Source organism: Thioclava sp. NS-SX20 (assembly GCF_057380695.1).
This window is the reverse complement of the sequence record NZ_JBXXRY010000002.1, coordinates 331,297-388,967: the sequence shown is the minus strand read 5'-3', so window position 1 is coordinate 388,967 and position 57,671 is coordinate 331,297. Positions and strand designations below refer to the sequence as shown.

Sequence of the window (57,671 nt, the reverse complement as noted above, 5' to 3'; positions counted from 1 at the left end):
CCTGCGGAAGCGGAAAGGGCAACAACGGCTGCGATAAGAACGTTTTTCATAGTCATCTCCAATGATTGCGGATGGCCCTTAGTGATTCAGGCCACCTGCCTAGTGATGACGCCCCTCTACGCCTGTGACTTTCACCGGTAAACGCTAGAAAGAAAGCAAGCTTATGTTTATATATGCACAGTCACAATTCTGTCATTTTAATGATTGATTCGAAATATATTAAGCGCCAATGATCGCGAGGCTCTTCGACGCGCCAATCCGGCTGGCCCCTGCGGCAATCATCGCCAGCGCCTCTGCGGTGGTCGAAATCCCACCCGACGCCTTCACGCCCATCTCCGACCCCACCGTCTTGCGCATCAGCGAAACCGCCTCGATCGTGGCACCGCCGGAAGAAAACCCGGTGGAGGTCTTCACAAAATCCGCCCCCGCATCCTTGGCCAGATGGCAGCCCGTGGCGATCTGGGCGCCTGTCAGCAGGCAGGTCTCCAAGATCACTTTCAGACACAGAGGACCGCAAGCCGCTTTGACCGTTGCAATATCTTCACGCACGGCATCCAGATCTCCGTCGATCAGCGCACCGACAGGGATCACCATATCGATCTCCCGCGCGCCCTGCGCGATGGCCCAGCGGGCCTCTGCCGCTTTCACCTCGCTCGGGGAGGCGCCCAGAGGGAACCCCACAACGGTGCAGACCAGCACATCGCTTTGCGCCAGCGCCTTGACCGCGCGCGGCACATGCAGGGCATTCACACAGACGGATTTGAACCCGTGGCTGGCCGCCTCGGCACAGAGCGCGTCAATCTGCGCCGCCCGTGTCTCGGGTTTGAGCGCGGTATGGTCGATATAGGCTGCGATCTCTGCCGGGGTCATCGGAACTCTCCTGAAACTGTCTGCCCCAATCCTTGGCAGGCCCCCCGTGGCAGGTCAACTGCCGAGCGCAGCGCCCGTCTCCGGCGGGGGCGCGATCCGTGGAAAGACAGGTTTGGCCGCGCCATCAAGCTTTCGGGCCTCGGCCAGCAGCGCCTCGCGCAAGTCACAAGACGTCGCCCAGCCGGTATTGGGGTCGTCACTTGGCACCAGAAACAGCACGGTCTGGCCCCAGATATCATGCTGCGTCACATAGACCCCACGGCTATCGGGCGCATCGCTCAACCCGTAATCGTCCAGCAGGCGGTGATAGGCCAGCCGCAGCGGCGCGACATCCGTGAGGTGATCAAGACGCAAAATCACCTCGAACAGGGTGAAATGCTCCTGCATGGTCCAGTTCTCGAAAGGCTCGGCCACGAAATCGACCACCGGCACCACAAGGCGCTTGCCCGTCCAGACACGCAGCTGGACATAGGTGAAATTGATCCGCTCGACCGAGCAGACATAATCGCGGAACAGGATCTTGTCACCGATCCGCGCCGACTGGTTCATCGAGATCTGCAACGAGGCCATGATATTGGACAGGATATTGCGCGCGGCAAAAGCCAGCAGGATCCCGATGGTCCCTGCCGAGGCCAGAAGCGAGATCCCCAGCGACTGCATGACGCTGGCCTCGTTGAGGACAATCCCCACCCCCACTATCGCAATCAGCACAATCGCCCCGCGCCGCAAGGCCGATACGCGCGTGGCCATCGCGCGGCGCAGCTCCTGGCCTTCGCCGATGGCACTCAGTTCGGCCCCGTCAAAAGAGACCAGCCTCTCGATGATCACATCGGCGATATTGACGATCAGCCACAGCACCGCCGCCACCACACCCAGCACCACAAGCGGCGAGATCACCGTGTCGATCCGGCCAGAGAAGATGAACAACCGGTTCGAGATCATCGCCAGCGTGACGGTCATCACCAAAAGCACGACCGGCCCGCGCATCGCCACCAGAAACGAGGCGGGGGCCACGCGGCGGTTGCGGTGCAGCCCGCGCGACAGGAGCTTCTGCGTGATCCATCCGGCCAGTGCGGTGATCGCAATCGCCAGCGGCAAACCGATCGCCTCCCACCATTGCAGGCCCCAGACGGCCTCGCGGCGCAGAACGGATGGCAGCGCCTTTTCCAGTGCCGAGGGCGCATAGGCCTGTCCCAGAGCGGGCAGATTATCCACCGTCTGGCGCGACACGACCCAGACCGCCGCGCCGTTTTTCGGCTTGATACGGTTGATACGGATCGGCACCGGACGGTTACCCAGATCGACATACCATAGCAGGATGGAACGGCGCGGCTTGCCCGCCATAGGCGCATCCCCGACCGCACGTTCATCCAGCCCGTCAGGCCGGTCCCTGAGCGCATACCAGTCAATCACGATCTTCCGGTCGAGCAATGTCTTGAAATCGCGGGCAAGTTCCGGCCCCTTGGTCCGCTGCTCCATCTCGGGCACATCCGACAGATCCAGCATATGCGCCGCCGCCAGCCACTTGCCCTCATTGGCCTGTATCAGGAAGCTTTCCAAAGACGATCGCGGCGTGCTGCGGTCCAACCCGTCCGGCGGCGTGCCAAGACCGCGATTGAGCGCATCGGCCTCATACCATTCCGACGAGGCGCTTTCGGTTTGCTCGGCATGTGCCGCGTGCGGCAGGGCCTGCGCCAGACAGACAAGCAGCAAAAACAGGCCAGCACAGCGAAGGGGGCGACGGAACAGCACGGGATAAGGCATCATTCCTGCCAACACCTCACGTCGCAAACGGTTCCCTGTCCCACAATCGCGGGGGCAAGGCTGGATTTCCCTAAGGTAGCTGACTAAAGATTACGCCATATAAAAGGGGGAGCCTTCCGACATGACTATCGAGACCACCGGCTGGATCGAGAAATTCGAAGGGTTGCGCCGCCTGCCCGAAGACATCAAATCCGTGCTGATCGCAGGCAGTCAGGTGCTCAGCGTGCCCGCCGGCACCGAAATTTTCGCCCCCGGACAATCGGCCGACAACCTGCTTTTGCTGCTGGACGGCACAGTGCGGGTCCAGCAGAAATCCGAGACCGGTCGCGAGGTGATCCTGTATCGGGTCAATGCCGGTGAAAGCTGCGTTCTGACCACCGCCTGCATGCTGGCCTTCGAAGACTATGCCGCCGATGGCGTGGCGGAAACCGATGTCACCGCCGTGGCCATTCCGCGTGCGACCTTCGACGATCTGGCCGGACGCTCGCCCCTGTTCCGCGAGTTCATCTTCAAGGCCTATTCGCGCCGGATCACCGATCTGTTCACGCTGATCAATGACATCGTCTTCCAGCGGATGGATGTCCGGCTGGCGCAGCGCCTGCTGGAACTGGCGGATGCGACCGATACCATACGGGCCACCCACCAGCAGCTTGCCAACGAACTTGGCACCGCCCGCGAGGTGATCTCGCGGACGCTTTCGGAATTCCACCGGCGCGGCTGGATCGAACAGGCGCGCGGCGAGGTGCATCTGACAGGAAAGGTCGGGCTGGAACGTCTTGTTAAGGCTGCTGGCACAATTTAAGCGCGAAATTCATAGTTGTGTGACGAAGTCACCGTTACCCTGACACGCGCGGGTCTATGATCATGCATCTGCTCATCGGGAGGATGTGATGACAAGAAATATGGGAAAAACGGATCGTGCCTTGCGGGTCATTGTCGCCGTAGTGCTTCTGGTTCTGGCCATAGCGGGGATACTCCCTGCCGGGCTCCTGAAGATTCTGGCCGTCATCGTTGCCTTGGTCTTCATCGTGACCTCGCTGATCGGGACTTGTCCGCTCTATACGATCGTGGGCATCCGCACCTGCCCGCGCTCCTGAAACCGCGACGCCCCCTGCACAAGGAACTATGCGCATGAATTATCCGACCGACATGTCCGTCACCCCCGAGGTCAAAGGCTTCTTCGACCCGGCGACCAATACGATCAGCTATATCGTCAAGGATCCGGCCAGCCAGTCCTGCGCCATTGTCGATAGCGTCATGGATATCGATTATGCCGCAGGCCGGATCAGCTATGAGCATGCCGATGAGCTGATCGCCTATGTCGAGGCGCAGGGGCTGAAGCTGGAATGGCTGATCGAGACCCATGTCCACGCCGATCACCTCTCGGCGGCCCCCTATATCCAGAAGAAACTGGGCGGCAAGCTGGGAATCGGGCGCCAGATCACCGTGGTGCAGGATACATTCGGCAAGGTCTTCAACGAAGGCACCGAATTCCAGCGTGACGGTTCGCAATTCGACAAGCTGTTCGAGGATGGCGACACCTATCAGGTGGGCGGCATGACCTGTTTTGCCATGCATACACCGGGCCATACGCCCGCCTGTATGGTGCATGTAATGGGCAACGCCGCCTTTGTGGGCGATACGCTCTTCATGCCCGATGGCGGCTCGGCGCGGGCCGATTTTCCGGGCGGCGATGCCGCGACCCTGTATGACAGCATCCAGAAAGTCCTGTCTCTGCCCGACGAGATGCGCCTGTTCATGTGCCATGATTACGGCCCCAATGGCCGCGAGATCCGCTGGGAAACCACAGTGGCCGAAGAGAAAGCGCATAACATCCATGTGGGCGCGGGCAAGACCAAGGAAGATTTCGTCAAGTTCCGCACCGAACGCGATGCGCAATTGGATATGCCCAAGCTGATCATTCCGTCGCTTCAGGTCAACATGCGCGGCGGGGACCTGCCGCCGCAGGACAAGGACGGCAAACGTTTCCTGAAGGTGCCGCTGAACGGGCTTTAACCCCCGCCGCCTTAAGTCTTGCATGGCCCCAGGCCTTGCACCGCCCGGTCGCGCGACAGCGACATGCGCGATCGGGAAAGGCAGGGCGGGGAACAGCGCGACGGGGAACAGCGCAACGGGGCCGCGTTTTGACAGGCCCGCGCTTTGACAGGCCCGCAAGGGTCACGTTTTAAACCTCGGGGTTGGCTACGGCCTGCCCCCTTTTGACACTTTATTCCAAGGAGGAGGGAGATCTTTGGAAAAACACGAATTGACGCGCGGCCTGTCTGTCGGCCCGCAAATCACGGCGGAAGATATCGACACGCTTGCCGCCGCCGGTTTCCGCTCGATCATCTGTAACCGGCCCGATGCAGAAGGCGCAGACCAGCCCAACCATGACGAGATCGCGCGGGCGGCCAGCGCGAAGGGGCTGGAGTTCCGCTACATCCCCGTAACGCCCGGCATGGTGACGGAGGCCGATGCCGAGCAATTCGCCTCGGCGCTGACCACCCTGCCCGGCCCGACCTTCGCCTATTGCCGCACCGGCACGCGCTCGACCACGCTCTGGTCGCTGTCGCAGGCCAATGACCGCCCGCTGACCGAAATCCTCGCCCGCACCAAAGCGGCAGGGTACGACATGAACGGCGTTGCACGGCGCATCGCCAATGGCGGCAAAACCCCCACCGATACCGCAGATGCCAAATTCCAGATCGTGATCGTGGGCGCAGGCGCGGGCGGCATCGCGGTGGCCTCCAGCCTGAAGGCGCGACGTGCCGATCTGGAAATCGCCATCATCGATCCGGCAGATATCCATTATTACCAGCCGGGCTGGACGATGGTCGGCGGCGGCATTTTCGAGCCTGCCCAGACCGCCAAGACGATGGGCAGCCTGATCCCGCATGGCGTGAAATGGATCAAGGCGGCGGTGGCCGCTTTCGAACCGGAAAACAACGCCATCATCCTCGATGGGTGTCGTGTGGTGAAATATGACCGACTGGTGGTATGCCCCGGCCTCAAGCTGGACTGGGCCGGTATCGAAGGGCTGGAGGAGACGTTGGGGCGTAACGGGGTCACCTCGAACTACCGCTATGATCTTGCGCCCTATACCTGGCAGCTTGTGTCTTCGATGAAAGAAGGGCGGGCGCTGTTCACCCAGCCGCCGATGCCGATCAAATGCGCGGGGGCTCCGCAGAAGGCGATGTATCTTTCGGGGGATGCGTGGTTCAAACGCGGCGTCCTGAACAAGATCGACATCCAGTTCATGAATGCGGGAGGGGTGCTGTTCGGGGTGAAGGACTATGTTCCCGCCCTGATGAAATATGTCGAGAAATACGACGCGACGCTGAATTTCTTCCACAAGCTTGTCGCAGTCGACGGACAGGCGAAGACCGCCACATTCGAGGTCACCAAGCCCGAGACAGAGACACAGACGATCACCACCGAATTCGACATGATCCATGTGGTTCCGCCGCAGACCGCGCCGGATTTCATCCGCGTCTCGCCTCTGGCCGATGCGGCAGGCTGGGTCGATGTGGATCAGGCGACGCTGCGGCATAAGACCTATGACAACATCTGGTCGCTGGGCGATGTGATGAATGCCCCCAATGCGAAAACCGCCGCCGCGGCCCGCAAACAGGCCCCGACAGTGGCCGAAAACATCATGTCCGATCTGATGGGCAAATCGGCACATGCCCAATATGATGGCTACGGGTCGTGCCCTCTGACCGTGGAACGCGGCAAAATCGTGCTGGCCGAATTCGCCTATGGGGGCGTGCTGAAACCCTCCTTCCCGAAATGGCTGCTGGACGGCACGCAACCCACGCGCGCGGCCTGGTTCCTGAAAGAGAAGCTGCTGCCGCCGATCTACTGGAAGGCCATGCTGCGCGGCCACGAATGGATGGCCAAGCCCGAGCCCCTTTCGGCCAAGTCCGAATAATTCAGGCCCAACCCGATGCTGCTGCGGACCGCCAACCGGTCCGCAGCCATAGCGCAGGACCCCAAAGCCATGCCCTCTTTTTCCCGCTATCTGCCCATCCTGACTTGGGGCCGTGCCTATAACCGCACGGCTCTGTCCAACGATCTGGTCGCGGCCATTATCGTGACCATCATGCTGATCCCGCAATCGCTGGCCTATGCAATGCTGGCGGGGCTCCCTCCCGAAGCCGGCATCTATGCCTCGATCGCGCCGATCATCCTTTATGCGATTTTCGGCACAAGCCGCGCGCTTGCGGTGGGGCCGGTGGCGGTGGTTTCGCTGATGACAGCCGCCTCTATCGGCGAGATCGCCGCCAGCGGCACCGCAGGTTACGCGATTGCCGCCTTGACCCTTGCCCTGCTTTCCGGCCTGTTCCTGCTGGCCTTGGGGCTGTTCCGTCTGGGGTTCATCGCCAATTTCCTGAGCCATCCGGTGATTGCGGGCTTCATCACGGCCTCGGGCATCCTGATCGCCACCAGCCAGTTGAAACATGTGCTGGGGATCAAGGCCAGCGGTGCCACCCTCCCCGAGATGGTCACCGCACTTGTCGCACATCTGGGGCAGACCAACCCGATCACCCTGACCATCGGCGTCCTCAGCACCGCCTTCCTGTTCTGGGTCCGCAAGGGGTTGAAGCCGCTTCTGCGGCGGTTGGGTCTGGGTCCACGACTGGCCGACATCCTGACCAAGGCCGGTCCCGTCGCCGCCGTTGTCATCACGACGCTCTGCACATGGGGGCTGGATCTGAACGCGCAGGGCGTGGCTATTGTCGGCAGCGTGCCGCAAAGCCTGCCGCCCCTGACCATGCCGGGCCTGTCCCCCGAGTTAATCGGCCAACTGGCGCTTCCGGCCATCCTGATCTCGATCATCGGCTTTGTCGAATCCGTTTCCGTGGCCCAGACATTGGCCGCGAAAAAACGCCAGCGGATTGACCCCGACCAAGAGCTGATCGGCCTCGGCGCGGCCAATATCGGGGCGGCTTTCACCGGCGGCTATCCGGTCACCGGCGGCTTTGCGCGTTCGGTCGTCAATTTCGATGCAGGGGCCGAAACGCCCGCAGCAGGTGCGTTCACGGCAATCGGCCTCGGCATCGCGGCCATCGCGCTGACGCCGCTGGTCTATTTCCTGCCCAATGCCACGCTCGCCGCGACCATCATCGTGGCCGTGCTCAGCCTTGTCGATTTCTCGATCCTCAAGAAAACATGGCAGTATTCGCGCAAGGATTTCGTCGCCGTTCTGGTGACCATCCTGCTGACCCTTGCCGCAGGCGTCGAAATCGGTGTGGCGACAGGGGTGATCCTGTCGATCGTGATGCATCTGCTGCACACCTCCAAACCGCATGTGGCAGAGGTCGGTCTTGTGCCCGGCACCGAGCATTTCCGCAATATCCGCCGCCACGAGGTCATCACCGAACCGAGCCTGCTGACCCTGCGAGTGGATGAAAGCCTGTATTTCGTCAATGCGCGCGTGCTGGAAGACCGCTTGCAGGACCGCCTTGCCAGCGCACCCGAAATCCGCAACGTCGTGCTGATGTTCTCGGCGGTCAATAGCGTGGATTACTCGGCGCTGGAAAGCCTCGAGGCGATCAACCATCTGCTGAAAGAACGCGGGATCGGCTTCCATCTCAGCGAGGTCAAAGGCCCCGTGATGGACAGGCTGGCCACTGCGCATTTCCTGTCGGAACTGAACGGGCAGGTCTTCCTGTCGCAATATCAGGCATGGAAAACACTGGTGCCTGCCGCGCAAACGGCCGCCGCAGAATAGACGCTGACAGGCCCGAAACACATGGCCTGCAAAGCGTGGCGCCCTGCCCGTTCGGGGCGCCATGCCTGCCGGAAGGATCAGGGGCGCAGACCCGTGGGAAGCGCCTCCGCTAGAGAGCCTTCGATCACCTGCCCAAGCCATTGCGCCTCTTTTTCAAGGTCGAATTCGGCGCAGACCTTGCGGCGGCCCTCTTTTCCCATCTGCGCCCGCAGGGCCGGATCGGCCAGCAGGCGATCCAGCCGGTCGGCCAGGCTTTCCAGATCCCCCGCCGGAATCGTAAAGCCAGACACCCCGTCTTCCACCAACTCGCCCACACCCGCCACGCGGCTGGCGATCACCGGAAGTTGGGAGCCCATCGCCTCCATCAGCGTGACCGGCACCCCTTCGGCAAAAGAGGCCAGCACCAGCATATCGGCACGGCGCATATGGTCGGCCACCGCATCCGAAGGCTGATACCCCCAGAACTTCACCCGCTCGGCCACCCCCATCGTGCGGGCCATCGTCTCGCAATAGCTCCGCTCCGGCCCGTCACCGATAATCGACAGGGTTGCCTCGGGATGCGTATCCCTGAGCCGCGCGAAGGCCTCGATCAGAAGCGGCACGCCCTTGATGGCCGCCAGACGCCCGACAAACAGGATTTCCTGCCCCGCTTCTTTCGGCGTGGACGGGGTCTCGGGCGGGGTCTCATGCCCATAGAGCGCGGGGAAGATACCGCAATGGACGATTTTCAGCTTCGACCAATGCTCGGGCTTGGAAAAATACATTGCCTGCGAGCGGCAGAAATGGCTGATGCAGGACACAAAGCGCGCCCGCGCGATCTTGGCATCAATACGCCACCAGCGCGGCTCGTAGAAAATGGCGGGGCCATGCATGGTCACCGAGAAGGGGATGCCCGACAGCTCGGATGCCAGCATCGCCACCGAACAGCTGGAATTGGCAAAATGGTTATGCAGATGACGCACGCCTTTGGCCTGCAGATGCTGCGCCAGAATGGCCGCTTCAAGGAAGTAGAACCCTTGCCAAAGCGCCGCTTTCACCCCCGGCGGGCGGGTTTTCCATGCCAGCCTTGCGGTGCGCAACCAAGCTTTCGCATCGCGTTTCAACGCCCAGACCTGCGCCCCCAGAACCTTGGCAGGCGATTTGATCGCATCGAAAATGGCAAAGGTTGCCGCCTGCTCGCGGATCTGGTCCTCCCCGACAACATCACGGGCCGCCGTGCGCCGGACCGAACAGGTATGCACCTGCCACCCCTCATCGCGCAGCGCGGCAATCTCGCGCTGGATAAAGGTATGCGAGACCTTCGGATATTCGCCGGTCAGGTAGGCAATGGGAGGACGGGTATGCGTCATGAGAAATTCCAAAATGAGCGAGTGGGGAGGGAAAGGCCGCCTCAGGAGGTGACGGCCGGCCGGTTCAACCGGCCCTTCTTGCGCGTCGGTTTGGCCGGAACATCGGGGGCTATGTCGAAATCGGCATCGCGCTTGTGATACAGGCGGCGTTCCCGCGGTGAAAGATGCGAGGCCATCTCGGTTTGGCGGGCCTGATCATAGCGGACCCAGAGCGCCCCGCTCAGAAGCCAGATCGGCGCGACCAGCGACGAATTCGGGATGAGGTCGATCATATTCGCCGCCATGACCACCATCATCCCTATATCGATCGTATCGAGCCTGAGTTTGCGATAGGAAAAGGCACAGAGGATGACCGGCAGACAGATGAAGCCGAACAGGCTGAGATACCCGATCCAGCCATATTGGCCGATGATAATGATCCAGATCCCGTCGGTAATGGTGCTTGGCTTGCCCGTTTCAGGGTTGAACAGCAGGTTCCGGCCCCAGCCGCCCCACCCCGCCAGAGGTTTGAGATTGGCATGCGCCAGCAATTCGTCTTCATTGCGCAGGCGGAATTCCAGTGAGGCGGCCCGTTCGGGCGCATAGGGCGCAATCGTCTCGGCCACGGTTTCGGTGGGCACGAGGTTTGTGCCGCGCACAATCGGATAGCATAGCACCAACGCCGCGATGATGCCTGCCATCACCGCCTGCATCCCGCGCGAGCCGACCAGCAGGATCGGCAGCAGCAGCACGGTAATCAGCAGCGCGCCGGTATTCTTGGATAGGTAGAGTGCGACCAGCAGCCACAGCGACACCAGCAACCAGCGCAGGCGCGACTTGCCATTGTCACTGGCCCGCGCCAGCGTCGCCGCCGCCAGCACCGCCATCGACATGAAAATCCCCACCCGCAGACCATGCGCAAGGAACACGATGGGCCGCCAGCCGCCATTGCGGTAATGCTGCCGGAAGTCATGCGCAAAGAAGCCATAAATCCAAGTGCTTAGCTGGGGGCTCATGCGGATTTCAATGAGGATTGCCACGGTATAGAGCAGCCCGCCGAAAACGATGGTCCGCAACAGCCAGATCTGCCCCTGACGGTCTGTCACCAGCTTCAACCCGACAAAGAACGGCAGCAGAAGACAGGCCAGATTGCGGGTATAGGCCGCAACGTCATAGGGCCGGATGCCCGGAAGATAGGTCAGGCCGTCTACAATCGGAGCGCGATTTGTCAAATAGGTGATCACCGGCGAAATCAGCAGGAAAACCGTCGCCAAAATCAGCATCAGCCGAACTTTTGTGCGGGGCTTTTTCAGTAGGAAGGCCTGACGTTTCTTTGCAATCGGCGACGCGACGCCCTCGCCCGTCTTTTCGGCAACCGGTGCCAGTGCGGCTTCGTGCCGCGCCGCACGCCGCGCCATGAAGATCTCGTTTTTCTTCACATAGTGATAGACGATCAGCACCGCCAGAGACGGGACAATGGACTTGTTTATGTTGGGAATAACCGGAAAATTCAGGTTTGGCCGCTCCGGCAGGAGCAGATAGCCCCAGATCACGGCACCGATTGCGGCCTTGGTTGCGGGGTAACGCTTGAACAGCTGCCATGTAATGAGCGGCCAGACAAAAAGCATGAAGTAGGCAAAGAGGTTGGGCATCGGCGCTCGTGTGCTGACTCAAGGACTTGCAGAATGTGCGTCTATCTTTGGCAGAGTTTTGCACGTGCCTCAATCGCACAGTGCATCCTTTCTTGTCCCTGCCCCCCAGATCGGTCATGATCAACGCAAAGTTGATTAAGGAAATGGATTCCTGTGTCTGATATTGCTGTCATTGTCGTCAATTACGGTACCGCCGACCTTTCAGCCGCTGCCGTGCAAAGCGTGCTCGAGCATTCGCATGGGGGGCGGACGGTCGAGGTGCATCTGGTCGATAACGCCTCGCCCGGCGATGATGCGCAGGTCTTTGCGCGCCTGCATGCCGAGCGGAACTGGGGATCGCAGGTCACCTTATGGCCCGAAACCGAAAATCACGGCTTCGGACGGGGTAACAATGTCGTGCTCGACACATTGCTGGCACGCCCCGCCTCTGAACGCCCGCGCTATGCTTTCCTGCTGAACCCCGATGCCACGCTCGAAAACGAGGCGCTGTCGATCATGGCGGATTTCCTCGACGCGCATCCGCAGGCCGGAGCGGCAGGCGCCAAGATCGCCAAACCCTCGGGAGAGCCGGTTTCGGCGGCCTTCCGGTTCTTTTCGCCGACGGCAAGCTTCGTGCATGCGGTCAATTTCGGCCCGCTGGCCCGCGCCTTCCGCAACCACGAGGTCGCCCTGCCCCCTGACACCCCTGAAGGCGAGGTGGATTGGGTCTCCGGGGCTGCGGTGATGTTCCCGCTTGCGGTGCTTGAAAAGGTGGGCACCTTCGATCCCGAATTCTTCCTCTATTTCGAAGAGACGGAATTGATGCACCGCATTCGCGCGCATGGCTATCAGGTCTGGCATCTGCCGCAGGCACGGGTGCTGCATGCCGAAGGGGCCGCGACCGACGTGCGCTCGAACGAGGCCGTGCGCAAAGCCAAGCCGGGATATTGGTATCGGTCATGGCTTTATTACCACCGGAAATGTCAGGGACGCGGCGGAGCCTTGCTGACGGGGCTGGCCTGGATGGCGGGGGCTGCGCTCAACGCGCCGCTGGCCAAATTGCGCGGCCAGAAACTGCATGCGCCGCTGCATTTCTTCCGTGATTTTTCGGCCCAGGTGATGTGGCCCTTGCTTCGGGGACGCTGATCCATGCCGGAAAGATTTGCCGCGATTGTCATCGGGCGCAACGAAGGCGAACGCCTGCTGCGCTGTCTGGCCTCACTGGAAGGGGCGATGCCGTTGATCTATGTCGATAGCGGCTCGACGGACGGCTCCCGCGAGGCCGCGCGCGCGCGCGGTGTGGAAGTCGTCGAACTGGATCTGACCAAGCCCTTCACCGCAGCACGGGCCCGCAATGCGGGGCTGGAGCGGCTGCGCGCGATTGCCCCGGATGCCGCCTTCGTGCAACTTGTCGATGGCGATTGCGAGATCCGCAGCACATGGATCGAGACAGCCCGGAGCTTTCTGGAAACCCGACCGGAGGTCGCCGTGGTCTGTGGCCGCCGCCGCGAACGCTTTCCCAAGGCGACCCCCTATAACGCCCATTGCGATCGGGAATGGGACACCCCTGTTGGCGAGGCCCGCGCCTGTGGCGGTGATGCGCTGATGCGTGTTCAGGCCCTGTCCGAGGTTGGCGATTACAACCCGACCCTGATTGCGGGCGAAGAGCCGGAGATGTGTGTCAGGCTGCGTAAGGCGGGGTGGAAAATCTGGCGGATTGACGCCGAAATGACATGGCATGATGCGGCCATGACGCGGTTCGGGCAGTTCTGGAAGCGGGCACGCCGCGCCGGTCATGCCTATGCCGAAGGGGCCTATCTGCACGGGGCGGCCCCCTATCATCACAATGTCGCACAAACGCGGCGGGCTCTGCTATGGGGGCTGTATCTACCTCTCGCACTCCTGCTTGGCGCGCTGCTTCTCAGCCCTTGGATCGTGTTGGGCTTTCTGATCTATCCCGTGCAGATCCTGCGACTGGCGCGCAAGGAAACGGCGCGTTACGGCAGCCTGCGCACGGCCCTCGAACATGCCGCCTTTCTGACCATCGGAAAGGTCCCCGAAGCCATCGGGATCTGCGAGTTCCATCTGCGGCGCCTGACCGGCAAACGGGCGGGCATCATGGAGTATAAATAGTTCGCCTTGTGCCTCCTCCTCCCCTTTCAAAACGAGATCTTCACCATGACCGGAAGCGACGCCCATGAAATCTAATCCCGCGTATATTCCGTCTCTGGATGGCCTGCGGGCTATCTCTATTGCCATCGTCTTCCTGAGCCATGCCGGTCTGGGCCATATCGTCCCCGGCGGCTTCGGGGTGACGGTCTTTTTCTTCATTTCGGGCTTTCTGATCACCTCGCTGCTCTGCCGCGAATATGACCGCTATGGCAGCATTTCCCTGCGGGTCTTCTACCTGCGCCGCGTGCTGCGCCTGATGCCGCCACTGGCCTGCGCGATGGGGCTGGCCATCGTGCTGGTGCTGGCCGGTGCACTGGTGGCCAAGATCGATATACCGACCCTGCTCAGCCAGATTTTCTTCCTGTCGAATTACTACCAGATCTATGGCAACTCGCAGTCGATCCCCGGCCTCGGCGTCTTGTGGTCGCTGGCGGTCGAGGAGCATTTCTACATGCTCTGGCCCTTCATCTTTATCCTTTTCGCTAGAAATATCATCGGCTTCCGCAGCCTGACTCTGGCGCTGATCGGCTTTCTGGTCTGGCGCGGCATCCGGTTTTACGTCCTGGGCAGCAGCGAAAACGCGCTTTACTATCTCAGCGATGCACGTCTTGACAGCCTGCTCTATGGCTGTGTGCTGGCATTGATGATGTGGTGTGGCTACCTGCCGCGCGAGAACGTGTCGACGAAATGGCGCGGAGCGCTTCTGGTCGGGGCGCTCGGGGTGCTGCTGGTCAGCCTCGTGCTGCGCGATGCGGCCTTCCGTGGCACGCTGCGCTATTCGTTGCAGAGCCTCGCGCTGATGCCGGTTTTCTACTACGCGGTCACCACGCCCGATATGGCCCTGTTCCGCCCGCTGAACTGGCCGGTGCTGCGCAAGATCGGGGTCTGGTCCTATTCGATCTATCTGGTGCATTTCGTGCTGATCAACCTGTTCAACCAGCAGATCACCGGCGCCCATGCGCACCTCATTTCCGGCGGGCTCACCCTGATCGGGTCGCTGGTTTATGCGGCAGTGGTCTATCACTTCGTCGAGGTCCCCTCGGCGCGTTTCCGCCACAAGATCACCCGCCGCGCCCCGAAAGGAGAACCGGTCGGCGCGTAATGCCCCGACCGGTTCCCAAAGTCCTGCACCTTGTCTGTCCCTCCGGGGTCAGTCGAGGTGCAGCTTGATCCGGTCATAAAGCGGCTGGGCCATCAAACGCGAGGCGGTTGCCGTAATATGGTTTGAATCGCGGTAAAGCATGATCTTGTCACGCACCGCAGGGCACCGCCCCTCCTCGCAGAAGAACCCCGAAAAATCGACAGCTTCCACATGATCGGGCAGGTTTTCCGGCTGCAACGCATCGCGCGCAAGCGTCGGGCGCATCGCATCGCAGGCGGGATCGTCCTCGCCATTACGGTCGATACAGGCTGCGATGTCGAAGCTGGCACGCGGATTGTCGCGGATGGCGATCACCGGCGTATGGGGCAACGCATCCCACGCCATACGATAGCCCTGCGGAATCGTTTCGCCATCGCGCTGGATCCGCGTGGCATTGGTGACCACCATATCGGGGTCCAGCGCCTTCAGCTTTTCCACCGCCTGACGGTTCCAGTCCAGACAGGCCGCACGGTCGGAATCGATCTCCATCCCGTCCAGTGACAGGGTGAATGTGCAGCCGCTTTTCACCAGATTGATAATCTTGATACGCGGGTCCTTACGGGCAATCTCCTGTAGCGCAGGCAGCCATTGCAGGGCGTGGCTCCCCCCCACAAGCGCAATCCGGTAGCTGCCCGACGGGTTGCCGTAATTACAGCTGACCACATCCGAGGCACGGAAATTGCGCTGATAGCAGCCATCCTTGTAACTTGAGGGGATGTCATCCTTGATCAGGCGCAGATCAGGGGTCAGTTGCGCCACCTTCTCGCCGGTTACCGCCTTCTCGATATCTTCAAGCGAGGCGACCTGACGTTCATCAACATGGTGTTTCCACCCCCATGAGAACCCCAGCGTCGGCACCAGCGCCAGCGCGCAAACGGTCACGGCCGTGGCCAGCCGCTTCTTGACCAGTCGCAGGTTCCGGAACGGTGTTTCAAGGAAGTGATAGGTCACGAAGGCCAGCACAAAGGCCACCAGCAGAATGGCCATCCCCACCCCGACGGACACGTTCGGGGTGCCGGTGCGATCCCAGATGAACAGATAGATCGGCCAGTGCCAGAGATAGAAGGTAAAGGACAGGTTACCGAGCCATTGCATGGCGCGGTTGTTCAGCACCACCATACCGGCGTTGTTACGGGCGGCGACGATAATCGCCGATGTGGCCAGCACGGGAATGAGCGCGGCCCAACCGGGGAAGGAGTCCGCCACAGGGATCACGGCGGCAAATCCGACAAGCGTTATCAGGCTGGCATAGCCCAGCCCTTTGGCCACCGCACGGCCCACAACGATGCGCGGCAGGACAAGTGCCAGCAGGCCGCCGGCCAGAAATTCCCACAGGCGGGCAAAGGTGTTGAAATAGGCGCTCGGCTGGTAGCGATAGGTCTTGTAAAGCGCATAGGCAAAGGCCAGCGCGAGCAGCCCCAGAAAGACCTGCGTCATGGCGCGGCGCGCATTGGTGCGGTTGCGGCACAGCCGGAAGACCAGATAGACCAGCGGCGGCAGCATGAAATACAGCTGGAACTGCACCGACAGTGCCCAGAGCTGCTGGAAGGGGGATGGCGTCTGCCCCATCGAGAGGTAATTCACCCCGTGGTTCGACAGCCACATGTTTTCATAGAACAGAATGCCCGCAATCGCGCTGTCGATGCGCTCTTCGGACAGGATGCGCGTCCCGAAACCGCTGAACAGAAGGGATGTCCCCAGCACGACCGCCGAGGCACTGGGCACGATCCGCCCCAAGGTGCGGCGCCAGTATTTGGTGACATCGCCAAAGTGCAGATCGTCCCGCTTGAGAAAGCCCTGAAACAGGAAAAACCCTGCGATTACGAAGAACGCATCCACCCCACCGGACACGCGGTGAAACCAGATATGGTAGATGGCAACCAGCAGGGCCGCGACCACGCGGAAACCCTGGATTTCTTTTAAATACACGACATGAGGTCCCTGAATGACGAAGGATAAAAGGCGAATTGAGCTAACACAAAGCAAGCTCAGGTTGCACAGTCACCGATTACGTCATCATGGGAAAGGGGGCTCGATGCCGCATGGCAGAAAATTGCTAGCGTGCAAAGAATTCGGGCAGGCTATCCGGAGACCGCCTGCCCTGTCTGATCAGTTATACCCGTAATTATAACCGGTCGGATCATTCTCGTCGGGGAAGTTGCATTTGTTCAGCACCACCCCCAGCAGACGCGTCTGGTCGGAGAGCTTCTGCTCGAGCGCGTCAATCTGGCTTTTCGAGGTGACTTCGGCCTCGATGACCATGATCACCCCATCGACATGACGCAGGAACCCGTAGGCATCATCGGCCACCAGAAGCGGCGGCAGATCGAAGAGCATCAGATCCGGCGTATAGGCGTCCTGCACGGCATTGAGGAAATCCTCGATCCCGTCGCTTTGCAGCAATTCCGCAGACGAGGGCACCGGCGCGTTATTCATCCCCACCGCCAGATTGTTCCCGTAGCGCATCATATGATCGGCAAAGGCGACCTCGCTATTGATGACCGCGCCCATATTCGATTTGGGCGACTGGCCGAAGATCCGCGCCAGCGTGGGGTGACGCAGATCGAAATCGAACAGCATCGTGCGCAAAAAAGGCAGCCGCCCGAAAGACAGCGCCAGATTGCTGATCACCGTGCTTTTGCCCGCATTCGGCCCCGCCGAGACAATGGCGATCCGCCGTGCCTCGTGGCGACGTATCTCCTCGCGCAACCGCGTGCGCAACAGATCGAAATGCGCACTTTCCGCGGTATTGCCCGAAAGCAGCAGACGGTTGGTCTTGAGCAACTTTCCGTCCAGACGCATTTCAGGCAAGGCCAGCCACGGTGCCGAATGCGCTTCGGCTGTGGGCGCGGCGGTCATGTTCGGACGCGCGCGCCCGTCGGCCGCGAGCCCTGTCGCGCGGTTCGCCCGCGCCTTTTCGAGAGCCTGTTGAAGCTTTTCCATCGTCACAAGTCCCCGTTCAGATATAAAGGCCGACTTTCGCAGCGATCTTCTGGGCGATCACCTCGAAGGGCATGTAGAAAGTGTGGATCATCAGCAGCGCGAAAGGAATACCCAGACAGACGATCAACGAAATCGTCAGCAGGCGTTTGCGGTTACGCTGCACCTCCCCTTGCGTGCGCATATAGGGGATCGTGGCCAAGGGCGTGATCCCGAGACCGTTGATCAGATCGCTCGAACGTTTCACCGTGGTCGAAAGCATCTCGATCAGGACAATCAAGCCCAGACCGGCCATGATGCCACCGGCAATCCCCAGCACAGCGATTTTCTTGCGCGAAGGTTTGATCGGCTCGGTCGGCACGGCGGGTTGCTCGATCACACTGACACGCTGGCCGCGCGACAGGCTTTCGATCCGCTCGCCGGTGGAGGCGGTCGCCAGACGCTGCACCGCGCCATTATATTGCGACTGAGCGTTATCGTAATCGCGCTGCAGGGCCTCTAGGGCGATCGCGTTCGCAGGGATCTTCGACAGGGCATCCTCCACCTCGGCCAGTTGCGCGGTGTATTGCGACTGTTCGTCTTTGAGCTGGTCAAGCTGGCGGTCAAGATCGGCAATCTGCAGGTCGAACACCGCCTCCGACGGGTCTTTCGCCGTCTGGCTGTCATCGCTCTGGTTGCCGCTGATGGTTTTCTCAAGCTGCGTGATCCGGTTTTTGATCACCGTCACACGCGCGCTATCGGGGGCGTAGACCGCTTCCAGCTCGGCAAGCTGGGCCTTGAGGTCCAGCAAACGCTTCTGCTCGGGGGGCAGATTGGACTGGCGGCTATCGATCCGACCGGTGGTCTCGTAGATCTGGCGCAGGCTGCTTTTTTGTTTTTCAAGTGCGGCAGCGTCGCTGGAAATCTGGTCCAGACGGCGCTGGTAGTCGCGCTGCTGGGTGCGGAAATAGCTCTGGTTCTCGGGCAGCGCATCGGCATGCTCTGTCTTGAACTTCAGAATACGCGCGCTTTGCTGGTTCATTTCGGTTGCCAGACGGGACACTTCGTTTTCGAAGAATTCCTGCGTCTGGTTCGCCGTCTCCGTCCGGTTGCGGGCGTCTTCGTTGAGAATGAAGGTCAGATAGTCATTGACCACCTTCGCCGCGACCTGCGGGTTATGGTTATCGAAGGTGACAACCATCGTCGTGGCCGAATTGCGCCCGCTCGAACTTTCGACATCGGTTGCAGCCCGCATTCCCTGCACGATCTGGTCGGGGTTCAGGGTCGCCTGATCCGGCAGAACGTTATACTTGCGGGCGATCTCCAGCAGGTTCGAGCGCGTCATCAAACGGCTTTCAAACAACTGCAGTTGCTCTTCGGCGGGGGTGTTGACCGTCGATTGCGCCAGCTTGTCGGGGATCTGCGACCCTTCGACCACGATCTGCATCTGCGCGCGATATACCGGAGGGAGGGTAAGAGCTGCAAAAATGCCGCTGGACGCGATCAGAACAAAGACAAGCAAAAACAGCGGCAAACGCCGCATGAAAATCGCCAAGTAAAATCGGATATCGGCATTCATGGTGCGGGTTCCATTTCTGTATCGCCAAAGAAGACGCCATCAGCCAAGACTGCGGCAACCGTGGGTGCGGTAATCTGCTTTTCTTCGTCGTTCCAAGCGTAAAGCATTGAAAAATCACATAGTTGGTTCACAAGGCGGGGGATGCCAGCGGTGTGGTCATAGATCATGTCACAGGCGTCCGGAGCAAATTCCTGCCCCGTCCCCCCCACGGCGCGCAACCTATGGGCGATATACGCGCCTACGCCGTCGCGGTCCAGCCTATCAAGGTGATAACTTGCCGAAATCCGCTGGGCCAACTGTCTCATATTGGGGCCGCGGATGATATCGCGCAGCTCGGGCTGTCCAACCAGCACAAGCTGGATCAGCTCGTCCTTGTTGGAATTGATATTGGTCAGCATGCGGACTTCTTCGAGCCCTTCCGCCGAAAGGTTCTGCGCCTCGTCGATGATCAAAACGACACGGCGTCCTGTGGTATATTGCTCCAGCAGGAAATCTTGAAAGCGCTGGAACAGCGCCACATATTCGTTGGGAAGGTCATCGGTATCCACGCCGAAAGCATTCAGGATCCAGCGCAGCAACTCGCCCCGTCCGCCTTGGGCGTTCGAAATGAGACCGATGGTCAGGTCGGCATCCATTTCCCGCAAAACGGCTTGGACCAAAGTCGTCTTGCCAGCACCGATCTCGCCTGACACCAAGGTGACAGGCGCGCGCGACAGCAGGCCGTATTGCAAAACCGAGTATGCCCGCTTGTGCTGCACTGACCAGTAGATCAGCGACGGGTCAGGGACCAAGGTAAAAGGACGTTCGGAAAGGCCGAAATAATCTGTGTAAAGCACCACTTCAGCCATGAATGTGGTCCCGATTTATCAACAACACCTATGGCTCCGTGCTTATTGTTTTTTAGTTAACCGTTCGGCTTTCCCTATCTAGCGAAAACTCCGGCAAAGTCGAACTCCACAAGAATAAACCGTCAGCTTCCGGGTAGTTCAATGCGTTTCCGCAAAAAATCTCGCGATTAGCGGGAATTTACCAGTTGTGATATACGCGGGTGAATGGCGTGTTGTCTCGCGCAAAGCAATGAGGCATGGTGAGCCCAAATTTGGATAAAAATGGATTGATCACCTTGAAACGTGTCCTTCTCGCCTTTGTAACTGCAGCTTTTCTGGCCGGTTGCGATTCTGCATCTGAACAGGCGGCCAAGCATCTGGCCCACGCGCAGCAGTTGCTGGATGAGGGCGATACGGCGCGCGCTCAGGTAGAATTACGTAACGCGCTTTCCAAGGACGAGAGTCTGGTCGCGGCCCGGCTGCTATTAGCGCAAATTCTCGAACAGAATGGTCAGTCATCACAAGCCTTTGCGCAGTACCGGAAAATCTCCGAACAGGACCCCAAAAATCTGGAAGCGATTCGCTCTCTGGCATTGCTCGCTCTGGATATGCACGCCTTCGATGATGCGGAACGCTACGGCAATGCCGCTCTTGCGCTGGCCCCTGATGATGCGGATCTACAGGCGCTGGCCGCCACAACGGCCTATCGCAAGGCCAATCTTTCGGGAGATACGGACGGGATGGAAGCCGCCGCCAAACAGGCGCGCGCCCTGCTGAAGGCCGACTCCAAAAACCTGCAAGCCCGTCGCGTCGTTGTGACAGAAGATCTGCGCCTTGCCGATCTGACCTCGGCCCTGAGCACCATTGACGAAGGGTTGCAGCAGGTGCCCGACGACCGTGACCTGCATAATATGCGTCTGCTGGTGCTGACGCGTCAGGATGACAAGCCCGCTATTGAGGCAGAAATCCGCAAAATGATTACGCTTTGGCCAGAAGATGAAACGCTGGATCGGGTGCTGGTGCAATTCTACCTGCAGGCGAATCGCAGCGACGAGGCCGAAGCATGGCTGAAAGGCCGGATCGATCCCAGCTCCGACAAGCCGCAGACGCGGATGGTCTATCTGCGTTTCCTCGCGCAACTGCGCAGCACGGAGGCGATGCGGGACGCGCTGACCCAGATGCTGGACGAAAAACCGCTGCCCCATGATATCGAGGCCAATCTGGCGCAGTTCCGTGCGCTGCGGGCGGGGGCCGATTTCACCCTTGGGCAGCGCGATCAGGGCATGTCCGAGATGGAATCCATTCTGGACGGCGTTTCGAGCGATGACAAAACCGCGCCCGAGACCGAGAACCTGCGCATCCAGCTTGCGCAGATGCGCCTGACGGCCGGAAACCCCGTTGGCTCGCGCGCTCTGGTCGAGCAGGTCCTGAAGGACAATCCCGAACATGTCGCCGCGCTGAAAATGAAAAGCTCGTGGCTGATTGACGAGGACAAAACCGATGATGCCGTTGCCACGCTGCGTTCGGCGCTGGCCAATGCGCCCAATGACGCGCAGGTTCTGACGCTGATGGCCAAAGCCTATCAGCGCGAGGGCCGCAACGAGCTGATGTCCGACATGCTGGCCCGCGCCGTCGAGACCTCGAACCAAGGGGTCGATGAATCCCTGCGCTATGCCCGCTATCTTGCGGGGCGGCAGGGCTATGGCTCGGCAGAGACCGTGCTGGTGGATGCGCTGCGCCGCAAACCGGTCAGCCAGCCGCTGCTGACGACGCTGGCACAGGTCCATCTGGCGATGAAAGACTGGGGCCGGATGCAGCAGGACATCAAGGCCCTGCGCGAACGTTTCCCCAATGATGCCAACGCCCAGAGCGCCGCAGACGAATTGCAGGCCCAGATGCTCACAGGTCAGGGTCGTGACGACGATCTGGGGCGTTTCCTTGAAGGTCTGTCCAGCCATGCGGGTGGCTCCTTGGGGCCGCAGATTGCAATCATCCGCAACAGCGTGCGTCAGGGACAGGCCGATGTCGCCTATCGGGATGCCCAGAAACTGGTCACGGACTATCCCGATGCCCCCGAAGCCATAGTGCTTCTGGCACAGCTTGAGGCCCTGCGCGGCGAAACCGATGCCGCCCGCACACGCATGACCGCTCTGACCGAGGCGCATCCCGACTTCGAAACCGGCTGGCAGGCCTTCTACGGCCTCGAAATGCAGGCGCGTCAGCCCGATGCCGCGCAGGCCGTGCTGACCCGCGCGCTCGCCACCCTGCCCGACAGCCGTGCCCTGAACATGCTTCAGGCCGGACGCTCGGAACAGGCCGGAGATATCGACGCCGCGATCGCCATTTACGAAAAACTCTATGCCGCCAATAGTAACGATGTGATCGTTGCCAATAACCTCGCCAGCCTTCTGGCCTCGACCCGTTCGGACAAGGCCTCGCTGGATCGGGCATGGACGGTGGCACGCCGCCTGAACGGCTCGAAAGAGCCCGCCTTCCGCGACACCTATGGCTGGCTGGCCTTCCTGCGCGGCCAGAACGAGACCGCGGTCAGCGAGCTTCAAGCCGCAGCGGCTGGCTTGCCGAAAGATCCTTCGGTTGCCTACCATTATGGCCGCGCGCTGGCGAAAGCGGGCGAAGCCCAGCCCGCGCAGGCCCAGTATCAGCGCGCCAGTGACCTGCTGGCCAATGGCGCGCATGGCTATCCGGGACTGAAATCCGAAATTGATCAGGCCCAACAATCTCTTGTGCAATAAATGCCGGTCCGGCGGACAAATGGCAAAACTTTGCGCATGAAACCAATGCAACGCAACGAAACACAACCATGACGTGTCATTTTTGGTCTTTCAGGGCTTCCCCCCGGCTCAAGGCTTTGGCAAGACCACAGGCGTGACCATGGTTTTCACCAAGAAAGAAAAAGGTTCAGGCATGTCGAGATTCATTTCGGTTTTCTTTGCGCTGGTTCTGCTGGCCCTGCCAGCAACGGCAATGGCCGCCTATGTCATCAAGCCCGGCGATACGCTGCAAATCGAAGTGGTCGAGGATAGCTCTCTCAACCGCACGGTGCTAGTGCTGCCCGACGGGTCGATCTCCTTCCCCGGTGCGGGCACGGTGCGCGCGGCAGGCAACTCTGTCGATACCGTGCGTCACGCGCTGTCCAGCCGCCTCGCCGCCGAATTCACCGCTCCGCCTTCGGTCTATGTCGCGGTGCAGAAGCTTTATGACACCGACGAATTCATGCCCGAGAAGGCAAAGATCTACATGATGGGCGAGGTCAATTCCCCCGGCATGCTGGAGGTCGAGAAAGGGATCACCCTGCTGCAAGCCATTGCTTCGGCAGGTGGTTTCACCCGCTTCGCGGCCACCAAACGTGTCGAGCTGCATCGCGTGGACCCGCAGACCCATGCCGAACAGATCTACCTGTTCGACTATAAGCACCATAAAGGCATTTCCGGCGGCACGCTGTTGACCGATGGCGATGTCATCTCGGTGCCGGAACGCCATCTGTTCGAATAAGAGTGATGACGAAAATGCACGAGAGGCTCCGGCACAAGACCTGCGGGGCAAGACAGCGTCTTGCCACCAAAGGACCCAAAGCACAGGTCGCGCGGGTTGCGCTGGCCTGCGCCACCGGTGCCCTTCTCGGCACGCCCGGTCTGGCGGAAGAGATAAAGGGCAATCACAGCCAGCTTGGCTATAGTCTCGGGATCGAAAGCGGCACCAATCTCGATTTGCGTCGGGAAAATGACGATTATGAATCCCGCCTGAATGCGGGCCTGACCTATGATTACAGCCGCGCCACGCAAAGCTCTGAGTTGCATTTCGGCAGTGACCTTCTATGGCGTCTGGAGGATGGCGGCGAGACCGTCTTCCTGCCCAAGCTGGCCCTTGATTACAAAACCCAGAGCGCGCGCGATGCGCTGAGCTTCGGGTTGAATTACACACGGACAGAAGTCACGGACCAATCTGTCAGCTATGACGAAACCGGTTCGGTGCTGGATTATGACGGGCGCGGCCAGCGCGGCGTGGCCGATCTGAAACTGGGGTATCAGGGCGGCATCGACAGTCCGGTCAGCTATAGTGTCGGCTATCGCTATACCGACCTGCAATATTACGATACGCAATCGACAAGCTACTCGAACTCGCAGCGCGCCTATTACGACCTCGGCCTGACGCTGACGCCCAATGCGTCCAGCAGTTACCAGCTTGCCTTGCATTATGATGACTACAATGTGGACAACATCACCGAGACCGAGCGCCAGACAAGCTCTGTCAGCGTGCTGACCACCCAGCGTCTCGATGCCGTGACCACCCTGCAATTCGGCGTCGGCTATAGCGATGTGCAAACCGACCGGATCACCTATGACGAGCGGGTGAATGGCGCGATTTTCAATCTCGGGCTGGAACGCGAGGACCGTCTGGGCACCTACGGGGTGATGCTGTCGAGCCAGATCGAAGGGTCGGGCCGCCGTCAGGAACTTAGCGCCTCGCGCAAACGCGCCCTGCAAAATGGCACCCTGAGCGCGATGGTCGGCCTGAGCGCATCCGATGAGGGCGACACCAACTGGATCGGCGCGCTCTCGCTGAGCCATGAATTGCCGCGCGATAAGCTCAGCCTGCTGCTGCGCCGCAGGGTCTATAGCAATGATGACAACGAAGATGTCGTCGTCACCCGCATATCGGCGAAGGTCAGCCACGATCTGTCCGAAGTCTCGGCGCTGAATTTCGGCCTGTCTGCCAGCACCAATGAACAGGAAAACGGCACCGATAGCCGCCGCATCGACGCCTCTGTCTCGCTCTCGCGCGAGCTCGCCCGCGATACACAGCTTTCGGCAGGCCTCTCCAAGCGCTATTCGAAAGACACCGCAGACCGCACGGCCGATTCCGAGATGCTCTTTGTGACATTGGAAAAAGACCTGGATTTCCTGCACTGATCGTCACGTCAGCGCGTTAACCAAGTTTTACCTCTCTGCGCCTATTCGGATAGGATGAGGACGAAACGGTGGGCCAACGGCCCCCCGTTGTGACCATTGGTAGAGATTGCGCAGCACGAGGCCATAAGAAATGAACAGGGTCAGGATACCGCGGGTGCTTGTCTTGCTGGTTTTGGCCTGCGTGATTCCGGAAGCCATCCTATCGATCTCCTCGGGCTATTTTCGTGGCTGGATCTATCAGAATTTCGCCTTCTGGCCGGGCCTCCTACAGGGCTGGAGCGGCAATTACCCCGGTCAATGGGCGCTGATGTTTGTCAGCTACGCGTTTTTGCATGGCGGAGTGCTGCATCTGTCTTTCAACATGCTGACGCTTGTCTCTCTCGGGCGGCCTTTGGTCGATGCCTTGGGGCAACTCCGGTTTCTGGTGCTCTATCTTCTGTCCGCCTTGGGCGGTGCGGGCGTCTATGCCCTTCTGGCGCATGATCCGGTGCCAATGGTGGGGGCGTCGGGGGCGCTGTTCGGCCTTGCCGGTGCTCTTGTCGGCGAGCAGATCAGCCTCGCCCGCAAGAATGGCGGCGCCGCGGCGGTGTGGAAGGCACTCATCCCACCGAGCCTGTTCCTGATCGGCATCAATGTGGTGATGTATGTCACCTTGTCGGGGCAGCTTGCATGGCAGACCCATCTGGGCGGCTTCCTGAGCGGGCTGGCGGTGATGGCTGCGCTGCAGCGTCAACAGCACGGAAGCTGACCAAGGGGAAGGTCCGAGGCGACCCGACGTCACCCCAAGGGTCTACCTTAGGTTGAAATTGCAGCACCCCCACAGATTGCGTAGAGACTTGATCATCTCACCTCATGGCTGATTCGCATTGCCTTTTCAAATATGTCGAAAAAACAAGCAAAGGGCCCGTTGATAGCGGTAATTCTCGACCTTTCATGAAAGGTGATCGAGAACTCGTGAACTAAAATTTCGGTGTCTTTTCGCGCCCTTATCGGCAGTTTTTCGCCTCAAATATGGAAAAAATTTGATCGCTGAAACGTTAAGTATATTCTCAGAAGCGCTGCGATGCGGCATGATCGGTAACGTTAACTGCTTTAGCCAAGAACTGCGCCAGAAGCTTGGAGATTAAAGTTATGAAATCTGTGTTGATTGCGACCCACTCATCCTCCGGTTCAAAGGGGATTCGCATTCGCCGTGTCTATGCACGCGGTATGAAGCGGTGTTTCGACATCGTCTTCGCACTCCTGATGCTGCCGGTCCTCCTCCCGATTATCGGCGTTCTATGGATGCTGGCCCGCCGTGATGGCGGCCCCGGTTTCTTCGTGCAGCCGCGTATCGGCCGCCACGGGAAAGTCTTCAACTGCTGGAAAATGCGCACCATGGTTGTCGATGCCGAAGCGGCCTTGCGCAAGATGTGCGAGGAAGATCCCGTGAAGGCGCATGAGTGGCATGTGAACCAGAAGCTGATCGACGATCCGCGCATCACCCGTATCGGTAAATTCCTGCGCGCAACCTCGCTGGACGAACTGCCGCAGATCTTCAACGTGCTGACCGGCGACATGAGTTTTGTCGGCCCGCGCCCCTTCCTGATCGATCAGGAAGAGCTGTATCGCGACGCAGGCGGCAAGTGGTATTTCAATATGCGCCCCGGCATTACCGGCCTCTGGCAGGTCGAAGGACGCAATGCCACCAGCTTTGTCGAGCGTGTCGGCTATGACAATAGATACTTCCGTGGGTTGAGCTTGTCGCGCGACATGGGACTGCTGGTCCGTACTGTTTCCGTCGTGTTCAAGCGCACAGGGAAATAACAAAAAAGCAACAGTGCACGGAAAATAGATTTAGTATGCGATGCTCACAAAACACTACATGTAGTTGTCGCGGCTAGGTTCCATAAATAAATGTATTAAACCACCACGCACATGGACAGGATTCAGAATAGCCGAAAGCAAAATCGTGCAAATAATAAAAAAAATGTTGCCGCGTTGCAGAAAGCTATCAAATTCGAGATACATTTAGTTTACCATGATTTGCGCGCGTATCGGGATTCTCCCTCAGGTAGATCATGGCGTGCTTTCCCTCCTGCTGGCGAAGCCGGCTTAACAAAAGGTGAAATTTATGAAAAAAACTCTCAAGACCGCAGCACTGGCCACCGCAATCGCGTTCGGCGCAGGCGCAGCAGCCCAAGCGGCAACCCTGTCCGCATCGGGCGCCCTCGTTGGCATGTACTCGCCCTTCACCTACACCTTCACGCTGGACGAAGCTTCCAGCGTTTCGGTGAACGCGTCGAGCAGCGTCATCGACCCCTACTTCAACATCTTCGACACGACCGATTTCACCAACTCGATCGTCTCGTTCAATGTTGGCGATGAGTCGGGCACCTATACCCTGGCCGCAGGCACCTACACCCTGCTCGTGTCCTCGCTGAGCGCGATCACGGGTACCGTTGACGTTGCACTGTCGACCACGCCGGTTCCGGTTCCGGCAGCTCTGCCGCTGCTGGCAACCGCGCTGGCAGGTGCTGGCTTCGTTGCACGCCGCAAGAAAAAAGCATCGCAAGCCTAAGCGCCTGCCTGCCATAATCTCCGGCATACGGGCCTGCCCCAGAGGACTCCTCTGAGGGCAGGTCCTCAAATTTTAGAAAAACAGCGAAACGACCGCCCATCCAAGGGCGATCCAGAACATCAAGCCAAGCAAGGCGGCAGGCAGAATCCACCAGCCCGATCCGATCTTGTAACCGGACAGCTTCGCGCGTCTGGTCGTGCCAGCCCCTCCGAGGCAAAGCCCCTGCGCATCAGATGCCGATGTTGCGACCGGCTTGTTCAGAGCGACATCCCGTCCCAAGACATCCTCCATTCCTCGCGTTCCTTACCCCACCATGCCTTGCATGGCCCACATAGGATCGCATCCGCGCGCCATCCTGATCCCAGAATAACCCCAAAGCCGGATCACGGACATATCTCTTTTACGCAATATTTCGCTTAAATTAGAAATTATCACGGGAACGTGAGTATCGGCCGGTTGCGCCCGTCACATTCGTTAATTTCTCACCATTAAAAGGTTAACGGCGCACAAGTTATGATCATCGCGCCAGAAACACTCCGCCGCGACGCAAGACAGAAAAATCGCCCCAACCGCGAAGGGAGGGGGCGATGCATTCGTTAGGCGTGTGAAAGTGATTCACCGGCAGGCTTGGGAATAGATCGCATCCAGCGTCGCCGCGGCCTGCGGATGGGTATAGGCTTGCAGATAGCTCTGGGCGCGCTTGCCCATCTCGACGGCCCGCCCGCGATCTTGTGCAATCTCGGTGACGGCCTTCACGATCCCCTGCGCGAAACTCTCCATAAGATCAGGCCACGCCTCCATCGCCTGCGGACCGGCAAGATGGATCCAGCGCCCGTCGCGATCCGCCTCCATCGGCAGGATCCACCCCGTTTCGCCATGCCGGACCAGTTCGGGCTGGGCGAACGTCCCACCAACAATCGACGGCACGCCACATAGCGCGGCCTCGATGGTCACCCAGCCCAAGGATTCATCGACCGTAGGGAACAGGAGCGCATCGGAGTGACGCAAATGCGACCAGATCCGCGCATTGGGAAGGGTCTGATAATGCGTGATGAAGGGTGCGTCGGCCAAACGGCGCGACAGTTCCTCTCCTGCAATCCGCTGGCCTCCGACGACATAGCTCCGCTCGGTCACCTTCCCGATCACGGTCAGCTCGATCTCCATGCCTTGCGCATGCAGCCGCTCTGCCGCGGTCACCGCCGCCCAAAGCCCCTTGCGCAGCCCGTCACCGCCAATAAACAAAAGCCTGATCGGCCCCTCACGTTTTTCCGGCGCGACCGGCAGCGGATCGGGCGTGCGCACACAGCCACGGAACAGCTTAAGCTTGTCCACCAGATGGCCATACCCCCAGTCTTCAAAACGGCGCGTGGCATAGGCCTTTGCCGCCTCGCTCAGCGGCAGGATGCCACGGCAGCGGTCGCTTGAAAGACGATCCAGCGAACGCTTGAGCTGCGCATCGCTCCACTGCCCCAAAGTGCGCGGCAGTTCCAGTTCGTAGCTGACCACAAAGTCGCCATTGCAGGGGATATGGTTGAAGGTATGCACCAGATCCGTGCCCGGTGCGAAGACCCACGGCGAATAATCCCAATAGCTGCCTTTCAGCAACCGGCGGGCCGTCCCCCCATAGACGCCCGAAAACTTGGTGTCGGGCAGGTCAATCCCATAGGTGACATGCTCCAGACCGTAATTCGGTGCAAAGACACCGACACGGCGCGTCACTCCCGCTTCGGACCGAGCATAGAGCGTTTTCTGCGGGGCTTCGATGGCCGTTTTGACATCTCTGCCTTTGGCGGGTGGGGCAAGCGTTTCAATAGGGGAAGAAAGGGATGCATCAGACATAGGGGAGGCCTCGCGCAGTCAGGGGGGAAGAAGAGAAGCGAATGGTTAAGGACGAAACCCTGCCATGCAGCGCGCATGGTACAGGATGTGGGGCCGTAAATAGCTTCAACTGTAAGGGGTGCGCCAAGAGTGGCAAACTTGACGTCGCGCCACAATCCTGAGGGGAGGTGGATTTTTGCCGATTCTGCCCAGAATTGCGCATTTCTCCGCGCAAAATGAGGCAGAAAAATATCGGCTCGTGGATTTTCGCTCAAAAATCGGCGCGGCGGCACTTTCTTGCGCAAATCGCTGGTTCACGAAGTTTTTTGCCACATATGCCGCAAAGACACCGTAACAGCCTGCAAAAACGATGCGCTAAAAGGGCGAAAACAACGATCGGCAAAACCTTCCCTTCCCCAGAGGACACAGCTGGGTTAAAAATGCGTTAATAGTAACGTTGATTGTTTCGCCAGCCCGATACCCTGCACGCTCCTGCCGGTTTTTCTTGGGGCCCCATTGCGGATAAGGAATTGAATATGACAGACTATCTGGCCGGGACCGATGCCAGTTCATCGCGCATCTCCCCACTGGGCCTGATCTGGTTCGGATTGGCGACGATTGCCGCCGTGGTCTATTTCCACGAAGGTTTCGACGCCCTGCTGACGGCATGGGCCACACCAGAATACAGCCACGGCCCGCTGATCCCGCTGCTGTCTGCCTTTATGTTCTTTCAGGAGCTGAAATCCGAACCGATCTATCGCGGCCCCGTCAATCGCTGGCCCGGCCTTGCCGTTCTGCTCTTTGCGGTGGCACTGGGGGCGCTGGGGAAATTCTCGCAGATCGATGATGTGGTCGCCTATGCGATCATCCTCTGGGTCGGCTCGATGCTGCTGATCAGCTTCGGCTGGACGCAGGGCAAACATTTCTGGGTGCCCGTTCTACACCTGATCTATATGCTGCCCCTGCCCGGCGTGCTGTATTACAAACTGTCGACCTTTTTGCAAAGCATCTCCTCGGAACTGGGCGTGGCGCTTCTGGGGCTGCTGCAGGTGCCGGTCTTCCTTGAAGGCAACATCATCGATCTGGGCGTGCTGAAACTGCATGTGGCCGAAGCCTGTTCGGGGCTGCGCTATTTGTTCCCGATCATGTCCTTCTCCTATGTCTTCGCCGTGCTCTATCGCGGCCCGATGTGGCACAAGGCCGTGCTGCTGATCTCGGCAGCCCCGATCACCGTCGTGATGAATTCGGTGCGGATCGCGATTGCCGGCTGGCTGGTGCAATATCTTGGCGAGAGCCATCTGGAAGGGTTCTCGCATTTCTTCGAGGGCTGGGTCATCTTCATGTCCTCGGTTGTCATCCTGTTCGGGCTGGCATGGACCATGCTGAAGCTGCAACGCTCCAAGATGAGCCTGCCCGAGGCGCTGGATCTCGACTTCACGGGGCTCTGGCCGCAGGCCAAACGCCTTGGTCTGATCGAGCCGTCCAAGGGGCTGATCGCGGCCACGCTTATTCTGGGCATTTCGGCGATTGGCTGGGAAATCCGTCCGGCTCCGGCCCCGATCCAGATCGACCGCGACCCTTTCGCGCTGTTCCCGCGCCACCTGCAGGACTGGCAGTCGCGCCCGATGGCCCGTCTGGATACCGCGGTCGAACAGTCCTTGGGGGCCAATGATTATTACGGTGCAAGCTTCACCCGCCCCGGCAGCACGACCCCTGTCGAATTCTTCTCGGCCTATTATAACGACCAGACGAAGGGCGGCACCCACTCGCCAGAAATCTGCCTGCCCAGTTCGGGATGGGAGATCGCCAAGCTTGACCGCGTGAATATCGCCCCCGAGGTCGGGCTGAAGCAGCCCTTCCGTATCAACCGCGCGATCATCCAGAAGGGCGAAGCGCAGATGATGGTCTATTACTGGTTCGAAAGTCATGGCCGCCATATCGCATGGGATATGGAAGCCAAGCTGATCCTGCTCTGGGACGGCTTCACCATTCGCCGCACGGATGGGGCGCTCGTGCGCCTGACCACCCCCATCAACGAGGGCGAAAGCCAAGCCCATGCCGAGGAACGGCTGAAAGAGATGTTCCTTGAAGTCAACTCTGTCCTGCCGCGCTTCGTGCCGCAGTGACGGAGGGTCATTCCAATCGCCTATGGCCTGCTTGTCGGGTTGGCCATAGGGTCCTTTCTCCAGCAAAGAACAACCATAACGCGAGGAATGTTTATGGATAACATGGCGAAGACGAAAGATATCGTTTTTGTTTACGGTGCCTTACGCTCGGGAACGACGGTCTTCCGGTTGATGCTGGACCACCACCCGATGATCGCCAACCCGGGCGAACTGGATTTCCTGTTCGACTTTCTCTGGCCCGACCCCTCGCATCCGACCCAATGGCGCTATGACATCGACAAGATGCGCCTCGACTGGATCTTTCAGGCCTACGGGCTGATTGTGCCTGCCGATAAAGACGGTTTGGACCTGCTGGAGAATTTCCTCTACCAGATCGATGCGCGGTACGGCTCGAAGCCGGTCATGACCATCAACATCCATCGCAATGTCGATAAGGTCCGCGCCATTTTCCCCGAGGTGAAGCTGATCCACATGCTGCGCGATCCGCGTGATGTGGCACGCTCTTCCATCGGTATGGGGTGGTCGTGCAATATCTATTACGGGGTGGATCACTGGATCAAAACCGAAGCGGCCTGGGACAAGGCGGGCATTGCCCCCGATGATCCCAACACCTTGCAACTCACCTATGAGAACCTGTTCCGCGACATTGACAGCCAGCTCCATCGCGTCTGCGATTTCCTTGATGTGCCGTGGGACGAGGAGATGCTCTCCTATCACAAGAACAGCACCTATGACCCGCCCGATCCCAAGCTGATCGAACAATGGCGTCATAAATGTTCGGCAGAGGATATCGCCTTGCTTGAAGGCAAAGCCCGCGCCTTGCTGGTTGCGCGCGGCTATGTGCCTGCCGGAGAAGGGCATGTGCCAGGCTCTGCCGAGAAGCTGACGCTTTTCCTGCGCCAGCGCATGTTCCAATGGCGCGGCGGGATCGAGAAGCTGGGCGCGGGCCTGTTCTTCGGTGAAAAACTGACGCGGCATCTCAAGCTTCACCGGCAACACCGCGCCCTTGTCCACCAGATCAACCTGATCAAGCAAAAAAGCGTGCGCTGAGCTTCAGCGCCGCTTATCCGCCATGTAAAGCGCGAAGATCTTCGGCGCATCGATCAGATAGCGTTTCCACAATCTGCGGGGATTGCTGAGCAGACGGTGCGCCCATTCCAGACCCGCCTGACGCATCCATTGCGGGGCGCGGGTCTGATGGCCGGTCAGGAAATCGAGACTGGCCCCGACGCAGAACCCTGTCCCACGGGCAATGCCGCGCGCCTTCAGATCCGCGGCGAAAAACTCCTGTTTCGGGAAAGACAGGCAGAACAGATAGATATCAGCCGGAACCGCCTCTACGGCTTCCAGCGTCGCGCGCCATTCGGGGCTGCCCTGCCGCATGAAAGGCGCCTCGACGCGGACCAGATCCAGATCGGGATAAAGCGCCGTCAGTTTGGCGAAATCTTCCGCAGATGGCCCGATTGCCTGAATCCGCAGCCGCTTGGCCGCCCGATCATGCAGCAGGTCCGCCACCATATCCGATCCGGGATAGACCTGCAGATCAAGCCCCCGCCGCCGCGCCAGTTTCTGCAGGATACGGCTGTCGCAGATATGCCAGCGCGCCGCATCATAAACCGGCCGGATCTCCGGCTCTCGGGCGAGGCGCACGATATGATCGACATTGGGCGTCACCACATAATCGAACCGCTCGCCTGCGGGGCGGAAAAGGAGGTCGCGCCATTCCTGCTGCGAACAGAGGTCGAAACGCACAGACAGGAAATCGGCATCTGCCGGCGCAGAGGAGGTAATCAGATCGGTCATGGAAATACCCGTGAAACTGAGCCCATTGAGGGGGGAGGGGACACAAGAGGTATTATGGCATTGCCCGCCGACAAGAGGCAATGCGTTTCAAAGATGCATTCGCGTCAAAGGCGCGGTTTTCTGCGCATAAAACACCGGAAAATAAGGCGCTATCAGAAAAAGAGATTGATCTGCATTCAACTATGCCGTGTAGATTAACCCTATTACCCCGATACCCGCCGTCACTGATTTTCCGACGTTGAAGAGATTTGCCCGATGCCTACGCCAATGCCCCTGTCCCCGCCCCGCCGGAATACCTCGATTGATGCGCTCCGTCTGGTCGCGGCCTTGGGAGTGATCGCGCTGCATGCGGGCCGCTATCCCGAATGGCCCGCGCTGGCCGGAGACCTCTGGACATCGGCCTTTCGTTGGGCCGTGCCGTTCTTTCTGGCGCTCAGCGGCTATTATCTAGCCGATAGCGAACGGCGTTTTGCCAAGATCACCCTGCCCCGCATCACACGGATCTGCGTGATTTTCGCGCTGGTCTGGGTGCTGTACCTGCCTGTTCAGGTCTGGCGCGGCGGGATCGGGTCGATTGACATCGAAACCCTGATCCGTGGCAGCTATTTCCACATGTGGTTCCTGTCGGCAATGGTCATGGGGTTTCTGGCCAATGCCGCTTTCGCCGAGGTCAAAGCCTTCCGGCTGGCCATCGCCTTGAGCCTCCTCATCCTTTTCGCCAATATCGCGGCAGGCTATATCAACCTGCTGCGACCGGGACGTTTCGGGGACACGGTCGTGACCCTGCGCCAGCTTACGGGCTTGCCCTGCCTGATGGCAGGGGTCGCGCTGCATCGGCTAACACATTGGCAGGGCCGCCATTTTCTGGCGATCCTCGCGCTTGGCATGGCAAGCTGTCTGGCCGAGGTGCTGGTGTGCCACCGGCTGGGACTGCGCGCGATGGATCTGCAATGGGGCCTGCATGTGCCCCTGATCACCTTGGGCCTTCTGGGCACCGCGCTGCGCTGGCCTGATCTGGCCCCGCGATGGATGGCCCGCTGGGGGCTGCGCGACAGTCTGACCCTCTACCTGCTGCATCCGCTGGCGCTGCTGCTGGTTGCCGCGCTCTGGACGGGGCATCCGGTCAAATGGCTGCCGCCGGACTTGCCCGGCCTGCTGCTCTGGACAAGCGCCTCCGTGATCACCGTTCTGGCGGCAGCGATCATCGCCAAGCTGCCCCTGCTGAACGCCTTTATGAATGGCGATCTCTCGCGGTTGCTGGCCCCGACAAAGCGCACCGCGACAGATGCGCACCGCGCCGAACACGGCCAGAGGAACAGCCCGCCCTAAACGTCACCCTCAGGCGGAATGCGACCCCGCCGCCATCTCCGCAGACGGCGTCGCCTTGGGGTCCTCGGGACGCGCCTCGGGCCTCGGAACCGCGCCAGCCTGCCATTCGGCGTGGCCCTGCGGTGTCAGCCTCCCGCGCCGTTCGGCCGCAACCAAGGGCTCTGATGCGGCAGGGAAACGCTCGACATGGTCAATGATATAAAGCGGGCGGCCCTTGGCCTCCATGAACATCCGGCCTAAATATTCACCGATGACCCCCAGCACCAGAAGCTGTGCGGCCCCGATAAAGAGCATGGTCATCATCACCGATGCCCAGCCGGAGACCGTTGTGAAAAAGGCCCATGAAATCAGGGCATAGGCCAGCAAAATAATCGCTCCTGCGGCCGCAACAAGCCCCAGATAGGAGGCCATGCGAAGCGGTTTCACCGAAAATCCCGTGATGGCATCAATCGCCAGAGATAGCATCTTGCGCAAAGGATAATGGGTCTGACCGGCAAAACGCTCCTCGCGGATATAATCGAACGGCTCCTGCCGCAGCCCGATCCACGCGACCATCCCGCGAATAAAGCGGTGACGTTCGGGCATCGACAGCAGATGGTCCAGCGCACGGCGGCTCATCAGACGGAAATCGCCGGTATCGGCAGGGATCGGCACATCGACCATATGATTGAGCAACCGATAGAACCCCGCGGCCGTGCCCCGCTTGAAGGCGGTTTCCCCCCGCCTTGCAACCCGCCGGCCATAGACCACATCCACCCCCTGATCCATGCGCGCCATCATCGGGCCAAGCAGCTCTGGCGGGTCCTGCAAATCCGCGTCGATAATGAAAATGCGCGCGCCGCGTGCCAGATCCAACCCCGCCGAAAGCGCAAGCTGGTGCCCGTGATTGCGCGCCAGCCGGATGGCCACCACCTGCGGCACATCCCGTGCCATCCGCGCAATCATCGGCCATGTCATATCTCGCGAACCGTCATCGACCAGAATGATCTCGAAATCCTCGCCACACACGGTCTCGCAGGCGCAGAGCAACCGCCTGAGGGTCTCGGGCAAGGACTGCTCCTCGTTATAGCAAGGCACCACGACCGATAGTAACGGCCCTACGGCCATACGGGTCGCAGGCGGGCCGTCCTGCTGCGGCGCGCGCCCGTCCTCGGGCTTTGCGTCGGGCCGGATATGGGACGGCGCGGCATGGGACGGCGCAGCATGGGGCGGTGGGGTTTGCGGTCGATCCAATTCGGTTTGAGGCGTCATGATCACTCTCCGGTCACGCCCCCTTCAAGGGCTGTATGAATAGGTGAGAACACAAGGCAACAGGAAATAAACCAAAAGTTGTGCAAACTGCTATCGCGCGACAGTGCCGGACGGCACAGCCGCCAGCGCCTTTTCCGCAGAAAGAGTCTGTAAAACCCTGTAACGGGCATTGCTCCAGACCGGACGGGTGCAATCCTGCAGGCCGTCGCGCGCTGCGCCATCCCCGTTGCGCTCGATGACAAGGTAATCCACCGGACGAGAGGTCGGCAACTGCCCCAGCGCGGCGCAATCGCCCGCAAAAACCTGCTGACGGAGCTGCAACAGACGATACCAGCGAATGATCTCCGAAGGGGTGGTGGGCACGAATTTCCAGTTCACCAGAGTTGCCCGCTGGCTAAGCCGTTCCAGCCCCAATCGCGGCATGTCGGCATCGCTGCGCATGTCGCCTTTGGCAGGCGCAATCAGGAACAGCGCCTCGGGCGGCGTCGATCTGCGCATCCATGCGACCAGCTCGGCATCCTCGGCCGACAGGCTATGGGCCAGATCGGGCACAGGCTGATGCGCCAGATTATAACCCAGCATCAGATATTGCGGCGCCACCCATGCCCCTGCCAGCAGGAAGGCCGCCAGAACGGGGCGCAGCATCGGCCTGCGGACCTTCTGGGGCGCCACCTGCCCCGAGCCATCGGACAGCCGCGCCGTGATCCAGCGCAGCCCCGCCATGAAACTCAGCAGCAGGATCAATGATCCCGGTCGGAACATATAGAACATCCCGAAACGCTGGGTCTCGCGGTCGAGAAAGGCCAGACAGACCGCCAGCACCAGATAGAGGTTCAGACAGGCGACAAGCAGCATCAGACGCCGGTCCCGCGCCTGCGACAGATCCTGCCGCGCAAGGCCGAACGCCAGAGCCGCGATCACCGCCGCCATCAGGACCCCCGGAAACCACGTATGCGCGAACTCGCCCATAGAGACAAAGGGGGCAAGATGGTGCGGATTGCGGAAAACGGCATAGATCTGGTTGAGCGTCATCGACAGCCCTGCCATATCGGGTGTGCCGTCGGCCATCCTCTCGGAAAGGATGATCCAGACCAGCGGGGCCGTCAGCAGCAGATAGATTGTGAAAAACACCGCCATGCGCCGCCCTCTGGCCCCCTTGCGTCCCAAGGCGAACATGCCCAGCACCACCAGCATCCAGAACCCGCCCACAAGGAAATGCATCCATGTGGCCAGCGCGAGGCACAGCGCCGCCGCGAAAGCCGGAAACATGCGCGTTGCGGCACCGTCCGACCATGCCACCGCCAGCCCCGGAAAAATGAAGACATAGGCCAGAACCTTGGCCTCGACGCCCTGAAACAGCCATTCCTGCCCGAAGAGCGATTGCGGGGTGGCGACAAACAGCACCAAGGCGACCGTGGCCCCCGCGAGGCTTAGATGAAAGGCACGGGCCATCAGGCTGTAGCCCAAGGCAAGAGCAGGCAGGCATAGCGCCAGCAACGCAAGTTTGGCCCCGTCAAACCCGAACAGGTTGATCAAACTGCCGATCACGGCAAAACTGGCCACCCGCGCTTGCGAGGCATCGCGCACAGCATGATCGGGGCCGGACAGCTCGGGGTGGAAATGCGCCCAAGCAAGATCGAAGTAATTGACTTCATTGCCGGACCACCCCATGCGCCACATTTCGGGCACCAGCACGAACACCGCCGCAGCCCAGAGCAGCAGAAATGCGGCAGGCCCGGACCGCGCGACAGGATCGGTCAGAAGTCTCATAAAGGACGCTCCTGTCGTTCGGTCGGCGGGCGGAACACGACCGTCCGCGCAAGAAGGAAAAAGGCCGCACTATACCCGATCATCGCCACAGCCTGCGCCAGCCAGGAGGGCCAGAGGCGGAGACCGATCGAAAGGAGCGCGAGATTCAGCAGCCAGCACAACGCCACACACAGCACGAAGCGCAAGGCATGCCGCAAACCGCTTTGCGGGTGCTTGCGTGCGGCAAAAGTGATCCGGCTGTTCAGCACGAAAGAGGTGACCAGCCCCAACACATAGCCGCCCGCATTGGCCCAGACCGGTCCAACCCCGCCCCACATCAACAGCAAGATAGTGCCATAGCCCACAGCCGTGTTGATCAGCCCGACAAGGGCAAAGCTTACCGCCTCGAAGCCTATCCCGCGCATGGAAGGGCGCATAGGGCCGCAATCAGAGGCGTCAAAAAGATCTTCTGCGGGTTCCGCCATTGCCAGAAAACCTCCGAGAAGGACGCAAGGCAAGCTTTTCGGGTGCTCCGGACTACGGATCCCCTCCCCGCCTACGCTCAATTTCAAAATAACAAGAGACATCGCCCTGCCAAGCGCGCCCCCTGCCCAGAAGAATAAAACGGCACTATTTCTAGGGACTTACCGCAGCAATCCCGAAAGCGGGCGCCGCAAAATACGCATCCTAGGGTTGCAATGTGAAAAAGATTTGTCACGCAAAAAATACGTCAGTAACAGAAAAACATATCGGCTTGTGTTAAAGAGATAACCAAAGCTGGCCATTTTCGACACCGCCCCCGAAGGGGCGGCACCAGAGCAACAGAGCCGAGGAGCCCAGATAGATCAGGCCGCTTTTTTGCGGCGGCGCGCAACAAAACCACCCAGACCCAGAGCCCCTGCCAGCAGCGGCAGCGCCGCCGGAACCGGAACCGCAGGCACATCACTGATGGTCACGGTCACCGGTGCCGAAGAGGTGGACAGGAAAGCGACGGTCATCGAATAGTCATAGCCTGACGGATTGGAATCAGCGCTCAGATCATAGGTAAAGCTCGACCCGAGTGCCGCCGTCTCCATATCGAAGCTGCCATCGGTATTGATGCTGTAAAGAATCGACCCCGCCGAATCCGGCGCATCGATATCGAACAGATACGTGCCGCTTTCAGCCACTTCGAACGAGAAGCTGAAAGATTGATAGACCCCGAGCCCGGGGACCGACAGCCCCGTGCTCACGCCGCTATAGGGGCCGATAACAGCCGCATTGGCGGCAAAACCGGCACCAAGGCTTACGGCAGCTGCAATAGCTGCGGTTTTCAGAAACGTCATGGAAAGCTCCCTCATCCGGAAGAACAGCCGCTGGATCGCGCCAGCTTCGGCTGTCTGGATAAACATGTTTGGAAACAAAACAGATGATACTGCGCTGCAGAACACACCTGCATGCCCCCTTATGTCGTGTGCGCGCAGACTGAATCAAGAGAAATTGATGGAAATTGATGGTGTATCTAAAATATGCTTATTTTCCGTGACGGTTTACAGAAAATGCAGCCGAAACAGGCGAATTTAAGAATCTTTTTTCTAAAAATCCCTCAATGGAGGGTGAACTCTCAGGAATTGCCCTAGATTGACTTTGGACGTAGCGTCCACATGTGAGTTAATAGGTTAAAAAATGATTAAATTTGTAGACCATTCAGAAAATTGGCTGTAATTCATGCATATCATTGCACGTTCTGGTTACCTTCCGTCGGCGTTTGCGGCGAAACCAGCTTGGTTCAGATTAGCTTAACAAGTGTTTCACCACCAAAAGACTGCCCAGCAGCTTGATTACACTCTCCCCATTTGTGGACTTATCTGATGAAATTTTCTTCGACCATGCCGACCTATGAAGGACCGGCCCCTTATGTGGGACACCGACCGGGATTTTATCAACGTCGGGGCAAACGCATTCTGGATATTTTTCTGGCCCTGCTGCTTCTGCCGGTATTGCTGCCGGTCATCGCCGTTTTATGGCTGATGGTACGTCGCGACGGAGGCCCGGGGCTTTTCGTGCAACCCCGCATCGGAAAAAATGGCAAAATCTTCCAATGTTACAAGCTGCGCACCATGCTTGTTGACGCCGAAGCCAAACTGCAAAAAATGTGTGCCGAAGACCCCAAGCTGGCAGAAGAATGGCATGTCCATCAAAAGCTTAGCATTGACCCCCGGATCACCTCCGTCGGTCGTTTCCTGCGCGCCACCTCGCTGGACGAGCTGCCCCAGATTTTCAACGTGTTCAAAGGCGATATGAGCTTTGTGGGCCCTCGCCCCTTCCTGATCGATCAAGAATCCCTCTATCGCAACGCAGGCGGCGCCGCCTATTTTGACATGCGCCCCGGCATTACCGGCCTGTGGCAGGTCGAAGGCCGCAATTCCACGACCTTCGTCGCCCGCGTCACGTATGACGATGATTATTTCGACAGGCTGAGCCTGAAAAGCGATCTGGGGCTGATCGTCAAGACCACATCGATTGTCGTCAAGCGCACCGGTCGGTAAGGCACGATTTCTGACGCAGCCCAAAAGGCTTACGGGCGCATGTCCCGCCCTGCATCCTCGTTTGGACCCGACCCGAGGGCAGGTCTGCCATCTTCCGCCTAGAGCCTCGGACCGTCCGGATTTGCAATTCACCACCGGCACAAGCTGTGTTAGGGTCTTGCCACGTCCTGAGTTGGCGTTTCTACAGGTAAAGGCGCGGGTTCTGCCATAACCCGCGCCTTAGCCTTGTCCGTCATACGCAACAGCTGCGCAAAATCGGATACCAGCCCCGACAGCCCCTAATCCGAGGCAACGAAAAATGCAGAGCATGATCAAAACTCTTGATCATGCTGCTGTCGTTTACGGGTTCCCATACCACCTAAAGATGCATTACCAATGCTGCATATAATCTACCTGAGACACTAAGGGCGCGACATCACTCACGGAACTTCCGGTCGCGCCCGATTTTTCTGATACAGACCAAGGATCGGACGCGCCTATTTCTGACGCGGCACCCCGCCTCTCTGGGCAGATGCCCGGATCAACCGTCTCATCCCATGCAAAGTCTCGTCGGCACAACCCGCCGTCGGTTTTGCGGGCTTGTCGATGACCGCTGCGTCCAAAAATCTGCTGCAGAAGATGATGAGACCAGAAATCTGCGAATGTTAGTATTCGCTGCCGCAAGTGACATCGTATCGTCGAAACGAAAACAATTGAACAGCCGAAACTATGTCGCTCTCCCTAAATTGGCAACTTGTTCGGGGAAAACTGATATCTGTTCGTCGGAATTAGCTTCAGGCAACGTTTGCTTGCCCTGCGTATCATGATCGCCGTTGGTGGCGGGCAGCCCGAATTCGCGAAGCTGACGTTTGGCCAAATCATCTTTTGACCACGGATATGCACTTACGAAGGTTGCCAGAGGTCGCAAGATAATCGATGCAGCGCAGCATACGGCCAGAAGGGCGGGTGTTGTTGAAGAAGTCGGTCAAGATCGCCGGTTTTGAGGCTCGTCGTCGCTGAACCAGGCCGTTGCATTCGGGCAATCCCCCGCTCCTCCGCCTCAAGACGGCATAATAGCCGTTCATCTCATGCTGCGGCCTCCTGCTTGATGCTTCGCGGGCGCAGCTTCGCGAGTTTTCGGAGGTTCTGGGCGATGGCGGCGAGCAGGAATTCGTCTTTGGCGCCGTTTGGTCCGCGTAGCCGCAGCCGTGTCCGACCAAGGATCCGCTTGGGTGCGCGAAGCCGCACCATCAACTCTGCCGCGATCACGCTGTCTTCCGCCGACAGATTGGAATCCCATTTCTCGCGACTCCGGAAGGTAAGTTTCTTGGGTGCCACAGGCTCTCTCCTTATCTTCGTCATCAAGGAACAACCTAACCCAAGCCCCCGAAATCGCGCAGAGCGCAGCCTCTATAGGCCAGAAGTAAATTGATCCAGTAATGATGATCCTTGAACACCAAATCTCCCGCCAAATGCCGCCGCCCGCGCGATCTGCAAGCACGATCCCAAGGACCGCGGGTCCGCCATGCAGTCGAGCTGGGCGCGGTGGTGCCAGCAGCGGCTTGATCCCCGCATCGAACGCGGGACCTCCAAAGAGGTTAAGCGCAGTGACCAATAAGCTCGGGTTGCCTTCAGGTTGGTTGGCACAAAACCTGGCCATGAAACAGCATGCCGCCAATATGGCTGAGAGTGGCGCCCTCACGGTTCTCACCCGTCACCCCACAAGAGTGAGGGACTTCCTTTCATAAATTTGACCACCGGTCTCTGAATATCCCGATGACTGAAGCAGACGGAATGCCGTTTCACCTGCCCTCCTGCTCACTGGCTCATTGAAGCCACTATCGCTGCATGCAGATCCGGTGTCATCCTCGCACCCATAAATCGGTCCAACTTCTGAAGACCAGTTTTAACTCCTTTCGGGCTGGTATCATTCTCGCCCCCGAGCAGGTCATACAGTAGCTCCACCAGAATTTTCTGGGCATCGGGATCGAGGTTTCTGAAGGCCTCCGTCTGCTCCAGCGATCGTAGTCCGTCGTCAGAAACAACAAATTTTTTCGTCAAAAGATAAGCTCCCCAAATGTAGCGAGATTCCTCAGATTTGCATCCGTTGGTTACCGTCATCCGATATGTCCAACCATTCAATGACGCAGGTTGCCCACGCGCGCTGGCCCCGTTTCATTCGCACCTGATGAAATGAGTCACCTTCTGCAAGCGGTTAGCCAGCTCTTCAGGTGGAAGTACGTCGGCCCCATCCGTCAAGACCGGCTCCACGCCATTCTGCGCCAGAAAGAGCTTTGCAATCTCGCCCCGGATCGCGAAATTCACGTTCTGCGGGATATCCCCGATCTCGTTCTGGATGACCTGCGCATCGAGCTTGGCCACCACCACGCCCACGATCCGCCCGCGTGCATCGCTCACCGGTCCGCCCGAATTTCCGGGCTGGACAGGCGCCGAAATCTGCATCCGGCTGCCATCCCCCGAAAGCCCCTTCACACTGGTCACGGAACCACGCGTGACATTCAGCCCGCCCAAGAGCCCCGCCAGTGGATAGCCCGCGATTGTGACATCGGAATTCAACCCAGCTGGGCGCATGGCGAATTCCGCCACCGGAAGCCCTGTCACGCCTTGCACCTGCACCAGGGCGAGATCGAAGCTTTCATCCTTGCCGACGAGGGTTGCTGGCGTTCCGTCCACGGAAATCGCGCGGCAATCGCCCGCGACATGGGCATTGGTCAAGATCATCCCCTCGGCGGCAACGGCAAAGCCGGTCCCCGTTCCGGCATGCGCAGGTTCAGGCGCATCGGGTTCCGCCTCCAGCGGGCGCTGAGCGACCTCTCCGGTCACGGCAGGTTCGTCCTCCTCTTCCATGGCTGCGAAGAAAGCGGCGGTCCCCTCCAGTAGCTCACCATTCTCGGGCAGGAACATATCCGGCCCCTGATGTGGCAGGACCGACCCTGTCACAACCGCGAAAGCCCCGCCATCCTTATCGCGCGCCCGCACCAGAAGTGTCGACCAACGGCCGGCTGCCACATAATCCGAGCGGACATAGAGCGTCTCACCATCGCGCCCGCGCCCCGAGGTAATCCAGAGACGATCCTTGCGTACGGTATAGGGTGTGCCTTGGCTGTTTTGGGCGACATAGTCATGGAAGCCTACGGTCATCTCCAGATCGACTTGAAAAAGCGAGACGCCCAGAGATGAGTGGTCATCGACCAGATCAATCCCGTGCCCATCGCTCCGCGTAACAAGCCTCATCGCGTTCATTGGCACGAGGAATGACAGATCGGAGGAACCGAAATAATGCCGCCGCCAGCCTTCTTTCTCGAAGCGCAAGAAAGTCGCGGCGACCAGAGCGACAGGCGCGAGATTGGGCGGGTTCTCGAGATTAAGACCCAGATCTGCTTGACGCATATAGGCTTTCAGGGACCGATTACTGCCCGCCCCCCACTTCCCATCAATCATGCCCGAATAGACGCCTTGCAGCGCCAGTCCGGCCTGTAAATAGCGCAACTCATCCGCCGTCAGATCACGCGCATCGAATGTCTCGAGCAATTCATCCTTAGTCCAGGACCAACCCGGTTCCGGCGTGAACAGACTGGCAGCAGCAAGACAAACAAAGCCAGCAACACCTTTGAGCATCAGAAAACCCGTCAGATAAAACGCCCAATCAATCAGCCAATCTTCCGTCAGATAAAAGGTTCTGTCCAGAGGACTACTGCAGTGGCAAGCAGCATATCCTTTCAAATGCCCCGAATTCTTCGCATGCCATATGACGCATTGACCATTGACCCCCGGACCAAGGATCGGCTTCATGATCAGGCATAGATTTTCTGATAAGACCCGTTCCATCCCATGTCCGAATTCGATTACCTGCGCGACAAGTTGCGGCGCCTGCGCGAGCAGAACCCTGCGGATCTGAACCTGCGCTGCCATCGCGCGGTCACATGGCTCTGCCGGTCCGATGATCTGGTCGCAGACGACCCCGATGCCGCCTTCATCTTCGGCTGGATTGCCTTCAACGCCGCCTATGCCCGCGACATCGGCAATGACCCTACAGCGCCGGAACGGCGGGTGTTTCAAGACTTCTTCACCCCTCTCGTGGCCGCCGACCCGAAGGGCCGCATCGCCCATGAGCTCTGGTGCCAGCATGAGGGGCTGATCACGCGGCTTCTGGATAACCCCTTCATATTCAACCCGTTCTGGCGCTTCCATAATGGCGACACCGAGGACGCCGATTGGGCCGAGCGTTTTGCCAAGGCCAAGGACGTCGCCCGCGAGGCGATCGAGCGCGAGAATGCGGCGCACCTTTTGTCTATCATTTTCGACAGGCTCTATGTGCTGCGCAACCAGCTGATGCATGGCGGCGCGACATGGGACAGCCGAGTGAACCGCGCGCAGGTGCGCGACGGGGTCGAGATCCTGCATTGCCTGCTGCCTGTCTTTGTGGACACGATGATTTCGGCACCCGACAGGGATTGGGGCATCGCCCATTATCCCGTGATCGAGGACCCGCCCGTAACGGATATTCCCTAGATGCATTACCCTTTTCTCGTCGCCGATACCCGCTCGGGGCTGCAGTTCCGGCTCTCAGATACCCTTCTGGCCGAACTGTCGCTGGCGCCCATAGCGGCGGAGTGGCCGGTGGGCCGGATAATCGCCGAAGCGCCCGATCCGGTCTGGGCCGAAAGCCTTGCCAATGCGCCCGTCGAGACGATCTCGGCGGTGAGCACCGCGCTCGAGGATCTGGTTATGGCCACGCCCGATCTGCGCGTGCCGGTGGTCGATCTCCCCGAGAGCCGCGCCAAGCGGCATCTCCTCGCGCTGACCCGTCTTTGGGCCTATCTGGGCGAGGCGCTGCCCGAGGGGCTCGCGCCCCTGCGCCATGTGCTGGAGCTACCGCATGGATGCTTCCTCGCCCCGCTGCCGGTCGTCGAAGGCTCGCTTGACCCGCAGGCCCCCGCCGCGATGCAGGCGCTTTATCAGCGCCTGAAGGATGAATTCGGCACGGTGAGCGCCCCCACCCGTGGTCGCTCGGCCAAAGAGGGAAGCCGCCTCCATGCGCTGCAAGGCGGCCTCACGGCCCCTGAAATCACGGCAGGTCCTGCGGATACCAGCCTACGTTTTTACGGGCTGCGTGACCCTGCCGCCTGCGCCGAATTTGCTGCAGCTCATGCGCGGGCACTGATCGATGCGGGCATACCGGCTCGCGAGATCGCGGTGCTTGCCGCCAGTGACCCGCGCCAGATCGCCCGTGCCTTTGCGGCCCAAGGCGTGCCCCTCTCGGGGCTGCCCAAGGGGCTTCCCGAGCGCGATCTAATCGGCGAGGCCGCTCTGCATCTGGCCATTGCCAAGCGCAACCCGACACCCGCGATGGCGCTGGCAAGCCTTGCACTTTCGCCGCTCATGCCTTGGGCCGCCCAGACCGGACGCGATCTGGCCGAGGAGCTGATGGGCGGCGATGTCCGCGGCATGACCGTTTCGGCAGACCCCGCCCATAAGGCGCTCTGGGACGATCTCCGGCAAAGCGCCACCAGCCTGCCGCAGTTGCGACTCCTTCTCGACCGGATCTGCGAACGCCTGCCCAGGGGCGATCAGATCCGCGCCCGCCTACATATTCCGGCAGGCGAGGGCGCCCCCGATTGGGACGCCATCCTGCGCTCCATCCAGATCCAGCCCGACAGCATCCCCGACGCTACCCGCACCCTCGAGGGCGTCAGCCTCTGGCAGGCCTTCGAAAGCCCGTGGCGCCCCTGCCGCCATCTGATCGTCAGCGATTTCTCCGACGGTCTCTACCCGACCCGACCCCGCGCCAATCCGCTTTTCCTCGAAAGCGAGATTATCGCGATCCGCGAGGCGACGGGGCTTACCTTGCGCGGGCGCGCAGCCGGGCTTGCCCATAGCATCGCGCTCTTTGACGAGCAGCTTCAGGCAGCCTCGGAAAGCGTCACCTTCCTCGTGCCACGGCGCGATCTGGCCGGTGCGCGGCTCCAGACTTCGGCGGGGCTGTCGCTTGTTGGCCGCGCGATCGAAGGGACAGATAACGCCCATGATCTGATCGTGGATCTGGCCCCTGACGCGCCGGCCACATGGCCCGTCGCGCATCACCATCTGCCCGCAGCCGCGTCGCGTCCCGCCCCGCCGGAGGCGCTGAGCTTCAACGGGCGAAGCCTGCTGGATCTGCGCCGCGAACAGGATGGCACGATCAAGCCGCAATCGCCTTCGCGGCTCGAGACGATGCTCGTGAGCCCGCTGGCATGGCTTCTGGGCGAGATCGGCGCGGGCGATATGTCATGGTCGGCCGAGACGTTGGATGTGCTGGCCAAGGGCAATATCGCGCATGAGGTGTTCGAGCATCTCTTCGTGGCGGATCGCCCGATCCCCGAGACGGACGCCATCAAGGCGGCCCTCCCCGAGGCCTATGACAGGGCGCTTATCCGCCATGCGGGCTTTCTGCGCAGCCCCTCATGGGAGATGGAGCGGCTCGGCCTCGAGCGCGAGATCCGCGAGGCCGCTTTGCGCTGGCGCGAGCATCTGCTGGATCTGAAGGCGAAGATCGTCGGCAACGAGATCTGGCTTGCGGGCGAGGCGCATGGGATCACGCTGCATGGCAAGGCTGATGCCATTCTGTCCCTGCCCGATGACACGCTGCTGATCGTCGATCACAAGAAAAGCGGCACCAAGGGCAGACGCAAGCGGATGGAAAAGGGCTGGGATCTGCAGGCCGGTCTTTACCGCGACATGATCGCCCGCCCGATGCGCCGCGAGGGCGACGGTATGGAGGCCCTGATCGGGCGCAAGATCGCGGTGGGCTATCATCTGATGAATGATGGTGGGCTCCTGACCTCGGGGCTTGATCTGCCAGATGGGGCACCTGCCCGCGATATGGGGCCTGCGGTCAATGCCAATGCGCTGGCAAAGCTCGCCGAGCGGCTGGCCGAGCTCGGTGCGGGGCGGGTGGTGCTCAACACCTCCGAGGATGCCGATTTCTTCAATAAGGAAGCGGGGCTGACCCCCTATGCGCTAACCGATGGCTCGGCCCTTGTCATGGCCTTCATCCGCGATACGGAGGACGAATAACATGTCCGATCATGACCACGGCCTCGTCATCGTGCCGGCCGGCGCGGGCGCGGGCAAGACCCACCGGATCAAGACCCAGCTCTCCGATTGGGTCAAACGCGGCATCGTCCGCCCCGAGCGCATCCTTGCCGTGACCTTCACCGAAGCGGCGGCAGGCGAGCTGCGCGAGCGTATCCGCGCGGGCCTTCTGGCCGACGGGCTGGTGACCGAGGCGATGGCGGTCGAGCGCGCCTATGTTTCGACGATCCACGGGCTGGGGCTGAGGCTTCTGACCGAGCATGCATGGGCGGCAGGCGCCTCGCCGCAGCCGCGTCATCTGGGCGATGCCGAGCGCGACCTCCTGATCCGGCAGGCGCTGGCCCATGCCAAGGCGCTCGACCCGATCAAGACCCATCCCGAGCGTTTCGGCTACAAGCCGAACTGGGGCACCGACGAGACGGTCGAGGACGGGCTGCGCGGGCGGGTGTTTTTGATGATCGACCTCCTTCGCGGTTTGGGCGATAAGGGCCGCGATGCGGGGCTGATCGCGCCTGCTCTTGCGCGGCTCGATCAGGTCTATGGCGCGGTGCTGCCCGAGCCCGAGAAGGCCCGCGACAGGCTACTGGCAGCAGTGCAGGCGATGGTCACGCAGTTTCCCGAAGGCGGGGCGGCGGGCATCGCGGCCAAAGGCAATATCGATAAACTCGAGAAAGAGCTGGCGCTCTTCAAGCGGATGGCGCGGGATCCGGCCCTCCTCGATCATGACTGGGCGCTCTGGCAATCGCTGCGGGGTCTCTTCACCTCGAACCGGAGCAGCAAGACGCCCGCAGGCTATGACGCGCTGGCAGAGGCGATCATGGAGGCCGCCGAAGTCCTGCCCAGCCATCCCGGCCCGCTGGAGGATGCCAAGCTGCATCTCTCCTGCCTCATCTCCTGTGCGCAGGAGGTGATGGATGCCTATGAGGCCCGCAAGAAGGCGCTGGGGCTGATCGATTTCACCGATATGATCACCGGTGCCGAGCGGCTCCTGCGCCAGAACGACGATGTCCGGCAGGCGGTTCTGGGCGAGATCGACTGCGTCATCATCGACGAATTTCAGGACACCAATCCGGTGCAATTCGCGCTGTTATGGCAGCTTGGCCAATCCGCGCCGCGCACGCTGCTGGTGGGCGATGTCAAACAATCGATCATGGGCTTTCAAGGCGCCGATCCACGGCTTTCGGAGGCGCTGGCCCGCGCCCATCCCGAGGCGACCGAGCCGCTGACCCATAACTGGCGCTCGACCCCTGCGGTCATGGAGTTTGTCAATGCGATGGGGGCCTCGCTCTTTGGCACGGGCTATCATCTGCTTGGCGCTACCCGCGATCCGGTCGAGGGTCCAGCGCTCGAGGTGCTCAACGTGATGAAATCGCGTGCCGTTCGCAATGGTTCAAAGCCCTACGAACATATCGCCGAGCGCATCGCCTGCCTTCTGAAAGCAGGCGAGACGATCACCGACCGCCAGACCAAAGCCCCGCGTGCGGCGCGCCCCTCCGATGTGGCGCTTCTGGTCTGCCGCCATTCCATCGCCGCCAAATATGCCGAAGAGCTGCGTCTGCGCGGGGTGCCGGTGCGGATTGCCGAAGATGGCTGGGCGGCAAGCCCCGTGGTGATCGCCGTGCGGGCCGCTCTGGGTTTTGCCGCCAATCCCGAGGATCTGCATGCAGCCCTTCTGCTGCGCACGCTCGGCCCCGCGCCTTTGGCCCTGCAGGATGCGCTTCAGGCCGAGATCAACGGGCGCTTTGCCGAAGATAGTGTCCTGATCCGGCTGGCGGCCCTATCGGACCAGCTTGCCCATCTGCCGATAGGCGCCGCGCTCGATCTGGTGCTGGAGGCAGCCGACCTGCGCCTCTGGGCCGAAAGCCTGCCCGACCCCGCGCAGGCCCGCGCCGATCTGCTGCGCTTTGAGGCCGAAGCCGCCGAGTTCGAGGCCGCCCATCGCGACCTGAAAGCCGCCTCGGGCTTTTATGGCGAGACGGCGAAGGTATTCCTGGGCTGGCTCGAGGCACGTCTCGACGAGCGCGATTTCGACCGCCGCCCCGATCCTTCTGCCAATAGCGCCGAGGCCGTCGAGATCGTGACATGGCATGCCTCGAAGGGCCGCGAATGGCCGATCACGGTCGTGGCCGAATTCGACAACCGTATCGAGGAACGCGCAGGCACGACCTCGGCCCGTTTCGATGTGCTCGACCAGATCCATGATATGGCAGCTGTTCTGGGTTCTGCCGCCCTGATCCATACGCCCGGTTTCGCCGCCCCCGAAGCGGAGCGCCGTTTCATCGAGGACCGCAGGCCGGATTTCGAGGCCAATGCCAAGAACCTCCTCTATGTCGCCCTGACCCGCGCCCGCGACAGGCTGATCCTCGAATGGCCCAGCTTCCTGAAAGAGCGCCCCGAGGATGAACAGGAAGCCAGTTGCCTCTTCCATATCTTCGAGGATAGCTGCGCGGCGAAATTCGGCGCCGGATCGCTGCGGATCGGCGGCACCAACTGTTCGGCCATCATCACGCAACTGCCCGAACATGCCAAAGCCACCGCCTATAGCGATGGTGTAACCGCCAGCCATCCCCGTTTCGGGCAGGCCGTGCCCCTGCCCCTCCCCGCCACAACCCCGTGGCGGCTGAACCCCTCGCAACTGCGCCAGACGGGCGATGCCCCGCAAAGCGATCAGGTCGTTCTGGGCGAAGCATGGCCCGCCACGCCAAATGATGCGCGCCGCGGCACCGCCCTGCATCTGGCTTTGCGCACCTACCTGACCCGCCCCGATCTCGCACCCGCCTTGGGGGCAGCAACAGGGCTGGATGAGGAGCAGCTTTCACGCGTGACCGACCGCGCCGCAGCTCTGAAAACATGGCTGAATGCGCAAGGCTATACGGAACTGCTGGCCGAAATACCTGTGCTGTCGCATACCGACGAGGGCGCGGAAATCTGCGGCACGATCGACCTGCTAGCGCTCGGCCCAAAAGGCTGCTTGCTGATCGACCACAAATCTGGAGATGCGGGTAAGAGCTTGAAGACCCACTGGCCACAGCTTGCCACCTATCTGGACATGCTTCCGAGAATAGTCCCGAACCACACCCCCCAAGGCGCCGCGATTTTCTGGATCGATCAAGGAAGGCTGGATGTGATATCGCGGCCCGCAGCGACCCAGCTACACGCCATATTAAAGAAATAGAACAATGAACTGGACAGATCTGGCCGCCGCTTGGCCCGATGACGAAAGCCGTACATTACGGGACCGGATTGCGGGCCTTTTACAGGATTACGGAGTTGTTGTGCTCAGCGCAGATACGAGCGCTGCCAAGCTCATTCTGCCAACAGGCGGACAGGCGTGGAGATCGCGCTCGAGCATCAGGTTCATTGGCGATTGCATTCAAGGTGTGATCGCTGAAGGCACGAAAACCGAAACCGATAATGGGAAGAACGCAGTGCCCTATGATCTGCCCGCCAACAAGACGAGATCCACATTCAGAACCGATAGGTTCCAATCTTCGGCGAACGTCATAGGAAGGAGTTGGCTGGGGCGGTAGGATTTCACGACAACTAATTGGTATTTATATAAAATAATGAAATTATAAGGATATTGTGTCAACCGGTGACGCGAAAAAGAATTACTGTGCATCACTTTGAATCTCAATCAGCCGGAACCGATTTCAGATTTCAGCTTGGAGTTCATAATCTCTCTGGTGGTCTTGCCCTACTGAAGTAGCCCAACATTGCGGAAGGGTGCGCCCGCACAGTTCCAAGAGCTGTCGCCCAGCTGCACCCGAAAGCATCGTGCCAGTAGAGCAAAGGCCGACGATGCACTAACTTTTAAACCGGATCACTCAAGTGGGGCAAACCACTCCGGACAGCGAAGCAAAAGCCCCGCGGTGGAAGATCAGGGGCGAGGCATCGCCCTGATTGTTCAGATGATGCACCTGCCCCAGATAGATCACATGATCGCCCGCCTCGATGGCCTGCACTACATGGGCCACAATAAGCGCCGCCCGTCCGCGCAGCACGGGAAGCCCGTCGTGCTCATCGAAAAGGTCGCTCAGACTTGGGTCCGGCTTACCTGCGAAATGCAGCGCATGGGCCTGCATCCCCTCGTCCAGAATATTCACCGCAAAGTGCCCTGCCTGTTCCAACCTGATCCGCATCCGCGCCCGACGGGCAACCGAGATTGCAATGAGCGGCGGATCGAGCGAAACTGACATGAAAGCGCTAAGTGTCATGCCGTGATCCCCGTCTTCCGTGCGGGTTGAAATCACACAGACGCCGGAGGCAAAGCGCCCGCAACAATCGCGCAACGCGCGCGGATCGATGGCGGGCCTGATATCATCATACATCGGAAGGCCTTCTTTGTAAAATGAGGCGGGCCTCGGCCAGCCCCGAACATTATCCCCGAATGTCAGCCCTGTAATTCAGACCGCACGATCGCCGCACCCGCGGCAAGGGCCGCAAGCTTGCCACGCGCCACATTGCGCGACAGCGGCGCCATGCCGCAATTGGTGCAGGGGTAAAGCTTATCGGCATCCACAAAGTTCAGAGCCTTGCGCAGGGTCGCGGCCACGTCTTCGGGCTTCTCGATCACATTTGAGGCTACATCAATGGCGCCGACCATCACCTTCTTGCCGCGGATCAGCTCGATCAGGTCCATCGGCACATGGGAGTTATGACATTCCAACGAAACCAGATCGACGCTGGATTTCCGGATGCTGGGAAAGATCTCTTCATATTGACGCCACTCATTGCCCAGCGTCTTCTTCCAGTCGGTATTGGCTTTGATGCCATAGCCATAGCAGATATGGACGGCCTTTTCACAGGTCAGCCCCTCCATCGCACGTTCCAGCGTGGCCATGCCCCAGTCATTGACCTCTTCAAAGAAGACATTGAACGCGGGCTCGTCAAACTGGATGATATCGACGCCGGCCTCCTGCAATTCGCGTGCCTCCTCATTGAGGGCTACGGCAAATTCCCATGCCAGTTTCTCGCGGCTTTTGTAATGCGCATCATAGAGCGTATCGATCATGGTCATCGGGCCCGGCAGCGCCCATTTGATCGGGGCGCTGGTCTGGGCACGCAGGAATTTGGCATCCTCGACAAAGACCGGTTTCTGGCGCGAGACCTCGCCCACCACGCTCGGCACGCTGGCCTCATAACGGTTGCGGATGGTGACCGTTTCGCGCTTCTCGAAATCCACTCCTTCGAGATGTTCGATAAAGGTAGTCACAAAATGCTGGCGGGTCTGTTCGCCATCCGAGACGATATCGATGCCCGCTGCTTGCTGTTCGCACAGCGCCACGCGCAGCGCATCTTCTTTGGCCTCGGTCAGCGCCGCGCCATCAAGCTTCCATGGCGACCAGAGCGTTTCAGGTTCGGCAAGCCAGCTGGGTTTGGGCAGGCTGCCTGCGGTAGATGTGGGAAGAAGTCGGGTCATGTCGGTGCTTTCTGTATCAGGCCGCAAAACGGGCGGCCCATTCGGCAAGACGTGCCTGATGGGGTTTGATGAGATGCTCGGCAGTATATTCGCCTTGAGTTATCGCCAGCTGGCTGCGCTCCTCGCGATCATAGGTGATGCGGGTGGGCGAATAATCGTCATGCGTCAGGCTCGGGCGGAAGATCTCGGCGGCACGGGCGTTCGCGTTATAGATCTCGGGGCGGTAGATGCGCTGGAAGCTTTCCATCGTTGCAATCGTAGCGATCAGCTCGAGATCGCTATACGCATTGGTCAGATCGCCCGCGTGATAGAAAGCCAGAGGGGCTACGCTGCCCTCGGGCATGAAATAGCGCGCCTTCAGCCCCATCTTGCCAAAATAGCTTTCGGTCAGAGAGGTATCATCGGCCAGATATTCCGCGCCCAGCACAGGGTGATAGCCCGCCGTCCGCTGGTAGATATTGTTATGCGACACACTCAGGCAGATGACAGGCGGTTTGTCCGAAAGCGCCTTATAGGCGGGGGATGCGAGAAAGCTTTTGAACAGCTTGCCATGCAGATCACCGAAATCCTCGGGCACGTCGAAATGCGGGCGATCCTTGTTGAACTGCTGCAGGCGCAGGCTGAAATCATAATCGCGGACATAGGAGGAGAAGTTATTGCCAACCAGCCCTGCGATACGCGTGCAGCTTCGATGGTCGCGAATGCTGGTCTTGAGCATCTCGATAACCGGAAAGCGCTGGCCCTGCGGCAGATCCATCTCGACCGAGAGGATATCAAGCTCGACCGAATAGCGGTCGGCCGTGGGATTATCCCATTGCGCCAGAGCGTTGAAGCGGTTGTCGATCATACGCAGCGCGCGGCGCAGGTTATCACGGCGATGCGCCCCGCGTGCAAGATTTGCAAAATTGGTGGTCAGGCGCGTATGGTCGCGCGGCGCGTAGCTTTCGTCAAAACGCAGCTTCGAGACCCTGAAAGTAAAATCCTCGGACATCATATGGGCATCCTGTCATGGCGGTGGACACCCTTTATGTGCCTGCAGGGTGCCAACCAATCAGCGGTTGAAAAGTGGTACCGCTGATATGGAAGAAACCCGACATGAAGAAAAATGATTATATCTCAGAGATCCATGACGCACTGTCATGTCAGGCCTCGACACGGGCCGCCAGTTCGATAAACCCGCGGAAATAATCGGGTAGGTCCCCGTTGCGGTGGCCCAGATGGATGGATTGGGCGATCCCCTCGCCCAGATGCAGCCCGCGCACACCTTTTGCCCCGCGCAACAGCCAGTCGGGGGTCACGCTGACGGCTCTGCCTGACGCCACCAGCCGCAGCATCAGGTCGGTCGTCTCGACCGTGCGGTGACGACGGGGGAGCGTATGCGCGGGGATCAGGAACTGGCTGTAGATATCCAGCCGCTCGCGCGAGACAGGATAGGTGATCAGCGTCTCGGCGACCAAATCCTGCGGCATAACCCAATCTGATCATGGTTCTCCCCTCGACCCGGGACTGATCTTCTGGGGACTGAAAATGCGCCGCACCGAAAACCGGAGCGGCGCGGAGGATGCCGGGAGGAAAGACCCCTCAATCAATCCGGCGGCCGTTTCTTTGCAGCTTATTCTGCCGCGAACTGGTTCATGGTGTTGGCCGCGCCGCCCGCTTTCAGCGCCCGTTCGCCCCCGACCATTTCCTTGAAGGTATCGCCCAGATCGGACCCCACTTCGTGCTGGTGCTTGACCGCAGAGATGCCGCGACGGATCTCTTGCCGCTGAACGGTCGAAACATAGGCAAGCATCTTGTCCTCGCCGAAATAGCCCTGGCTCAGCTCGTCCATGGATTTCGCGGTGAGGTGGAAGGTCGGCAGCGTGATCAGGTTGTGGAACACGCCCGCTTTCGTCGAGATGTCGAACTGGAAGTTGCGCAGACGGTTGTCCGCCTCAAGCCCAAGCTCGGTTTCGTCGAAATCGGCCTTCATCAACTCGTTGCCCGCCGGGTAATCGGCCTCCTTGATCTTGCCCTCTTCAAGCCACTGATCGCGGACCTGTTTGCGCAGATTGAGCGTCCAGTTGAACGACGGCGAATTGTTGTAGGTCAGTTTCGCATTCGGCACTTTCTCACGGATTTCATTCACCATACCGGCGATCTCATCCACGTTCGGCGTGTCGGTTTCGATCCACAAAAGATCGGCCCCGCCATGCGACAGCGACGCGATGCAATCCTCGACCACACGGGCGCGCCCGGTGTTCGGTTTGAAAGGGAAAAGACCGTTGGGCAGCCGACGCGGACGCACGAACTCACCGTCCTGATAGAGCGCTAGTTCGCCTTCTGAGATCGGGGTTTCTTCCGTGATCTGTTCGGTGTCGAGCCATTTGATATAGTCTGAGGCCAGATCGCCCGGCGCGGCGGAGACCGGCACTTTCTGCGTCAGACCGGCCCCGAGACTGTCGGTGCGGGCGACGATCACACCATCATCGACGCCCAGTTCTTCGAAAGCCAGACGGCAGGCGCGCAGCTTTTCGATGAAGTCCTCACGTGGTACGGTGACCTTGCCGTCCTGGTGACCGCATTGCTTGGCATCCGACACCTGGTTCTCGATCTGGAGACAGCAAGCCCCGGCCTTGATCAGTTCCTTCGCCAGAAGGTAGGTCGCATGTTCGTTACCAAAACCGGCGTCAATGTCGGCGATGATCGGCACAACATGGCTCTCGAACGTGTCGATCTTCTCGATCACCGCTTTACGTGTCTCCTCCGTAGTGGCCAGCTTCAACTCCTTGAACAGATCGTTCAAAGCCACCTCGTCGGCCTGACGCAGAGAAGTATAAATCTCGCGAATGAGGTCGGCCACCGCGGTTTTCTCATGCATGGACTGATCCGGCAGATGCCCCCAGGTGTTGCGTAGACCGGCGACCATCCAGCCGGAGAGATAGACATAGGTGCGTTTCGTGGTACCGTTCAGACGTTTCACGGACTTGATCATCTGTTGGGCATGAAACCCGGACCAGCAACCAAGCGACTGGGTGAACTTCGTCGCATCCGCATCATAGGCGGCCATGTCGGCGCGCATGACACTCGCCATGTCGCGGGCAATGTCGAGATGGGTGTCATAGGTGTTCTGGATCCTGAGCTGGATGATGTCGTCCACGGTGACACCGCCTGCGGCTTGGCTGTTCGGGTAGCGGGCTTCAAGCTCCTCGCGAAGCTCGGCATAGGTTTTGTGCTGTGCCATGATATATCCTCTCTGTGGCAGTTTGAGCAGACTGGCGGGCAAGCGCATGGGTATCGGCCCGCCAAAAGGGGAAAGCTGTGTAATCAGGTCCATCAGTCGAGCGCGTTCAAGACATCATAGGCTGGGACCGTAATGAAATCGGGCATCTCGTGCGCCGTCACCGCTTCGTGCAAGAGGCGCAGCGCAGAGGCGTAATGCCCGCGGTGGAACCCAACCGGGCCAATCCGGTCGAGAATGTCCGACACCTCCGCCTGCAACAGCTTGCCGAACCACTCGGCGTCCATCTTGCGCGCGCCACTTTCGTCCAGCGCAACCTCCACCCCGTGACGTATCCATTGCCAGAGCTGCGCGCGGCTGATCTCGGCGGTGGCCACATCTTCCATCAGGTTGTGGATCGGCACAGCGCCCCGGCCCGAAAGCCATTGCGACAAGTATTCGAGCGCGACGGAGATGTTCATCCGCACCCCGACCGCAGTGACCCTGCCCCGATGTGGTTCCAGAAGTTTGTATTCTTCAATCCGGTAATATTGCCGTGGGCGTTTGATCTGATTGGCCTCGGGCATATGGCGATCAAAGACCTCCATTGCGACCGACACCAGATCGGGATGTGCCACCCATGTACCGTCATGGCCCAGCTGCACCTCGCGCAGCTTGTCGGCCCGGACTTTCTCGAAAGCCGCCTCATTGGCCGCCGAGTCGCCCTTCACCGGGATTTGCGCCGCCATGCCGCCCATGGCATGAATGCCACGCCTATGACAGACCTTAACGAGCTGTGCGGCGTAGGTCGCCAGAAACGCCTTGTCCATCGTGACTTGCGCCCGGTCGGGTAACGCGTATTCCGGATGCGCGCGCAGCGTTTTGATATAGCTGAAAATGTAATCCCAGCGACCACAGTTTAGCCCAGCAATATGGTCGCGCAGCTCCCAGATGATCTCATCCATCTCGAAAGCTGCTCGCAGGGTTTCGATCAGCACGGTCGCCTTGATCGCGCCCTGCGGCAGTCCGATCCGATCCTGCGCCCAGACAAAAATCGCATTCCAGAGCCGCGCCTCGCGATGGTTTTCCAGCTTTGGCAGGTAGTAGAACGGCCCCCGCTCAGTTTTATAAAGCTCATGGGCGTTGTGAAAGAAAGACAAACCGAAATCGAACAAGGCGGCGGACATCGGCTGGCCGTCGATCAGCACATTGGCCTCTTCCAGATGCAGCCCCCGCGGGCGCACGACCAGCGTCGCGGTGTGTTCTGCGGTGCGATAGGATTTGCCGGTTTTCGGATTGTCGAAGGCAAGCGTGCCGTCGCGATAATCCATCAGGTTCACCTGACCGGCGATCATGACGTCGAAACGCGGCGCAGAGGCGTCTTCGAAATCTGCCATAAAGACTTTGGCCCCGGAATTCAGCGCATTGATCATCATCTTGCGATCCACCGGACCGGTGATTTCGACCCGACGGTCCTGAAGCGCCTCAGGCACGCCCGCCGCCTGCCAGTACCCGCGCCGGATGTCCTGTGTTTCCGACAGATATTCCGGCAGATGACCGGTGTCATAGCCGTTCTGGCGCGAGGCACGCGCGTTCAAAAGTGTGCGCAGCGGCGTCGCAAACTCAGCATTCAGCGCGATGAGAAACTCCAGCGCCTCTGGCGTCAAAACGTGCTCCGCCCCCGCGACATCGCGCAGCACAAGCGCCTTCGAGTGTGTTAGATCCAGAGCCATGATTTCCTCCCTTATGTCAGTTCAATTTCTGTATGCATCGACATGCGATTCCTGTAGTTAGATTAGTAATGTCATGAAAAACTTCACTATCTATTTGTTATCAAATGGTTATATTGTAATTTTTGTAATTTCTTTCATGGCCGATTTGTAATGTTGTCACGCCAGAAACGGCACACTGAGCTA

The 57,671-nt window shown here is 59.9% G+C and carries 45 protein-coding genes and 1 pseudogene (1 of these 46 running past the window's edge); 21 read left to right on the top strand and 25 right to left on the bottom strand.

Features of this window, described 5'->3' with window-relative positions:
• The 3 genes from AC2ISB_RS15415 to AC2ISB_RS15405 form a co-directional block, all read right to left on the bottom strand.
• On the bottom strand, positions 1 to 50 hold the 5' portion of the coding sequence (locus AC2ISB_RS15415; RefSeq protein WP_330629566.1) for a hypothetical protein. It extends 361 nt beyond the left edge of the window; only the first 50 of its 411 coding nucleotides appear in the window; its start codon is at positions 48 to 50; its stop codon lies beyond the left edge, outside the window.
• Between the two features lie 169 nt (positions 51 to 219).
• On the bottom strand, positions 220 to 870 hold the full coding sequence (deoC, locus tag AC2ISB_RS15410) for a deoxyribose-phosphate aldolase (RefSeq protein WP_486576910.1): 651 nt from the start codon (positions 868 to 870) through the stop codon (positions 220 to 222).
• Between the two features lie 54 nt (positions 871 to 924).
• The gene (locus AC2ISB_RS15405; protein WP_486576909.1) at positions 925 to 2,637 is read right to left on the bottom strand and encodes a mechanosensitive ion channel family protein; all 1,713 of its coding nucleotides are present in this window, start codon (positions 2,635 to 2,637) and stop codon (positions 925 to 927) included.
• Between the two features lie 118 nt (positions 2,638 to 2,755).
• Here AC2ISB_RS15405 and AC2ISB_RS15400 point away from each other — a divergent pair, with 118 nt between their 5' ends.
• The 5 genes from AC2ISB_RS15400 (at position 2,756) to AC2ISB_RS15380 (ending at position 8,368) form a co-directional block, all read left to right on the top strand.
• Complete coding sequence (locus AC2ISB_RS15400) at positions 2,756 to 3,436, top strand: Crp/Fnr family transcriptional regulator (protein WP_330629562.1); 681 nt, start codon at positions 2,756 to 2,758, stop codon at positions 3,434 to 3,436.
• Positions 3,437 to 3,524: 88 nt separating this feature from the next.
• Entirely contained in the window at positions 3,525 to 3,731 is a 207-nt protein-coding gene (locus AC2ISB_RS15395) for a YgaP family membrane protein (protein WP_486576908.1), read from the top strand.
• Positions 3,732 to 3,765: 34 nt separating this feature from the next.
• Complete coding sequence (locus tag AC2ISB_RS15390; RefSeq protein ID WP_330629560.1) at positions 3,766 to 4,650, top strand: MBL fold metallo-hydrolase; 885 nt, start codon at positions 3,766 to 3,768, stop codon at positions 4,648 to 4,650.
• A 235-nt stretch (positions 4,651 to 4,885) separates the two neighbouring features.
• Positions 4,886 to 6,565 (top strand): bifunctional protein tyrosine phosphatase family protein/NAD(P)/FAD-dependent oxidoreductase, encoded by a 1,680-nt coding sequence (locus tag AC2ISB_RS15385; protein WP_330629558.1) that lies wholly within the window; start codon positions 4,886 to 4,888, stop codon positions 6,563 to 6,565.
• 69 nt (positions 6,566 to 6,634) lie between these two features.
• Positions 6,635 to 8,368, top strand: a complete 1,734-nt coding sequence (locus AC2ISB_RS15380) for a SulP family inorganic anion transporter (protein ID WP_330629645.1) — start codon at positions 6,635 to 6,637, stop codon at positions 8,366 to 8,368.
• A gap of 77 nt (positions 8,369 to 8,445) precedes the next feature.
• Here AC2ISB_RS15380 and AC2ISB_RS15375 read toward each other — a convergent pair whose 3' ends face one another.
• Together AC2ISB_RS15375 and AC2ISB_RS15370 are read right to left on the bottom strand one after the other, a co-directional pair.
• On the bottom strand, positions 8,446 to 9,717 hold the full coding sequence (locus tag AC2ISB_RS15375) for a glycosyltransferase (RefSeq protein ID WP_486576907.1): 1,272 nt from the start codon (positions 9,715 to 9,717) through the stop codon (positions 8,446 to 8,448).
• A gap of 41 nt (positions 9,718 to 9,758) precedes the next feature.
• The gene (locus tag AC2ISB_RS15370; RefSeq protein WP_330629556.1) at positions 9,759 to 11,348 is read right to left on the bottom strand and encodes a hypothetical protein; all 1,590 of its coding nucleotides are present in this window, start codon (positions 11,346 to 11,348) and stop codon (positions 9,759 to 9,761) included.
• 153 nt (positions 11,349 to 11,501) lie between these two features.
• Here AC2ISB_RS15370 and AC2ISB_RS15365 point away from each other — a divergent pair, with 153 nt between their 5' ends.
• From AC2ISB_RS15365 to AC2ISB_RS15355, 3 genes are all read left to right on the top strand, one after another.
• Positions 11,502 to 12,473 carry a glycosyltransferase gene (locus AC2ISB_RS15365; RefSeq protein WP_330629555.1) on the top strand — a complete coding sequence of 324 codons (972 nt, stop codon included), beginning with the start codon at positions 11,502 to 11,504 and terminating at the stop codon, positions 12,471 to 12,473.
• A gap of 3 nt (positions 12,474 to 12,476) precedes the next feature.
• The gene (locus AC2ISB_RS15360; protein ID WP_486576906.1) at positions 12,477 to 13,460 is read left to right on the top strand and encodes a glycosyltransferase family 2 protein; all 984 of its coding nucleotides are present in this window, start codon (positions 12,477 to 12,479) and stop codon (positions 13,458 to 13,460) included.
• Positions 13,461 to 13,524: 64 nt separating this feature from the next.
• A complete protein-coding gene (locus AC2ISB_RS15355; RefSeq protein ID WP_486576905.1) occupies positions 13,525 to 14,601 on the top strand; it encodes an acyltransferase family protein in 1,077 nt (358 codons plus the stop codon).
• Between the two features lie 48 nt (positions 14,602 to 14,649).
• On the opposite strand, the gene AC2ISB_RS15350 is transcribed toward AC2ISB_RS15355, so the two are convergent.
• From AC2ISB_RS15350 to AC2ISB_RS15335, 4 genes are all read right to left on the bottom strand, one after another.
• On the bottom strand, positions 14,650 to 16,569 hold the full coding sequence (locus tag AC2ISB_RS15350) for an acyltransferase family protein (RefSeq protein ID WP_486576904.1): 1,920 nt from the start codon (positions 16,567 to 16,569) through the stop codon (positions 14,650 to 14,652).
• A 180-nt stretch (positions 16,570 to 16,749) separates the two neighbouring features.
• Positions 16,750 to 17,583 carry a tyrosine-protein kinase family protein gene (locus AC2ISB_RS15345; RefSeq protein ID WP_330629551.1) on the bottom strand — a complete coding sequence of 278 codons (834 nt, stop codon included), beginning with the start codon at positions 17,581 to 17,583 and terminating at the stop codon, positions 16,750 to 16,752.
• Positions 17,584 to 17,599: 16 nt separating this feature from the next.
• A complete protein-coding gene (locus AC2ISB_RS15340) occupies positions 17,600 to 19,138 on the bottom strand; it encodes a GumC family protein (protein ID WP_330629550.1) in 1,539 nt (512 codons plus the stop codon).
• Positions 19,135 to 19,986 (bottom strand): ExeA family protein, encoded by an 852-nt coding sequence (locus AC2ISB_RS15335; RefSeq protein WP_330629549.1) that lies wholly within the window; start codon positions 19,984 to 19,986, stop codon positions 19,135 to 19,137. The genes AC2ISB_RS15340 and AC2ISB_RS15335 overlap by 4 nt, the downstream gene beginning before the upstream one ends.
• A 275-nt stretch (positions 19,987 to 20,261) precedes the next feature.
• Here AC2ISB_RS15335 and AC2ISB_RS15330 point away from each other — a divergent pair, with 275 nt between their 5' ends.
• From AC2ISB_RS15330 to AC2ISB_RS15305, 6 genes are all read left to right on the top strand, one after another.
• Complete coding sequence (locus AC2ISB_RS15330) at positions 20,262 to 22,718, top strand: tetratricopeptide repeat protein (protein ID WP_486576903.1); 2,457 nt, start codon at positions 20,262 to 20,264, stop codon at positions 22,716 to 22,718.
• A gap of 172 nt (positions 22,719 to 22,890) precedes the next feature.
• Positions 22,891 to 23,478: a polysaccharide biosynthesis/export family protein gene (locus tag AC2ISB_RS15325; protein WP_330629547.1), complete on the top strand. Its 588-nt coding sequence runs from the start codon at positions 22,891 to 22,893 to the stop codon at positions 23,476 to 23,478.
• A 5-nt stretch (positions 23,479 to 23,483) separates the two neighbouring features.
• Positions 23,484 to 24,896, top strand: a complete 1,413-nt coding sequence (locus AC2ISB_RS15320; RefSeq protein ID WP_486576902.1) for a porin family protein — start codon at positions 23,484 to 23,486, stop codon at positions 24,894 to 24,896.
• A gap of 154 nt (positions 24,897 to 25,050) precedes the next feature.
• Positions 25,051 to 25,644: a rhomboid family intramembrane serine protease gene (locus AC2ISB_RS15315; RefSeq protein ID WP_486576901.1), complete on the top strand. Its 594-nt coding sequence runs from the start codon at positions 25,051 to 25,053 to the stop codon at positions 25,642 to 25,644.
• A gap of 461 nt (positions 25,645 to 26,105) precedes the next feature.
• A complete protein-coding gene (locus tag AC2ISB_RS15310; RefSeq protein ID WP_330629543.1) occupies positions 26,106 to 26,702 on the top strand; it encodes a sugar transferase in 597 nt (198 codons plus the stop codon).
• Positions 26,703 to 27,009: 307 nt separating this feature from the next.
• Positions 27,010 to 27,456 carry a VPLPA-CTERM sorting domain-containing protein gene (locus AC2ISB_RS15305; protein ID WP_339110019.1) on the top strand — a complete coding sequence of 149 codons (447 nt, stop codon included), beginning with the start codon at positions 27,010 to 27,012 and terminating at the stop codon, positions 27,454 to 27,456.
• A 72-nt stretch (positions 27,457 to 27,528) separates the two neighbouring features.
• Here the strand turns inward: AC2ISB_RS15305 and AC2ISB_RS15300 are convergent, their stop codons facing one another.
• Positions 27,529 to 27,747, bottom strand: coding sequence for a hypothetical protein (locus tag AC2ISB_RS15300; protein ID WP_339110018.1), 219 nt, complete (start codon positions 27,745 to 27,747; stop codon positions 27,529 to 27,531).
• A 324-nt stretch (positions 27,748 to 28,071) separates the two neighbouring features.
• On the bottom strand, positions 28,072 to 29,295 hold the full coding sequence (locus tag AC2ISB_RS15295; protein WP_486576900.1) for a glycosyltransferase family 4 protein: 1,224 nt from the start codon (positions 29,293 to 29,295) through the stop codon (positions 28,072 to 28,074).
• Positions 29,296 to 29,810: 515 nt separating this feature from the next.
• On the opposite strand from AC2ISB_RS15295, the gene xrtD reads away from it, so the two are divergent.
• Both xrtD and AC2ISB_RS15285 read left to right on the top strand, forming a co-directional pair.
• Positions 29,811 to 31,400, top strand: a complete 1,590-nt coding sequence (xrtD, locus tag AC2ISB_RS15290; protein ID WP_339110017.1) for a VPLPA-CTERM-specific exosortase XrtD — start codon at positions 29,811 to 29,813, stop codon at positions 31,398 to 31,400.
• A gap of 102 nt (positions 31,401 to 31,502) precedes the next feature.
• The gene (locus AC2ISB_RS15285) at positions 31,503 to 32,450 is read left to right on the top strand and encodes a sulfotransferase family protein (protein WP_330629538.1); all 948 of its coding nucleotides are present in this window, start codon (positions 31,503 to 31,505) and stop codon (positions 32,448 to 32,450) included.
• Positions 32,451 to 32,453: 3 nt separating this feature from the next.
• On the opposite strand, the gene AC2ISB_RS15280 is transcribed toward AC2ISB_RS15285, so the two are convergent.
• Positions 32,454 to 33,203 carry a WecB/TagA/CpsF family glycosyltransferase gene (locus AC2ISB_RS15280; RefSeq protein ID WP_330629537.1) on the bottom strand — a complete coding sequence of 250 codons (750 nt, stop codon included), beginning with the start codon at positions 33,201 to 33,203 and terminating at the stop codon, positions 32,454 to 32,456.
• Positions 33,204 to 33,458: 255 nt separating this feature from the next.
• On the opposite strand from AC2ISB_RS15280, the gene AC2ISB_RS15275 reads away from it, so the two are divergent.
• Positions 33,459 to 34,532, top strand: coding sequence for an acyltransferase family protein (locus AC2ISB_RS15275; protein ID WP_486576899.1), 1,074 nt, complete (start codon positions 33,459 to 33,461; stop codon positions 34,530 to 34,532).
• A gap of 9 nt (positions 34,533 to 34,541) precedes the next feature.
• Here AC2ISB_RS15275 and AC2ISB_RS15270 read toward each other — a convergent pair whose 3' ends face one another.
• From AC2ISB_RS15270 to AC2ISB_RS15255, 4 genes are all read right to left on the bottom strand, one after another.
• On the bottom strand, positions 34,542 to 35,639 hold the full coding sequence (locus AC2ISB_RS15270) for a glycosyltransferase family 2 protein (protein WP_486577049.1): 1,098 nt from the start codon (positions 35,637 to 35,639) through the stop codon (positions 34,542 to 34,544).
• 234 nt (positions 35,640 to 35,873) lie between these two features.
• Positions 35,874 to 37,553: a DUF6798 domain-containing protein gene (locus tag AC2ISB_RS15265; RefSeq protein ID WP_486576898.1), complete on the bottom strand. Its 1,680-nt coding sequence runs from the start codon at positions 37,551 to 37,553 to the stop codon at positions 35,874 to 35,876.
• Positions 37,550 to 37,957 (bottom strand): GtrA family protein, encoded by a 408-nt coding sequence (locus AC2ISB_RS15260; RefSeq protein ID WP_339110012.1) that lies wholly within the window; start codon positions 37,955 to 37,957, stop codon positions 37,550 to 37,552. Before AC2ISB_RS15260 ends, AC2ISB_RS15265 begins: the two co-directional genes overlap by 4 nt.
• A gap of 420 nt (positions 37,958 to 38,377) precedes the next feature.
• Positions 38,378 to 38,857, bottom strand: a complete 480-nt coding sequence (locus AC2ISB_RS15255) for a PEP-CTERM sorting domain-containing protein (protein ID WP_339110011.1) — start codon at positions 38,855 to 38,857, stop codon at positions 38,378 to 38,380.
• Between the two features lie 525 nt (positions 38,858 to 39,382).
• On the opposite strand from AC2ISB_RS15255, the gene AC2ISB_RS15250 reads away from it, so the two are divergent.
• Positions 39,383 to 40,060: a sugar transferase gene (locus tag AC2ISB_RS15250; RefSeq protein WP_486576897.1), complete on the top strand. Its 678-nt coding sequence runs from the start codon at positions 39,383 to 39,385 to the stop codon at positions 40,058 to 40,060.
• A 1,065-nt stretch (positions 40,061 to 41,125) separates the two neighbouring features.
• On the opposite strand, the pseudogene AC2ISB_RS15245 reads toward AC2ISB_RS15250, so the two are convergent.
• The 3 genes and pseudogenes from AC2ISB_RS15245 to AC2ISB_RS15235 all read right to left on the bottom strand — a co-directional run.
• Positions 41,126 to 41,269 (bottom strand): annotated as a pseudogene (locus tag AC2ISB_RS15245) (IS5/IS1182 family transposase); the annotation flags it as partial.
• 588 nt (positions 41,270 to 41,857) lie between these two features.
• Positions 41,858 to 42,160, bottom strand: a complete 303-nt coding sequence (locus AC2ISB_RS15240) for a hypothetical protein (protein WP_486576896.1) — start codon at positions 42,158 to 42,160, stop codon at positions 41,858 to 41,860.
• A 54-nt stretch (positions 42,161 to 42,214) separates the two neighbouring features.
• On the bottom strand, positions 42,215 to 43,591 hold the full coding sequence (locus tag AC2ISB_RS15235; protein ID WP_486576895.1) for a S1C family serine protease: 1,377 nt from the start codon (positions 43,589 to 43,591) through the stop codon (positions 42,215 to 42,217).
• Between the two features lie 300 nt (positions 43,592 to 43,891).
• On the opposite strand from AC2ISB_RS15235, the gene AC2ISB_RS15230 reads away from it, so the two are divergent.
• Genes AC2ISB_RS15230 through AC2ISB_RS15220 form a run of 3 tightly spaced genes read left to right on the top strand, consistent with a single transcriptional unit; the run spans position 43,892 to position 50,309 of the window.
• Entirely contained in the window at positions 43,892 to 44,572 is a 681-nt protein-coding gene (locus tag AC2ISB_RS15230; RefSeq protein WP_486576894.1) for a hypothetical protein, read from the top strand.
• Complete coding sequence (locus tag AC2ISB_RS15225) at positions 44,573 to 47,116, top strand: PD-(D/E)XK nuclease family protein (RefSeq protein ID WP_486576893.1); 2,544 nt, start codon at positions 44,573 to 44,575, stop codon at positions 47,114 to 47,116. It begins immediately after the preceding gene.
• A gap of 1 nt (position 47,117) precedes the next feature.
• A complete protein-coding gene (locus AC2ISB_RS15220; RefSeq protein ID WP_486576892.1) occupies positions 47,118 to 50,309 on the top strand; it encodes a UvrD-helicase domain-containing protein in 3,192 nt (1,063 codons plus the stop codon).
• 652 nt (positions 50,310 to 50,961) lie between these two features.
• On the opposite strand, the gene AC2ISB_RS15215 is transcribed toward AC2ISB_RS15220, so the two are convergent.
• From AC2ISB_RS15215 to aceB, 6 genes are all read right to left on the bottom strand, one after another.
• Positions 50,962 to 51,465 (bottom strand): flavin reductase family protein, encoded by a 504-nt coding sequence (locus tag AC2ISB_RS15215; protein WP_486576891.1) that lies wholly within the window; start codon positions 51,463 to 51,465, stop codon positions 50,962 to 50,964.
• 62 nt (positions 51,466 to 51,527) lie between these two features.
• Positions 51,528 to 52,556 carry a methionine synthase gene (locus tag AC2ISB_RS15210; RefSeq protein WP_486576890.1) on the bottom strand — a complete coding sequence of 343 codons (1,029 nt, stop codon included), beginning with the start codon at positions 52,554 to 52,556 and terminating at the stop codon, positions 51,528 to 51,530.
• Between the two features lie 16 nt (positions 52,557 to 52,572).
• Positions 52,573 to 53,547 (bottom strand): putative oxygenase MesX, encoded by a 975-nt coding sequence (locus AC2ISB_RS15205; protein WP_486577047.1) that lies wholly within the window; start codon positions 53,545 to 53,547, stop codon positions 52,573 to 52,575.
• A gap of 151 nt (positions 53,548 to 53,698) precedes the next feature.
• Positions 53,699 to 54,025, bottom strand: coding sequence for a LysR substrate-binding domain-containing protein (locus tag AC2ISB_RS15200; protein ID WP_486576889.1), 327 nt, complete (start codon positions 54,023 to 54,025; stop codon positions 53,699 to 53,701).
• A gap of 143 nt (positions 54,026 to 54,168) precedes the next feature.
• Positions 54,169 to 55,779 carry an isocitrate lyase gene (locus AC2ISB_RS15195; RefSeq protein ID WP_486576888.1) on the bottom strand — a complete coding sequence of 537 codons (1,611 nt, stop codon included), beginning with the start codon at positions 55,777 to 55,779 and terminating at the stop codon, positions 54,169 to 54,171.
• Positions 55,780 to 55,871: 92 nt separating this feature from the next.
• Positions 55,872 to 57,488, bottom strand: coding sequence for a malate synthase A (aceB, locus tag AC2ISB_RS15190; RefSeq protein ID WP_486576887.1), 1,617 nt, complete (start codon positions 57,486 to 57,488; stop codon positions 55,872 to 55,874).
• Positions 57,489 to 57,671 lie beyond the last annotated feature (183 nt).

Bases quoted from the DNA above. Each gene is read 5' to 3' on its own strand.
- aceB (WP_486576887.1), bottom strand. From the start codon at position 57,488: ATGGCTCTGGATCTAACACACTCGAAGGCGCTTGTGCTGCGCGATGTC.
- AC2ISB_RS15375 (WP_486576907.1), bottom strand. From the start codon at position 9,717: ATGACGCATACCCGTCCTCCCATTGCCTACCTGACCGGCGAATATCCG.
- AC2ISB_RS15270 (WP_486577049.1), bottom strand. From the start codon at position 35,639: ATGGCCGTAGGGCCGTTACTATCGGTCGTGGTGCCTTGCTATAACGAG.
- AC2ISB_RS15215 (WP_486576891.1), bottom strand. From the start codon at position 51,465: ATGTATGATGATATCAGGCCCGCCATCGATCCGCGCGCGTTGCGCGAT.
- AC2ISB_RS15370 (WP_330629556.1), bottom strand. From the start codon at position 11,348: ATGCCCAACCTCTTTGCCTACTTCATGCTTTTTGTCTGGCCGCTCATT.
- AC2ISB_RS15230 (WP_486576894.1), top strand. From the start codon at position 43,892: ATGTCCGAATTCGATTACCTGCGCGACAAGTTGCGGCGCCTGCGCGAG.
- AC2ISB_RS15250 (WP_486576897.1), top strand. From the start codon at position 39,383: ATGAAATTTTCTTCGACCATGCCGACCTATGAAGGACCGGCCCCTTAT.
- AC2ISB_RS15380 (WP_330629645.1), top strand. From the start codon at position 6,635: ATGCCCTCTTTTTCCCGCTATCTGCCCATCCTGACTTGGGGCCGTGCC.
- xrtD (WP_339110017.1), top strand. From the start codon at position 29,811: ATGACAGACTATCTGGCCGGGACCGATGCCAGTTCATCGCGCATCTCC.
- AC2ISB_RS15295 (WP_486576900.1), bottom strand. From the start codon at position 29,295: ATGTCTGATGCATCCCTTTCTTCCCCTATTGAAACGCTTGCCCCACCC.
- AC2ISB_RS15360 (WP_486576906.1), top strand. From the start codon at position 12,477: ATGCCGGAAAGATTTGCCGCGATTGTCATCGGGCGCAACGAAGGCGAA.
- AC2ISB_RS15255 (WP_339110011.1), bottom strand. From the start codon at position 38,857: ATGACGTTTCTGAAAACCGCAGCTATTGCAGCTGCCGTAAGCCTTGGT.
- AC2ISB_RS15210 (WP_486576890.1), bottom strand. From the start codon at position 52,556: ATGACCCGACTTCTTCCCACATCTACCGCAGGCAGCCTGCCCAAACCC.
- AC2ISB_RS15200 (WP_486576889.1), bottom strand. From the start codon at position 54,025: ATGCCGCAGGATTTGGTCGCCGAGACGCTGATCACCTATCCTGTCTCG.
- AC2ISB_RS15405 (WP_486576909.1), bottom strand. From the start codon at position 2,637: ATGATGCCTTATCCCGTGCTGTTCCGTCGCCCCCTTCGCTGTGCTGGC.
- AC2ISB_RS15240 (WP_486576896.1), bottom strand. From the start codon at position 42,160: ATGACGGTAACCAACGGATGCAAATCTGAGGAATCTCGCTACATTTGG.
- AC2ISB_RS15320 (WP_486576902.1), top strand. From the start codon at position 23,484: ATGACGAAAATGCACGAGAGGCTCCGGCACAAGACCTGCGGGGCAAGA.
- AC2ISB_RS15305 (WP_339110019.1), top strand. From the start codon at position 27,010: ATGAAAAAAACTCTCAAGACCGCAGCACTGGCCACCGCAATCGCGTTC.
- AC2ISB_RS15345 (WP_330629551.1), bottom strand. From the start codon at position 17,583: ATGGAAAAGCTTCAACAGGCTCTCGAAAAGGCGCGGGCGAACCGCGCG.
- AC2ISB_RS15310 (WP_330629543.1), top strand. From the start codon at position 26,106: ATGAAGCGGTGTTTCGACATCGTCTTCGCACTCCTGATGCTGCCGGTC.
- AC2ISB_RS15220 (WP_486576892.1), top strand. From the start codon at position 47,118: ATGTCCGATCATGACCACGGCCTCGTCATCGTGCCGGCCGGCGCGGGC.
- AC2ISB_RS15280 (WP_330629537.1), bottom strand. From the start codon at position 33,203: ATGACCGATCTGATTACCTCCTCTGCGCCGGCAGATGCCGATTTCCTG.
- AC2ISB_RS15205 (WP_486577047.1), bottom strand. From the start codon at position 53,547: ATGTCCGAGGATTTTACTTTCAGGGTCTCGAAGCTGCGTTTTGACGAA.
- AC2ISB_RS15335 (WP_330629549.1), bottom strand. From the start codon at position 19,986: ATGGCTGAAGTGGTGCTTTACACAGATTATTTCGGCCTTTCCGAACGT.
- AC2ISB_RS15325 (WP_330629547.1), top strand. From the start codon at position 22,891: ATGTCGAGATTCATTTCGGTTTTCTTTGCGCTGGTTCTGCTGGCCCTG.
- AC2ISB_RS15195 (WP_486576888.1), bottom strand. From the start codon at position 55,779: ATGGCACAGCACAAAACCTATGCCGAGCTTCGCGAGGAGCTTGAAGCC.
- AC2ISB_RS15355 (WP_486576905.1), top strand. From the start codon at position 13,525: ATGAAATCTAATCCCGCGTATATTCCGTCTCTGGATGGCCTGCGGGCT.
- AC2ISB_RS15300 (WP_339110018.1), bottom strand. From the start codon at position 27,747: ATGGAGGATGTCTTGGGACGGGATGTCGCTCTGAACAAGCCGGTCGCA.
- AC2ISB_RS15340 (WP_330629550.1), bottom strand. From the start codon at position 19,138: ATGAATGCCGATATCCGATTTTACTTGGCGATTTTCATGCGGCGTTTG.
- AC2ISB_RS15285 (WP_330629538.1), top strand. From the start codon at position 31,503: ATGGCGAAGACGAAAGATATCGTTTTTGTTTACGGTGCCTTACGCTCG.
- AC2ISB_RS15225 (WP_486576893.1), top strand. From the start codon at position 44,573: ATGCATTACCCTTTTCTCGTCGCCGATACCCGCTCGGGGCTGCAGTTC.
- AC2ISB_RS15275 (WP_486576899.1), top strand. From the start codon at position 33,459: ATGCCTACGCCAATGCCCCTGTCCCCGCCCCGCCGGAATACCTCGATT.
- AC2ISB_RS15395 (WP_486576908.1), top strand. From the start codon at position 3,525: ATGACAAGAAATATGGGAAAAACGGATCGTGCCTTGCGGGTCATTGTC.
- AC2ISB_RS15390 (WP_330629560.1), top strand. From the start codon at position 3,766: ATGAATTATCCGACCGACATGTCCGTCACCCCCGAGGTCAAAGGCTTC.
- AC2ISB_RS15400 (WP_330629562.1), top strand. From the start codon at position 2,756: ATGACTATCGAGACCACCGGCTGGATCGAGAAATTCGAAGGGTTGCGC.
- AC2ISB_RS15265 (WP_486576898.1), bottom strand. From the start codon at position 37,553: ATGAGACTTCTGACCGATCCTGTCGCGCGGTCCGGGCCTGCCGCATTT.
- AC2ISB_RS15260 (WP_339110012.1), bottom strand. From the start codon at position 37,957: ATGCGCGGGATAGGCTTCGAGGCGGTAAGCTTTGCCCTTGTCGGGCTG.
- deoC (WP_486576910.1), bottom strand. From the start codon at position 870: ATGACCCCGGCAGAGATCGCAGCCTATATCGACCATACCGCGCTCAAA.